At 47.2% G+C, this 57671-nt stretch carries 53 protein-coding genes (1 of these 53 only partly in view); 29 read left to right on the top strand and 24 right to left on the bottom strand.

The annotated features are described in order from the left end of the window. Positions 1-27: the 5' portion of an HIT family protein gene (locus MTBPR1_RS14180; protein WP_069189672.1), read on the bottom strand. The gene continues 396 nt to the left of window position 1, outside the view; only the first 27 of its 423 coding nucleotides appear in the window; it begins with the start codon at positions 25-27; its stop codon lies beyond the left edge, outside the window. A gap of 172 nt (positions 28-199) precedes the next feature. Here MTBPR1_RS14180 and MTBPR1_RS14175 point away from each other — a divergent pair, with 172 nt between their 5' ends. Next, complete coding sequence (locus MTBPR1_RS14175) at positions 200-1984, top strand: acyl-CoA dehydrogenase (protein WP_069189671.1); 1785 nt, start codon at positions 200-202, stop codon at positions 1982-1984. Between the two features lie 248 nt (positions 1985-2232). Here the strand turns inward: MTBPR1_RS14175 and MTBPR1_RS14170 are convergent, their stop codons facing one another. Further along, positions 2233-3726, bottom strand: coding sequence for a hypothetical protein (locus tag MTBPR1_RS14170; RefSeq protein ID WP_069189670.1), 1494 nt, complete (start codon positions 3724-3726; stop codon positions 2233-2235). An 8-nt stretch (positions 3727-3734) separates the two neighbouring features. Next, a complete protein-coding gene (locus MTBPR1_RS18405; protein ID WP_276204549.1) occupies positions 3735-3860 on the bottom strand; it encodes a hypothetical protein in 126 nt (41 codons plus the stop codon). Between the two features lie 297 nt (positions 3861-4157). Here MTBPR1_RS18405 and MTBPR1_RS14165 point away from each other — a divergent pair, with 297 nt between their 5' ends. Continuing rightward, entirely contained in the window at positions 4158-4484 is a 327-nt protein-coding gene (locus MTBPR1_RS14165; RefSeq protein ID WP_069189669.1) for a hypothetical protein, read from the top strand. A gap of 112 nt (positions 4485-4596) precedes the next feature. Here MTBPR1_RS14165 and MTBPR1_RS14160 read toward each other — a convergent pair whose 3' ends face one another. Then, complete coding sequence (locus tag MTBPR1_RS14160; protein ID WP_069189668.1) at positions 4597-5049, bottom strand: deoxycytidylate deaminase; 453 nt, start codon at positions 5047-5049, stop codon at positions 4597-4599. A 76-nt stretch (positions 5050-5125) separates the two neighbouring features. Between MTBPR1_RS14160 and lptF the strand changes: the two genes are divergently transcribed. Genes lptF through rsmA form a run of 5 tightly spaced genes read left to right on the top strand, consistent with a single transcriptional unit; the run spans position 5126 to position 10560 of the window. Further along, positions 5126-6274: an LPS export ABC transporter permease LptF gene (gene lptF, locus MTBPR1_RS14155; RefSeq protein WP_083223106.1), complete on the top strand. Its 1149-nt coding sequence runs from the start codon at positions 5126-5128 to the stop codon at positions 6272-6274. A 15-nt stretch (positions 6275-6289) separates the two neighbouring features. Next, positions 6290-7393 carry an LPS export ABC transporter permease LptG gene (gene lptG / locus MTBPR1_RS14150; protein ID WP_240492918.1) on the top strand — a complete coding sequence of 368 codons (1104 nt, stop codon included), beginning with the start codon at positions 6290-6292 and terminating at the stop codon, positions 7391-7393. Beyond that, a complete protein-coding gene (locus MTBPR1_RS14145) occupies positions 7386-8741 on the top strand; it encodes a peptidylprolyl isomerase (protein ID WP_083223105.1) in 1356 nt (451 codons plus the stop codon). The genes lptG and MTBPR1_RS14145 overlap by 8 nt, the downstream gene beginning before the upstream one ends. Next, complete coding sequence (gene pdxA / locus MTBPR1_RS14140; RefSeq protein WP_069189666.1) at positions 8738-9739, top strand: 4-hydroxythreonine-4-phosphate dehydrogenase PdxA; 1002 nt, start codon at positions 8738-8740, stop codon at positions 9737-9739. The genes MTBPR1_RS14145 and pdxA overlap by 4 nt, the downstream gene beginning before the upstream one ends. After that, positions 9736-10560 carry a 16S rRNA (adenine(1518)-N(6)/adenine(1519)-N(6))-dimethyltransferase RsmA gene (gene rsmA, locus MTBPR1_RS14135; protein WP_069189665.1) on the top strand — a complete coding sequence of 275 codons (825 nt, stop codon included), beginning with the start codon at positions 9736-9738 and terminating at the stop codon, positions 10558-10560. The genes pdxA and rsmA overlap by 4 nt, the downstream gene beginning before the upstream one ends. Before the next feature lie 3 nt (positions 10561-10563). Here rsmA and MTBPR1_RS14130 read toward each other — a convergent pair whose 3' ends face one another. Further along, complete coding sequence (locus MTBPR1_RS14130; protein ID WP_069189664.1) at positions 10564-11247, bottom strand: Crp/Fnr family transcriptional regulator; 684 nt, start codon at positions 11245-11247, stop codon at positions 10564-10566. Beyond that, positions 11244-11939, bottom strand: a complete 696-nt coding sequence (locus MTBPR1_RS14125; protein ID WP_069189663.1) for a Crp/Fnr family transcriptional regulator — start codon at positions 11937-11939, stop codon at positions 11244-11246. The genes MTBPR1_RS14130 and MTBPR1_RS14125 overlap by 4 nt, the downstream gene beginning before the upstream one ends. 159 nt (positions 11940-12098) lie before the next feature. On the opposite strand from MTBPR1_RS14125, the gene MTBPR1_RS14120 reads away from it, so the two are divergent. The 3 genes from MTBPR1_RS14120 to MTBPR1_RS14110 are packed head-to-tail and all read left to right on the top strand — an operon-like array spanning position 12099 to position 14665. Then, positions 12099-13100, top strand: coding sequence for a glycosyl transferase family protein (locus MTBPR1_RS14120; RefSeq protein WP_069189662.1), 1002 nt, complete (start codon positions 12099-12101; stop codon positions 13098-13100). Continuing rightward, positions 13093-13848: a uroporphyrinogen-III C-methyltransferase gene (gene cobA / locus MTBPR1_RS14115; RefSeq protein ID WP_069189661.1), complete on the top strand. Its 756-nt coding sequence runs from the start codon at positions 13093-13095 to the stop codon at positions 13846-13848. The genes MTBPR1_RS14120 and cobA overlap by 8 nt, the downstream gene beginning before the upstream one ends. Beyond that, positions 13841-14665 (top strand): CbiX/SirB N-terminal domain-containing protein, encoded by an 825-nt coding sequence (locus MTBPR1_RS14110; RefSeq protein ID WP_069189660.1) that lies wholly within the window; start codon positions 13841-13843, stop codon positions 14663-14665. The genes cobA and MTBPR1_RS14110 overlap by 8 nt, the downstream gene beginning before the upstream one ends. A 14-nt stretch (positions 14666-14679) precedes the next feature. On the opposite strand, the gene MTBPR1_RS14105 is transcribed toward MTBPR1_RS14110, so the two are convergent. Continuing rightward, entirely contained in the window at positions 14680-18903 is a 4224-nt protein-coding gene (locus MTBPR1_RS14105; RefSeq protein ID WP_069189659.1) for a methyl-accepting chemotaxis protein, read from the bottom strand. 391 nt (positions 18904-19294) lie between these two features. Between MTBPR1_RS14105 and MTBPR1_RS14100 the strand changes: the two genes are divergently transcribed. From MTBPR1_RS14100 to MTBPR1_RS14085, 4 genes are all read left to right on the top strand, one after another. Next, the gene (locus MTBPR1_RS14100) at positions 19295-20686 is read left to right on the top strand and encodes a S8 family peptidase (RefSeq protein WP_165602680.1); all 1392 of its coding nucleotides are present in this window, start codon (positions 19295-19297) and stop codon (positions 20684-20686) included. Positions 20687-20764: 78 nt separating this feature from the next. Beyond that, positions 20765-23263, top strand: coding sequence for a hypothetical protein (locus tag MTBPR1_RS14095; RefSeq protein WP_069189657.1), 2499 nt, complete (start codon positions 20765-20767; stop codon positions 23261-23263). Between the two features lie 62 nt (positions 23264-23325). After that, entirely contained in the window at positions 23326-23610 is a 285-nt protein-coding gene (locus MTBPR1_RS14090) for an ArsR/SmtB family transcription factor (protein ID WP_069189656.1), read from the top strand. A gap of 57 nt (positions 23611-23667) precedes the next feature. Further along, positions 23668-24621: a permease gene (locus MTBPR1_RS14085; protein WP_069189655.1), complete on the top strand. Its 954-nt coding sequence runs from the start codon at positions 23668-23670 to the stop codon at positions 24619-24621. A gap of 48 nt (positions 24622-24669) precedes the next feature. Here MTBPR1_RS14085 and MTBPR1_RS14080 read toward each other — a convergent pair whose 3' ends face one another. The 3 genes from MTBPR1_RS14080 to MTBPR1_RS14070 are packed head-to-tail and all read right to left on the bottom strand — an operon-like array spanning position 24670 to position 27141. Beyond that, complete coding sequence (locus tag MTBPR1_RS14080) at positions 24670-25185, bottom strand: DUF934 domain-containing protein (protein WP_069189654.1); 516 nt, start codon at positions 25183-25185, stop codon at positions 24670-24672. Further along, positions 25172-26830, bottom strand: coding sequence for a nitrite/sulfite reductase (locus MTBPR1_RS14075; protein ID WP_069189653.1), 1659 nt, complete (start codon positions 26828-26830; stop codon positions 25172-25174). Before MTBPR1_RS14075 ends, MTBPR1_RS14080 begins: the two co-directional genes overlap by 14 nt. 17 nt (positions 26831-26847) lie before the next feature. Then, positions 26848-27141 (bottom strand): DUF2849 domain-containing protein, encoded by a 294-nt coding sequence (locus tag MTBPR1_RS14070; protein WP_069189652.1) that lies wholly within the window; start codon positions 27139-27141, stop codon positions 26848-26850. Positions 27142-27373: 232 nt separating this feature from the next. On the opposite strand from MTBPR1_RS14070, the gene MTBPR1_RS14065 reads away from it, so the two are divergent. The 3 genes from MTBPR1_RS14065 to MTBPR1_RS14055 all read left to right on the top strand — a co-directional run bounded on the left by MTBPR1_RS14065 (position 27374) and on the right by MTBPR1_RS14055 (position 30415). Beyond that, positions 27374-27982 (top strand): response regulator transcription factor, encoded by a 609-nt coding sequence (locus MTBPR1_RS14065; RefSeq protein ID WP_069189651.1) that lies wholly within the window; start codon positions 27374-27376, stop codon positions 27980-27982. 237 nt (positions 27983-28219) lie between these two features. Beyond that, positions 28220-30043, top strand: a complete 1824-nt coding sequence (gene aspS, locus MTBPR1_RS14060) for an aspartate--tRNA ligase (protein WP_069189650.1) — start codon at positions 28220-28222, stop codon at positions 30041-30043. A gap of 87 nt (positions 30044-30130) precedes the next feature. Then, positions 30131-30415: a hypothetical protein gene (locus MTBPR1_RS14055; protein WP_069189649.1), complete on the top strand. Its 285-nt coding sequence runs from the start codon at positions 30131-30133 to the stop codon at positions 30413-30415. On the opposite strand, the gene MTBPR1_RS14050 is transcribed toward MTBPR1_RS14055, so the two are convergent. The 4 genes from MTBPR1_RS14050 to MTBPR1_RS14035 all read right to left on the bottom strand — a co-directional run bounded on the left by MTBPR1_RS14050 (position 30372) and on the right by MTBPR1_RS14035 (position 33805). After that, positions 30372-30971 (bottom strand): HdaA/DnaA family protein, encoded by a 600-nt coding sequence (locus MTBPR1_RS14050; protein ID WP_126465273.1) that lies wholly within the window; start codon positions 30969-30971, stop codon positions 30372-30374. The genes MTBPR1_RS14055 and MTBPR1_RS14050 overlap by 44 nt on opposite strands. An 86-nt stretch (positions 30972-31057) precedes the next feature. After that, entirely contained in the window at positions 31058-32128 is a 1071-nt protein-coding gene (locus MTBPR1_RS14045; protein ID WP_069189648.1) for an AI-2E family transporter, read from the bottom strand. 1 nt (position 32129) lies between these two features. Continuing rightward, positions 32130-32693 carry a CDP-alcohol phosphatidyltransferase family protein gene (locus MTBPR1_RS14040; RefSeq protein WP_240492917.1) on the bottom strand — a complete coding sequence of 188 codons (564 nt, stop codon included), beginning with the start codon at positions 32691-32693 and terminating at the stop codon, positions 32130-32132. Further along, positions 32690-33805, bottom strand: coding sequence for a DUF2066 domain-containing protein (locus MTBPR1_RS14035; RefSeq protein ID WP_165602679.1), 1116 nt, complete (start codon positions 33803-33805; stop codon positions 32690-32692). The genes MTBPR1_RS14040 and MTBPR1_RS14035 overlap by 4 nt, the downstream gene beginning before the upstream one ends. A 209-nt stretch (positions 33806-34014) precedes the next feature. Between MTBPR1_RS14035 and MTBPR1_RS14030 the strand changes: the two genes are divergently transcribed. The 3 genes from MTBPR1_RS14030 (at position 34015) to purN (ending at position 36026) form a co-directional block, all read left to right on the top strand. Next, the gene (locus MTBPR1_RS14030; RefSeq protein WP_069189646.1) at positions 34015-34197 is read left to right on the top strand and encodes a hypothetical protein; all 183 of its coding nucleotides are present in this window, start codon (positions 34015-34017) and stop codon (positions 34195-34197) included. Between the two features lie 123 nt (positions 34198-34320). Further along, entirely contained in the window at positions 34321-35388 is a 1068-nt protein-coding gene (gene purM, locus MTBPR1_RS14025; RefSeq protein WP_069189645.1) for a phosphoribosylformylglycinamidine cyclo-ligase, read from the top strand. Then, positions 35376-36026: a phosphoribosylglycinamide formyltransferase gene (gene purN, locus MTBPR1_RS14020; RefSeq protein WP_069189644.1), complete on the top strand. Its 651-nt coding sequence runs from the start codon at positions 35376-35378 to the stop codon at positions 36024-36026. The genes purM and purN overlap by 13 nt, the downstream gene beginning before the upstream one ends. Before the next feature lie 86 nt (positions 36027-36112). On the opposite strand, the gene MTBPR1_RS14015 is transcribed toward purN, so the two are convergent. Both MTBPR1_RS14015 and MTBPR1_RS14010 read right to left on the bottom strand, forming a co-directional pair. Beyond that, positions 36113-37672 carry an inorganic phosphate transporter gene (locus tag MTBPR1_RS14015; RefSeq protein WP_069189643.1) on the bottom strand — a complete coding sequence of 520 codons (1560 nt, stop codon included), beginning with the start codon at positions 37670-37672 and terminating at the stop codon, positions 36113-36115. A gap of 176 nt (positions 37673-37848) precedes the next feature. After that, a complete protein-coding gene (locus MTBPR1_RS14010) occupies positions 37849-39480 on the bottom strand; it encodes an acetate--CoA ligase (protein ID WP_069189642.1) in 1632 nt (543 codons plus the stop codon). Between the two features lie 130 nt (positions 39481-39610). Between MTBPR1_RS14010 and MTBPR1_RS14005 the strand changes: the two genes are divergently transcribed. After that, the gene (locus tag MTBPR1_RS14005; protein ID WP_069189641.1) at positions 39611-39814 is read left to right on the top strand and encodes a hypothetical protein; all 204 of its coding nucleotides are present in this window, start codon (positions 39611-39613) and stop codon (positions 39812-39814) included. Here the strand turns inward: MTBPR1_RS14005 and MTBPR1_RS14000 are convergent. Together MTBPR1_RS14000 and ndk are read right to left on the bottom strand one after the other, a co-directional pair. Continuing rightward, the gene (locus MTBPR1_RS14000; RefSeq protein WP_069189640.1) at positions 39811-40053 is read right to left on the bottom strand and encodes a hypothetical protein; all 243 of its coding nucleotides are present in this window, start codon (positions 40051-40053) and stop codon (positions 39811-39813) included. The genes MTBPR1_RS14005 and MTBPR1_RS14000 overlap by 4 nt on opposite strands. A 178-nt stretch (positions 40054-40231) precedes the next feature. Next, on the bottom strand, positions 40232-40654 hold the full coding sequence (ndk, locus tag MTBPR1_RS13995) for a nucleoside-diphosphate kinase (RefSeq protein ID WP_069189639.1): 423 nt from the start codon (positions 40652-40654) through the stop codon (positions 40232-40234). 166 nt (positions 40655-40820) lie between these two features. Between ndk and MTBPR1_RS13990 the strand changes: the two genes are divergently transcribed. The 3 genes from MTBPR1_RS13990 (at position 40821) to MTBPR1_RS13980 (ending at position 45864) form a co-directional block, all read left to right on the top strand. Next, positions 40821-42695, top strand: a complete 1875-nt coding sequence (locus MTBPR1_RS13990) for an ABC-F family ATP-binding cassette domain-containing protein (RefSeq protein WP_069189638.1) — start codon at positions 40821-40823, stop codon at positions 42693-42695. Between the two features lie 202 nt (positions 42696-42897). Continuing rightward, complete coding sequence (locus tag MTBPR1_RS13985) at positions 42898-43740, top strand: ethylbenzene dehydrogenase-related protein (protein ID WP_069189637.1); 843 nt, start codon at positions 42898-42900, stop codon at positions 43738-43740. A 66-nt stretch (positions 43741-43806) separates the two neighbouring features. Beyond that, positions 43807-45864 (top strand): methyl-accepting chemotaxis protein, encoded by a 2058-nt coding sequence (locus MTBPR1_RS13980; RefSeq protein ID WP_069189636.1) that lies wholly within the window; start codon positions 43807-43809, stop codon positions 45862-45864. 12 nt (positions 45865-45876) lie between these two features. Here MTBPR1_RS13980 and MTBPR1_RS13975 read toward each other — a convergent pair whose 3' ends face one another. Together MTBPR1_RS13975 and MTBPR1_RS13970 are read right to left on the bottom strand one after the other, a co-directional pair. Next, entirely contained in the window at positions 45877-47682 is a 1806-nt protein-coding gene (locus tag MTBPR1_RS13975; RefSeq protein WP_069189635.1) for an O-linked N-acetylglucosamine transferase, SPINDLY family protein, read from the bottom strand. 60 nt (positions 47683-47742) lie between these two features. Further along, entirely contained in the window at positions 47743-48423 is a 681-nt protein-coding gene (locus tag MTBPR1_RS13970; protein WP_069189634.1) for a DUF3047 domain-containing protein, read from the bottom strand. Positions 48424-48597: 174 nt separating this feature from the next. On the opposite strand from MTBPR1_RS13970, the gene MTBPR1_RS13965 reads away from it, so the two are divergent. Both MTBPR1_RS13965 and MTBPR1_RS13960 read left to right on the top strand, forming a co-directional pair. Continuing rightward, positions 48598-48903 carry an STAS domain-containing protein gene (locus tag MTBPR1_RS13965; protein WP_069189633.1) on the top strand — a complete coding sequence of 102 codons (306 nt, stop codon included), beginning with the start codon at positions 48598-48600 and terminating at the stop codon, positions 48901-48903. Positions 48904-48921: 18 nt separating this feature from the next. Next, positions 48922-49716 carry a helical backbone metal receptor gene (locus MTBPR1_RS13960; RefSeq protein WP_069189632.1) on the top strand — a complete coding sequence of 265 codons (795 nt, stop codon included), beginning with the start codon at positions 48922-48924 and terminating at the stop codon, positions 49714-49716. Between the two features lie 12 nt (positions 49717-49728). On the opposite strand, the gene MTBPR1_RS13955 is transcribed toward MTBPR1_RS13960, so the two are convergent. The 4 genes from MTBPR1_RS13955 to MTBPR1_RS13940 form a co-directional block, all read right to left on the bottom strand. Beyond that, the gene (locus MTBPR1_RS13955; RefSeq protein ID WP_069189631.1) at positions 49729-50178 is read right to left on the bottom strand and encodes a DNA polymerase III subunit chi; all 450 of its coding nucleotides are present in this window, start codon (positions 50176-50178) and stop codon (positions 49729-49731) included. A gap of 12 nt (positions 50179-50190) precedes the next feature. Continuing rightward, positions 50191-51696 carry a leucyl aminopeptidase gene (locus MTBPR1_RS13950; protein WP_069189630.1) on the bottom strand — a complete coding sequence of 502 codons (1506 nt, stop codon included), beginning with the start codon at positions 51694-51696 and terminating at the stop codon, positions 50191-50193. Between the two features lie 129 nt (positions 51697-51825). Further along, the gene (amrS, locus tag MTBPR1_RS13945; protein ID WP_069189629.1) at positions 51826-52890 is read right to left on the bottom strand and encodes an AmmeMemoRadiSam system radical SAM enzyme; all 1065 of its coding nucleotides are present in this window, start codon (positions 52888-52890) and stop codon (positions 51826-51828) included. A 41-nt stretch (positions 52891-52931) separates the two neighbouring features. Continuing rightward, positions 52932-54200: a diguanylate cyclase gene (locus MTBPR1_RS13940; RefSeq protein ID WP_069189628.1), complete on the bottom strand. Its 1269-nt coding sequence runs from the start codon at positions 54198-54200 to the stop codon at positions 52932-52934. A gap of 169 nt (positions 54201-54369) precedes the next feature. On the opposite strand from MTBPR1_RS13940, the gene MTBPR1_RS13935 reads away from it, so the two are divergent. Genes MTBPR1_RS13935 through cysQ form a run of 3 tightly spaced genes read left to right on the top strand, consistent with a single transcriptional unit; the run spans position 54370 to position 57443 of the window. Then, a complete protein-coding gene (locus MTBPR1_RS13935) occupies positions 54370-55137 on the top strand; it encodes a substrate-binding periplasmic protein (RefSeq protein WP_069189627.1) in 768 nt (255 codons plus the stop codon). 49 nt (positions 55138-55186) lie between these two features. Then, on the top strand, positions 55187-56635 hold the full coding sequence (amrB, locus tag MTBPR1_RS13930; protein ID WP_069189626.1) for an AmmeMemoRadiSam system protein B: 1449 nt from the start codon (positions 55187-55189) through the stop codon (positions 56633-56635). Positions 56636-56669: 34 nt separating this feature from the next. Further along, entirely contained in the window at positions 56670-57443 is a 774-nt protein-coding gene (gene cysQ / locus MTBPR1_RS13925; protein WP_069189625.1) for a 3'(2'),5'-bisphosphate nucleotidase CysQ, read from the top strand. The last annotated feature ends 228 nt before the right edge of the window (positions 57444-57671 follow it).

Below are 57671 nucleotides of genomic sequence, written 5' to 3'. Positions count from 1 at the left end.
AAAAACACAATCTGCATTGGATACCATGTGACACGCTCCTCTCTTGGGTTTTTCCTATGATGCCAGAAACGACTGTATAATTCTTTACATTTCATCACAAAATATTAATTCGCCAACCGAACATTTTTCTAGAACATTTCCACATTAATCGGTATAGTCTTACCGAATTATTGAAAACAAAGTAAAGAGAGCCACAACCATGACTGTCTACAATGCCCCCCTAAACGAAATGGAATTCCTCATCAAGGATGTTTTTGACCTTGATACCATTACCGCATTGCCCGGCTATGAAGAAGCCACAGAAGATATGGTTGACGCAATCTTGGATGAGGCTGGGAAACTAGGCCGCGACATCATCGCCCCATTAGCGCGCACCTCTGATGAACAAGGTGCCACGTGGAAAGACAATGAAGTCACCACTTCTCCCGGTTTTAAAGAGGCTTATGCCCAGTTTATTGAAGGCGGCTGGAACGGCATTGGTTTTGATCCGGAATATGGCGGCATGGGCCTGCCTTTCATCCTGTCCAACGCGGTCAGTGAAATCTGGAACTCCTCTTCTGTTGCCTTTGGCCTATGCCCCATGTTGACAGGCGGCGCTATTGAAGCGATCCATCACCATGCCTCAGACGAACAAAAAGCCACCTACCTTGAAAAAATGATTTCAGGGGAATGGACAGGCACCATGAACCTGACCGAACCTTCAGCGGGTTCTGACCTTGCAGCCGTAAGTGCCAAGGCCGTACCGCAAGAAGATGGGTCTTACAAAATCTCGGGTCAAAAGATTTTCATCACTTTTGGTGAGCATGACATGACCGACAATATCATTCACCTGGTCTTGGCACGCACACCGGATGCACCTGCGGGTTCGCGCGGTATTTCCCTCTTTATCGTGCCAAAATTCCTTGTCAATGAAGATGGCTCATTGGGGGAACGCAACCCGGCTTATTGTATCTCTATTGAACATAAACTTGGTATTCACGGTTCCCCAACCGCCACCATGTCTTTTGAAGAAGCCACAGGCTACTTGGTGAAAGAAGAAAACAAAGGCTTGGCCTGCATGTTCACCATGATGAACAACGCCCGCCTTAATGTGGGCAACGAAGGTTTTGCCGCAGCTGAGCGTGCCTATCAATGTGCGCGTGAATATGCCATGGAACGTGTTCAAAGCCCGTTGCTTGGTTCCAAAGACAAAACATCTGTCACCATTGACAAACACCCAGATGTGCGTCGCATGCTCTTGACCATGAAGTCCAAAACGGAAGCCGCACGTGCGATTTCTTACTTCACCGCGCGCCAGCAAGACATTCAGGCCAAATCTGATGATGAAGCCGCGCGTACAAATGCCGATGCGCTCATCCAGCTTTTGACACCAATCGTCAAAGCCTACAGCACGGACATTGGGATTGAAGTTGCCGATGATGGCATTCAGGTCCATGGCGGCATGGGCTTTATTGAAGAATCCGGTGCGCCACAATGGCTGCGCGATGTGCGCATCACAGCTATTTACGAAGGTACAAACGGCATTCAGGCCAATGACCTGATCGGTCGTAAAGTCGCTATGAACGGCGGTGCTTACCTTGATGTTTTGATGCCACTGATCAAAGAGGACGTGGCAGCAGCCAAAGCCAAAGGCGGCGTTTTTGCAGAAATGGCAGACGCCTTGGACGTTGCCATCACCAACACAGAAAAAGCCACACAATGGCTGATCGAAAGCTTTAAAGACGATCCCAAACAAGCCGCAACAGGCTCGGTTCACTACCTGCGTTTGATGGGCAACCTGTGTGGGGGCTGGCTGTTGACAAAATCAGCTATCATCGCCCAAGCCAAACTGGATGCGGGGCAAGGCGATCCAAACTTCATGAAAGCCAAAATCAACACCGCCCGCTTCTTTGGCGAACAAATCCTGCCAGTTTCCAGCGCGCTAAAATCCATGTTCATCAAAGGCCATGGCGCCGTGCTTGATTGCGAAGACGAGTGGCTGTAAAGCGATTTAAAAGATGTAAAAAACAATCGTCGTCCTCGCAAACGCGGGGACCTCATAACCAAGCAGGACATGGACCCCGCATTAAGTGCGGGGTGACGCCCATGAGCGCAAGCGGACCCAACCACCCCACCCGTCATGCTGGCGCAGGCCGGCATCCAGACGAGAAGGACATGGATCCCGCATCAAGTGCGGGATGACGGCTTTGGGGCGTGCACGATGACGCCCATGGGTTTAAGAATGACTAAAGCTTAGAAAAACTCTTTTAAATAATTAAGTGTTGCCTTAACCCACCAGAAATCGGGGTAATTCTCAAGTTTCTTAAGGCTGCCCAAAAGCTTTTCATACACAAATTTTGCTGCTGCCAGCTTCACCCCTAATAAGGCCCCATTGCGCGCGGCTTCATATCCCGGTTGCAGCCATGCTGAAATGATATTGGAAATACTTTTATACGTTCCAACCCAACGGGCCTTTTGATACCTGTCTGCAGGATCGGCCCTCAAGTCAGCTAATAATTCAGCCAAACTATCGCGGATATCTTCATCAACGCGGTCTTCGGCCTCAATGATCTGATCACCAAGCTCAACAATGGCTTCTTTCTCTTGTTCCCCAATCGGGTCAACACGATCTTCTAGGGAGGCCTGCCATTCAGGAAACTGGGTGATAAATTGATTATGGGCGGCGACAAATGCTTTTAAATCAATGGCAATATCGTCCATATATTGCTCACCTGCCTGCTCACTATGATCGGCAATCACTTCCCCCGCAATACCAAGCTCAATTACTTGTAACTGCTCAAAACTTTCCCCAAAGTCTTTTTCATAACGCTTTAGTGCATTTTTCAAAATCTGGTGATTTTCCAAGCGATCGAGATTGAGAAAATCTTTTAAATGAGCTTGCAACCCATTCCAGTTTGCGCGCAATCGCTGGCTATGCCCCTCATCACGCCCTTCTGCTGGTGCAGAATCTTCACGGTGCAAGACACCATCATCACCCAATTTCGCCTTAATGGGCGCAGGCCGTTGCGGCTGGACACCACGATAGCGCAGCTCCATCTCTGCAATCAGCCCATTAATATGCGCGGGACCTTTTTCCCAATCCTCATCAGGGATCAAGACACGTTCTTTTTCTAACGGGTAATAGACGGGGCGTCCATTGGGTTTGGGGCCACCGATGAGGCGGTCCTCATACCATTGGGTCCAGACCTGCCAGTTTTCATCCAATGCCAGCACCGCCTGTTTCAATTCTTGCCAATGATCATGTAGTTCTTCAGGCACCTTTCCCCATAAGGGGCGTTCCATCAGTTCTTCAACCGTTGCGCCATCTTCAAGCAACGCAATATCCTGATTGATTTCGTGCCATATATCGACATCTATGGCGGCGGCGGCGATGGTGGCGGAGTCGGCGGCGTAGGCGGCGGCGGCGGCGGCGGCGGCGGCGTCGGCAGCGGCGGCGGAGGCGTAGGAGGCGTAGGCGGCGTTGGCGGCGTGGGCGGCGGCGGTGGCAGCGAAGGCGGCCAATTCTGTGCCTTGGCTCGGTCTTGTGCCCACGAGCCAAGGCACGGCGGTAGCACGAAAACTTGGCAAAAGAAAGGCTGAGCTCTTTTCTTGGGGAAGCTGCTGCACAACAGGCCCCAATGTTGGCAACACGCGCAAGGCAATGCGCGCTGCTAAGCCTACAGAAACCCAACGGTCCTGCCCTTCCAGCCATTCTGGAAATTCTTCAGCGGACTGTACCTGCGTCATGCCGTCTTTTATTCCTTTACTTCCCCATAGGGTTGGGAGGATAGCAGGGTTGGGTTTTCTTGTCGATTGGGGAGTGTGAAGGGCGCAACCATCTCCCCCGTCATGCTGGCGCAGGCCAGCATCCAGCCACCCATAAAAGTACCTCAAAGAAAAAACGTGACTCTTGGCCCAAGAATTCCCCCTTGCCGCTCTGCTTTTTTATCCTTATTGTGCAACGTGACGTTTAGCGACGTCTTAGTAGCGGTTTACTGCCCCCGACTGGGCGGTCTTTGTGTGTCTGTAAAACGACATGCAAGGCTTTTTCTATGGTCGGGAGTGGGCTGAATATAACACCCTCGGGAAATAGGTCCGCATGTCTACTAACATGTCGCTAAACTCCCGGTCACCAGAAACTCTGGTGACTGGCGGAGTTAGTGTTAAGGAAAAGCGACATGGACCAAAACCAAGAAAAAAACCAGCAAAATGAACTTTTTATCAACCGTATGCTTGATGCCTTGCGCGATCATTGCGACCCCGTTCGCCCCACAGCGGATGAGCGTGAAAATGGTGCAAGCCTGTGGCGCACCACCACGCCACGGGATTATTTAAACGTTTTAAGCGAGACTTACGGCGATAATCTGGACTGTACCTTGCGCCAACAAATCCATTTTTGCTTAGAAGATGATGAAATGGATATGGCGCTATTTCTCATCCTCGCCCTTGCCCGCCTGCCGATTTATCGCCTTAAGTCAGAGGAGCGCAGGGCGTGGGAGCTTTAGGCGATGTATCTGCATCTGGCTGTGTGTGGACACTGGCCTTCGCCAGTGTGACGGTGGCGCGGTGTGGCAGTGATGCGGTGGGCGATGACGGTGTGACGGTAGACGGTGGGGGTTATTTTTGGACGATGACTTCAACGCCGCCTTCGCCGAACATTTCTTTGGAGGTTTCCATATCTTCTGCCCAGCGCGAGAGGAAATCTTCACTCATGGACTCTCCATCCACGACCACTTGTTTAATGCCGGCCTGAATGATTTTTCTGGCACATCCTGTACAAGGGAAATGGGTGACATAAAGGGTGGAGCCCATGGCCTGTTGGCCTGTGCGTGCAAGGTTGGCAATGGCGTTTTCTTCGGCGTGGCTGGTCCATTTATATTTTGCCGGGCGTTCATGGCGCTCTGGCACATCATCATCCACACCACGGGCAAAGCCGTTATAGGCAAAGGTCAAGGGTGTGCCATCTTCCATCATCACCACCGCACCCACTTGTGTGCTTTGATCTTTGGACCATTTGGCAACCGTGCGCGCCACTTCAATCCCGCGCATATTCCATTTATTTACAGACATTTGTGAATCCCCTTGCTTTTTCACATTCAGTCATCATATTGCTTTCCTTCGTGACGTAAAGGATTATACTCCCTCTATGATGAAAAGTTTGGACAGATACCTTTTTGCACAGCTTTTTGCCGGCTTTGTTATGGTGGCTTTGGCATTGGTTTGTGTTTTATGGCTGACCCAGTCACTTCGCTTTGTCGAAATGATTGTGAACAGGGGCCTTGGTATTGGCATGTTCATCTATTTCACTGCCCTTTTACTGCCCAATTTCCTCACCATCATCTTGCCTGTCGCCCTGTTTGCAGTGGTCACCTTTGTCTATAGCCGTCTCAATATGGACAGAGAACTCCCCGTTATGCGCGCCAGTGGGATGAGCAACTGGATGATCGCCAAGCCTGCCTTGGTGCTGACCACGGTTGTGATGATGGCGTCTTATAGTCTTAATCTATACCTTGTGCCCAAATCTTATGAACTGTTTCGCGAGTTGCAATGGGAATTGCGCCATTCCATGTCTCACCTGTTATTGCGCGAAGGTGCCTTTAACGAACTGAGCAGCAAGGTCACGGTATATGTGCGCGAACGCACCCAAGAAGGCCAACTTCTTGGTATCCTCGTTCATGATGAAAGTGTGGAGGGTCGCCCGGTTACCTTAATGGCAGAACGTGGCGTTTTGGTTGAGGTTGAAGGGTCTGCACGGGTCATTATGTTTGAAGGCAATCGCCAATTGGTGGACCGCCATAGCGGTAAATTCTCCATGCTCTATTTTGATCGCTACACCCATGATGTGCCGATCAAACGCCAAGAAGTCAGTGAGCGCACGCCAGAAGCACGCGAATTGATGGTGCCTGAGCTGTTAGAGCCGGAGAAAAACAGGCTGATTGCGCCCCATGATTATGGAAAATTCATTGTTGAGGGCCATCAACGTATGATCAGCCCATTCTTGTGCCTCTCAAACGCACTGGCTGCCATTATGTTCCTCACTGCAGGACATTTCAGCAGGCGTGGGCAAGGCAAGCGCATTATGCTGGCGGTAAGCGGGGTGATTTTACTGCAAGTGGCCTCATTGGGTATGGCAAATGTTGCCGCCAAAAACCTTAATCTGTTGCCTTTGCTTTATATTGCCACACTCATTCCTATTCCGGTCTGTAGCTTCTTTATGAGCTGGAATAAAAAACGCAACCCCAAGACCATTGCGCGCGAAATCGAATTTGCGCAGCAAGCGCGTGCTGAAAGTTAAGGGAGGCCAAATCATATGATACGTTTAGCCCCCACCCTTTCGATTTATATCGGGCGTCATTTCCTCACCCATTTTGCGATTTTGATGTTGGTCTTTTTAGGGCTGATTTTCCTGATCGATTCTATCGAGTTATTGCGTCGTTCTTCCAACAAAGAAGGCATCACCGCCTTTCTTGCCTTGCAAATGGCGCTTTTAAAGCTGCCCCATCTGGGCCAAGAAACGTTTCCCTTTGCCGTGCTTTTTGCCGGTATGTCGGCCTTTAGCCGCCTGACCAAATCCCATGAATTGGTGGTCACGCGCGCTGCTGGCGTTTCAGCATGGCGTTTTATGACGCCTGCTATTTTGGTTGCCTTTGGTCTAGGGCTCTTCCAGATCATGGTGGTGAACCCGCTTGGTTCAGCCTCCTTGAGTGCCTATGAGCAGATGGAAAGCAAATATTTTGATGGTAAAACCAACCTTTTGAGCCTGTCTGCCAATGGGTTATGGTTGCGCCAAAGCAATCTGGATGGGCAGTCCGTTTTACATTCGCGCTATGTGTTGCAGCAACAAGACAGTGTGGACTTAAATGACGTCACCATCTTTGTTTATAAAGACCGTGATAATTTCTCTCACCGCATCGAAGCCGATCGAGCCTCGCTTGAAGACGGGTTCTGGCATCTTTATGATGTGCAGGTTCATATTGTTGAACAGCCAACAGAGTTTAACGAAGAGCTTTGGTTTGAAACCGACCTGACACTGAATAAAATTCAAGACAGTTTTGCCCCGCCAGAAACCATGTCTTTTTGGTCCCTGCCCGGTTTTATTGACAATATGGAACGCGCAGGCTTTAGCGGCAAACGCCATAAACTGCACTGGCACAGCCTGTTATCTGCGCCCTTCTTGCTCGCTGCGATGATTTTAATCGCCGCAACCTTCACCTTGCGCCATACGCGTAAAAGCGGCACGACCTTTGTGGTTGCGGGTGGTATGCTGACAGGGTTTATCCTTTATTTCTTCTCTGATATCTCCATGGCACTGGCCTTATCGGGTAGCATTCCCGTGCTTTTAGCCGCATGGGCACCAGCGTGTATTTGTCTGTTGCTGGGATGTGCGATGATATTGCACCTTGAAGATGGTTAAAGACTATACTTCTTTGAAAAACTGTATAAATTATACGGCTATAGTAAAAACTCGAAAAAAACGATCCGCCATGATGAACCGCACCTGTTTTAATTTAATGATTTCCCTGTTGTTTACAGGTTTTTTCCTCTTGCCTTTAACTGCAAGCGCGCAAGGGGTTATGCGCATTGCTGCAGTGGTCAATGATGATGTGATCTCCGCCCTTGATCTGGCCCAACGTGTGCGCTTAACAATCGTTACCTCACGCATGCAAGATAGCCCACAAGTGCGCAAACGCTTGGCGTCCAACATCTTGAAATTAATGATTGATGAGCGCCTTAAAGCACAAGAAGCTAAAAAACTTGGCTTTGGAGCAAGCGACGATGAAATCAAAAATGGTCTGGTCGGTTATGCTCAATCACAAAAGATCAAACCGGAAATGCTGGTGCCATTCCTTAATAAAATCGGTGTGGATATTGAGGTTTTAGAAGACCAAGCCATTGCAGAAATCACATGGACAAAAATGCTAACACGACGCGGTGGTGAGCGCACACGTGTGAGCGAAAAAGAGGTTGATGACGCATTTGCCCAGATTCAAGCCAATAAAGGCAAGCCGGAATATCTCTATTCTGAAATTTTCATTCCTGTAGAAGCGCCCTCACAAGACGGGGCTGCGCGCCAGATGAGTGAACGCCTGATCGGTCATATCCAAAACGGCTCTCCCTTTGCAGCCCTTGCACGGGATTTTTCCCAAAGCCCCTCTGCTGCAAATGGTGGTAAGTTAGGTTGGGTCCAATCTGGCAGTATTTCAGCCAATATCGAAGCAGCTCTGCAAGCTATAGAAGAAGGTGGTTATTCCCCCGTTCTTCGCACCCAATCAGGTTATTATATCCTACAGCTTCATAAGATGCGTATTTCAGGGCAAGAAGAGGATGACGAAATCCTTGATGTGGCCCAAGCGGTCTTGCCTTTTGCCCCCAATATGGCAGAGGACCTGCGCAACGCAAAACGTGCCGCAGCGCGTAACCTTGCTTACGAGGCACAAAGCTGTGACAATCTGGTTGAGCTGGCAAAAAAGATTGAAGGTGGACTTGGCTCTCGTTTTGCCAATGTGAAACTTTCTTCCATGCCAGGTGATATCCGCACAGTCTTAAAACCACTTCGCGCCAACCAAATCACAACGCATGAGCAGAAAAACAAGGCCGTACTGGTTTTGATGGTGTGTGAGCGCAAACCCGTCCCAAAAACGCCGGATATTGCCAAGAAAAAACGCCTCAAGCAGCATTTGCGTATGGAAAAAATCGGTCGCGAAAACCGCCGTATCTTGCAAAGATTGCGCCGCAATGCGTTTGTGGATATCCGTCTATGATCCCACCGCTAGCGCTGACAATGGGGGAACCCGCCGGGATTAGCGGGGAAATCACATTAAAAGCATGGCGTGATCACCGGGATAACCTCCCAGCCTTTTTCCTAATTGATTGCCCCCATCGCATCAGTCACATCGCCAATCAATTGGGCTGGACCATTCCAATTTGCCCCATTGAGGACCCTGCCCAAGCAAAAGATGTATTTGTTGATGCGCTGCCCATTCTTGAACATCCCGTTACAGCGGGTGAGCCGGGCATTTTAAGTAAACATAGCGCAAAGCCTGTTATCAACTCTATTGAGCGCGCAGTTGAATTAACCCAAAAGGGTGCAGCAGCAGGGATTGTGACCAACCCTATTCATAAACATAATCTCCATAACGCAGGTTTTAACTTTCCCGGTCATACGGAATTTTTAGCTGATCTGGCAGGCATAAGCACGCCGCCCATTATGATGCTGGCTTGTGATGAGTTGCGCGTTGTGCCCATCACCGTTCATGTCTCTCTCTCTGAGGCAATTAAAGAGCTCACCACTGAGCTGATCATTGAAAAATGCAAGATCACAGCCCATGGCCTTGAGATGCGCGCGGGCATTAAACACCCTCGCCTTGCCCTTGCTGGGCTTAACCCCCATGCAGGCGAAGATGGTGATATGGGGCGCGAAGAAATTGATATTATTGCCCCTGCTGTTAAACAGCTTAAAGCCGAGGGCTTTAATGTAACGGGCCCCTTGCCACCTGATACCATGTTTCACAAAGAAGCGCGCGAACAATATGATGTGGCCATGTGCATGTATCATGACCAAGGGCTTATCCCCGTCAAGACACTTGCCTTTGATCTGGGGGTGAACGTAACATTGGGCCTGCCCTTTATTCGTACCTCACCTGATCATGGTACGGCACTCAATATTGCAGGCACAGGCAAGGCCAGTGAGAATAGCCTATGTGCAGCCATAAAAATGGCAGGTGACATGGCACAAAGACAGAAAGAACAAAACCAATGAGCACAGATACCCTTCCCCCTTTGCGCGATGTCATCGCCAAATATGATCTGGCGGCAAAAAAATCATTGGGTCAGCATTTCCTGCTTGATTTAAACCTGACAGGCCGCGTTGCCCGCGCTGCAGGTGATTTAACTAAATGCACCGTCATTGAGATCGGCCCCGGTCCCGGTGGGTTGACCCGTGCCTTGCTTGCAGAAGGGGCAAAAAAAGTCATTGCGATTGAGCGCGACCAACGCCCCATTGCAGCCTTAAACGAAATTGCCGCCGCCTATCCCGGTCGCCTTGAAATCATTGAAGGCGATGCGCTTGAGATTAATCCTGCCAGCTTGTGTAATGGCCCGAGAAAGATCGTTGCCAACCTGCCTTATAATATCTCCACACAACTGGTTTTAAACTGGCTTGAAAACATCACCGATTATGAGCGCCTGACACTCATGTTCCAAAAAGAAGTGGCGGACCGTCTGGCAGCACAACCACGCAGCAAAGAATATGGTCGTCTTTCAGTTTTGACCCAATGGCTGTGTGATGTGCGCACAAACTTCAATATCAAACCAAGCGCCTTTACCCCACCGCCCAAGGTCATGTCCACCGTGGCAAGCCTTGTGCCCCATGAAAAACCACTTGTTGAAGTGGAACAGGCAAAGCTTGAACGCGTCACCCAAGCCGCCTTTGGGCAACGCCGCAAAATGTTGCGCGCCAGCTTAAAGACTTTAGGGGTCAATGGGGAAGAACTGGCAAAAAAAGCCGGGATCGAGCCCACAAAACGCGCAGAAGAACTTAGTGTTCAAGATTTCTGCGCTTTAGTGCAGGCCTTAGACTAAAGATCACGCTTGGCAAAAAGCTCTTAGTTTTTCAACATCTGCCACATGAAGGGTCGATTTTTGACAATCCACCCCAAGGTCGCGCAGACGCGTGAGCGCACGTGATAAGCTTTCCGGCTTCATCCCAACGCGCGCAGCGATTAAATGCTTATCATAAGGCAACTCCACCGCTCCGCCTTCACTATCTTCAATGAGGGAGAGAAACAAAGTGCCCAGACGTTGAGCGGGAGATTGCGTTTTAAGCTGGATGATCTCACCTTGTAAATCACGATAACGCGTTGCAAGTTTCATCAAAATGGACTTGCTGATATTGGGGTTTGCTTTCAAGTTTTTCAAGAAAGGGGCTCCTTCAATGCGCACAAGGCGTGAGGGTAAGACTGTCTCACAATTAACAGGAAAACGTGCGGAGGCAAACATGGCGGCTTCAGCAAAACTGTTTGGCGCATTATAGACTTCGACGATACTTTCTTCGCCCTCTTCATTGGCGGTAAAAAGCTTCACCCGCCCACTCAGGATGATATAAAAACGATCGGCCTTATCGCCTTGGGAGAACAACAGGCTCCCTTTGGCTTCTTCAATCAAAACGGCAGATTGCAGTAACTCTTCAAGGTCATGGCGTGGTAATCCATGAAAGAAAAGGACTTCTGAAACTTCATCAAGAACGTCAGGGGTTAAAGACTTGCTCATGCCATTTCCCCTTCAATGACCATATCATCAAGACCGCAATATTCCCCAAGGGCTTCAACATCTGCGATCATTATCTGGTTCTTCTTACTTTCAACGCCAATGGCTTTTAATTTTGCCAAAGCGCGAGACAGACTTTCCGGCTTCATCGCCAAACGCGCGGCCAGTAATTTTTTCCCAAAGGGAAGATCAATGGTCACCTGCCCTTCTTCTTTGGTGGTCAGGCCCAAAATATAAGCCCCAAGGCGGCGTGAGGTGTTTTTAAGGTTCAGATCATTGATCTCTTTAACCGCGCCGCGCATTTCAGCAGAAACCCGCGCAAAAACCGCCATCTGAAATTCAAAGCTTTCTGAAAGTAAATCCTGAAAGGCTTTGGCGGGAAGGCGAAAGACTTTGGCCTTTTCAATGGCTTGGGCAGTATTGCAATAAGCCCCGCCATCACAGACTTCAGCCAGACCAAGCATGCGCCCTTTGGTGAGAATATCCACAACGGCTTCTTCACCTTCATTTAAAGACACCGATGTTTTAATGCGTCCGCTAATAATCCATATCACGCCTTGGGCCTCTTGGGCTTCTTTACAAAGCACATCACCTTCTCTCAAGTCTTGAAACTCGCCAAGTTGAGCAATCTTTTCAACGGCGCTTGCGTCAAGGCGCATCAAGATTGGTAAGCGTGAAAGGATGTCCATATTCATATATTTTACACCAAAAAGTCTGTTTTACAGTTAAACACAGCACTATTGTGCAGGCAACAAAGGTAAATTTATGGCACATATATACATATTGTACTTTCCCTTAATCATGGAAAGTCATATGTAATAGGCATTATCAATAAATGATACAAAAGATTTCCCATGGCTAACGAACACCCTTTTGCACAATATATCCGTATCATCGGTAAAGGCCCGCGCCTTTCACGCCCGCTTACCCGTGAAGAAGCCCATGATGCCACCACAATGATTTTAAAGGGTGAGGTTGACCCGGTTCAACTGGGCGCTTTTCTATGCATTTTGCGTGTGCGCTCAGAAGACCCGCAGGAAGGCGCAGGTTTTATCGATGCCGTGCGTGATGATTTAAAGCTTCCCTCATCCCTTCCAAGTATTGATTTGGATTGGCCAAGCTATGCAGGTAAAGCGCGCCAACTGCCTTATTATCTTTTAGCCGCCCTTGCCATGGCCAAAAGCGGGATTAAAATTTTCATGCATGGGGCCGCAGGCCACACCGAAGGCCGCCTTTATACGGAGCAGTCGCTTGAGGCCTTGGGTATTGATCAGGCAAAATCCTTAGAAGATAGCGCACAAAAGCTTAAAGATGGCAATTTCGCCTATCTGCCCCTTAAACAGATCAGCCCTGTCTTACAAGAGATCATCGACCTTAAGGCCACATTGGGCGTGCGCACACCAGTTAATACATTTGCGCGTATGATCAATGCCTTTGATGCACCAAATGTGATGCAATGTATCACCCATGCGGCCTATCGTGAAATTCACCGCGATTGTGCGGACCTTTTGGGCCAAAAACGCATGTGTGTCTTTAAAGGTGAAGGCGGCGAGATTGAACGTCGCGCTGCCAAGCCTGTAAATGTACAATATCTCATTAATGGCGAGCGTTTTGATGAAGAATGGCCCGCCGTCCTTGAGGCTGAGCACGCCGCCCACGATACAGAAATGGATATCAGCCGCCTAAAAGACATATGGGCAGGCAAAGATACGCACCCTTACGCCATCTCAGCCATTACAGGTACCATTGCCATTGCCTTGCGCTTAATGGATAAAGCCAGCAACCCGGCACAAGCCCAAGAAGAAGCGGAAAAACTATGGGGTGCGCGTAACATGGATAAAATTCCTTATGCCTGATCCCCAAACACAAAAAGGCCATGTCGTGCTTGTGGGTGCGGGCCCCGGTGACCCGGACCTTTTAACCCTGCGCGCGCTAAATTATATCCAAAAAGGCGATGTGATTGTGCATGACCGTCTGGTCAGTGATGACATCCTTAGCCTCGTGCCTGAAGGGGTGGAAAAAGTATTTGTCGGTAAAGCGCCCGGGCGACATATCCTTAAACAAGATGAGATCAACGACCTTTTGGTGGAACTTGCTAATAAACACAAGCTGATCATCCGCTTAAAAGGCGGGGACCCTTTTGTTTTTGGTCGCGGTTCTGAAGAAGCGGAATATCTTTTAAAACATGGGATTTCCTATGATGTTGTGCCCGGTATTACAGCCGCGGCTGGTTGTGGTGCGGCTGCACGCATACCACTAACCCACCGTGGCATGGCGCGCAGTGTGCGTTTTATTACGGGCCATCATAAAGAAGGTCATGGGCTGGATATTGACTGGGCTTCGCTTGCTGATCCTGAAATGACAGTCGTGATTTATATGGGGCTTAAAAACCTCAATAACATCGTTGCCAATATGGTTCAGGCCGGACGTGCACCAGACACCCCGGCTGCCATTGTTGAAAATGGCGCAACAGATAAACAGCGCATTGCCTATACCACGTTGGGGAACTTACCCACCACGCGCCTTGAAGGGAATTTTAAGCCCCCCTCTTTATTAATCGTCGGCCAAGTAGTTGAGGTTGCCAAAATATTGAACAATGATTGAGCGTTTAAAACAAACCACATTGATCATTGCCGGACATGGCTCCAGCAAAAGCCCCAATCAGGCCCGGCCTGCGCGCAAACATGCCGCCCATATTGCCAAGAAGGGCCTTTTTGCTGATGTTAAAACCGCCTTTTGGAAAGAAGACACCCGTTTAAAAGACGTGCTTGAAGGCGTCTTAACCCCCGAAGTGGTGATCGTGCCCAACCTTGCCTGTTCAGGCCATATCAACAAGGTGGTCATTCCGCGAGAAATGGGCCTTAAAGGCGAGCTTACACAAACAAATACTCAACGCATCCATCTGTGCAAACCCGTTGGTGAACATGAGGGCTTACCCGCCCTTATTGCCAAGCGCTTAAAAGAAGTGATGCAAGAGCGCGACCTTGCCCCAAAAGACACCACCGTCTTTCTTGTCGCCCATGGCAATCCCAATCCTGATCGCCCGGCTTCGCATGACACGACTGTCATGATGGCAACGCGCATTTATCAGCATTATCCCCTCCATGCGATCCTGCCCGCTTTTTTAGAGGAAAAACCTTTCTTAAAAGGCTGGAGCAAGCGCACGACCACAAAAAACATTATCGTGCTGCCTTTTATGATTGCGGCAGGCACCCACGGTGCGCGCGATGTCCCCCGTTTTATCGGCGTTGAGCCCACTGAAAAACAAAGTATGGAGATGCGCGAGAACGCCATCCCCGCTGGCCCGTTTGAAGTTGAGGGTCATCACCTTTGGATCATGCGCGCCATGGGCTCACATCCCACCATCGCTGATTTTATTGTTGATATCGCTGAAGAACGTCTCTCAGAAGTTCCTTACTAGGTCCTGACCCTAGATTACTTTGGTTCTTGGCCCAAACCTGCGCAAAGTGCGAGATAAACTTTACCCACGTCTGATCCATAGAATGTATTGGCAAGGATACCATGTTGGTCCTTATCCTTGGCTTGAGCAATCAATTGCTCAAACTCTTTAAAGTAACGGTTTACGTAGGTTCTAAAGTCTTCATGGTCACGGTAGGTATCTTTTAGGGCATTCAGCTTGTTGCGGTCTTTAAGCCCGGCAAGTTTACGCACAAAGATGGAACGATCCCCACGGGTAAAGCGACGCCATTCATCCTCAGTAATCCCGATCTCAAGCTCACGGGTGATATCCACACCAAGAGATTGAAGCGATTCAACAACAAAGGCATGACGACGCATAAATTCTTCGGTACCTGCCTTGCTGTCCACTGCTTTCAAATCCATGGAAAGCTGCTTGGCATGTTTGTTTGCATCGCTCATAGACTTGGTCTGTTTTTCAAGCTCCTTGGCAGCGCCATGGGCCTCATGGGCAGCATCAGACCATGTTTTGCGCAAGAGTTCTGAGCGTTTTTCCAGGTTCTCATCCCATGCACCGAGTTTTTCCATGGCAAGGTCAGAGACTTGTTGAACATCACTGGCGCGCTCTTCAAGCCCGTCCGTTGCCTTGCTGATCTCAGACACAGTCTGGTTCATGGTGCCGGCAAGCTCATCCATCTGCTGGCGAACAGCGGCGCCTGCAATATCAAAGCCTTTCCTGATTTCTTTCGCCCCATCTTGTGCTGCACGTGTTTTGCGCTCAATCGATTTACTGACTTGATCAAGCTGTTGCGAAGAACGCTCCCCTGCAGACAGCACTTCCTTGGCACGCTCTTCCAAGTGATCAGCAGCTTGAGATATATCCAGATGGATTTGTTCTGCGGCATTTGACACCAGTTCAGAACGATCACGAATAATCTCACCAGCCTTATCCACACGTTGAGCTGCTTTTTCAGAACGCCCTTCAATTTGCGTCACAAACTCCTGCATGGCCGAGATTGCATCTTTCATCTGAGTGATGCTTTGATGGGTGACTTCTTCCACATGATCGCCGCTGCGTTCCATATTATGGGTAACAGCCTGCATTTCAGCATTTGCCGTTTCACTGGCGGCTGTTGCATCACGGCTGATGATTTGCATTTTCTGCGCCATTTGTGACATGAGCGTTGCCGCACGGGTCATGGAGGTTGAGATATTATCTGTGCGATAATCAAGCTCGTCACCAAGTTGGTTAACCCGTGAAAGGGCATTATCAGTTACATCATTAACCTTGTTTTTCTGGCGATCCAACTCTTCAGAAACCATCACCACCTGATTGCGCGCATCGGTCACAGCCGTGGTCATATCAGCACCACGTTTTGATAAGATCTCACCCATTTCAAAGAGGGTGCCTTGCGCGCCTTCAGCTAGCGCATCAAGCGAGACCAGATGATCTTTCAAATCTGTCCCCATCTTGGTGAGCCGCTCAGAAGTTTGCTCAGTTGCTGCCAAGGCTTGTTGGGTTTCTTTTTGCGTAACCTCACTCACGTTCGTGATTTGATGTGACACATGATCGGCAGATTGCGACATGCGCAGGGCTTGTTCTTCCAAATCAGCCGTGGCTTTTTCAACGCTCTCCACAACACTTTCAGCCTGCGTGCCCACACGTTGCACGCGTTTGGTCAGGCTCACACCCGCATCTTCAACACGGTGTTCCATATCCATAACCGTATCAGCCAAAGTTGCCCCAGCCTGATCTGCCACTTCATTGACACGCAAGGCATGGTTTTCCAAGCCTTCACCAATTTCAAAGATGCGCTTACCTGCATCTTCAGTGGCATTCATCATCGCATCGCGTTGGCGTTGGAAGCCAGAACCGACCAGCCCCATAAGCTTCGCTGCCCGATCAGACGCGCCTGCCATTTCATGACCACTTTGGCGAATAGAAGATTGCGCTTGTTCAAGCTGCTTGGCAGTTTGTTCGGCTGTTGTCTGCAAGACAGCGGTTTGATCATCCAGACGCTCAGAATAACCTTCCATTTGATTGGCAGCAGCATCGGCTGTATTTTTCAGGGAACGTGTACTGGTCTGCAGGGTCTTATCCATATCATGCAGACGTTCCACTGTTCTGGCACTTACTTGGTCAAGCTCAACTGTGCGGCCCTGCAAGGTCTCACTCACCGTGCCCATACGTTCCGCGGCTTCACTGGAGGCTTTATCCAGACTACCTGCATGATGAGATAGGCGACGCCCGGCTTCCGCCAGTGCATCGCGCGAGGCCAATGAGGTTTTTTGCAAACGCTCATGTTGCTCAGAAATTTCACCGCCCAAGGATTTCAGATTAATATCTACATCATGGGCGCTATCGCGAATTTCATCCATACGGTTGATGAGGTGATCCGTCTGGATTTGGGCTTTTTCACCAAGAAGGGTGACTTCTTGCGCGCTACGACGCAAGCCTTCTGTCGCCATATCAATACTATCCACACCCTTATCGCTCAATATCGTTAAGTTTTGTGAGCCATCATGAAGGGCAGCACTTACATTTTGGATACGGCTGGCTGCATTGGTGGCAGAATCGATCAAATCAAGAGAACGTTTTTGCAGCTGAATACCCGCATTTTGCAGACGCTGTTCAGACATGTCAGAAAGCTCGTCCAGCTCATCCATACGTGTGCGTAAAACTTCACCAGTGCCTTGAAGCTGTTGGCGGGTTTCCTCACCAATCATTTCCATATCACGACCAGCTTCTTTGATTTGTTCATCAACCTGCTTGATATGTTCAATCGCTATATTGGAAGCACTTGTGGTTTTCTGCGTTGTTTCATGAACCGCATCATTGAGCTTGCCTGTGCGATCCAAGGCGCGTTCAGTCGCTGCGTCCAGCTCGCGCGCTTGTTGGCGAAAACCATCTGATGTTGCGCGCATGCCCATCAATGAATTATCCGTTGAGTTCATCAATTGCTGGGCGCTATCTGTTAATGTGTCGCGCATATCGCGCACACGATCACTCACATGGTCAGCGGTTTTATTAAGCTCGCCTGTTTGTGCAGATAGATTATCCTGAATTTGCCCCGTCTGGGTTTGGACCAGTTCAGCCGTTGCATTAAGCTCTTTAAGCTGGCGCTCAAACGCCTCGCCCATGGCCTCGCCCTGTTCACGCGCATCATCCGTATTCTTGCGAAGCTTAAGGGTATGATCGGCCAATGACTTGGCACTGTTTGTGATACGGTCTGCGGCTTCATCAGCGGCCCTGCTCACATCTCCCATGGTGGTAGACAGAAGTTCACTTATTTCTTCACTGCGACCCTTGGCATTTTCATAAATAGTTTCTAAGGCCTTACCTTCGCGTTGGAAGATCGAGGCTGTTTCTTTGGTTTTATTAACCACCCCGTCAGATACACGGTCAAGGTCTTGAGAACGGCGCTTTAAAGTTTCGGCAATATCTTCGGTTCGGCTAGAGGCACGCTCAGATACATTGACCAAATCATGAGCTTGATGGTGCAGCACATTGCCGACTTCGCGCGCACGATCAATCGCGCGATCAGAAACATTTAGCAGATCTTCAGCTTGGCGGCGAAGTGTATCTTCAGCCTCCTTCGCCTTGATATCCGCCTCGTTTGAGACTTCAGAAAGTTCCACACTGCGTGAGCGCAAAAGGTCATGGATTGCACGAGAGCGCACCAGCGCATCTTCTGAAGCACGGGTTAATTCTTGGGTTTGTCCACGAAGGGAGTCTGTAATGGAACGCACGCGCTCTTCTGCATGTTCAGATGGATAGACCATGCGACGCAGATACCAGCGCAAAGCCTGACTTTCATTTTGAAGCAGGCGGGAACGTTCCAGATAAGCTGCGATTAGCCATAACAAGGCAAGCGGGGTTACAAGACCAGCTGCCAGCCCGCCAATCTCATGGGGCATTAATTCAGTTAGGGTCGACCAGCCAAAATAGGTTTCAATATAATCATACGATCCATAAACCCAGCCGGCGGTTAAAAGCGCAGCCATAATGGAAAGCAGGCGATAGCGCACATAAAATGGCGCGGTCCAATCTTCCGCCGCCAGTTCTTCCACATCGACCATACGGTCGCCATCTTCCAACAAATACTCTTTTTGCAAAGGTGAAAGCTCAGGCATTTCTGCCTTTCCTTCATCCGTTACCTCAGAAGAATTTGCCGTTTGATTATCTGCATCAAAAGCAACCTCAATTGAGCTGCCTTCACGTTTAGAACCGTCGTTACCCATTATGCCACTCTAGCCAAAATTTTATCGGCGTCGAAAAAATGCCTCACACCCGTTCATATTTTCTTTGCACGTGATCAAAACGTCATTTACGATACATAGTCACGAAAAAGACAACTTTTAAGACCTATTCTTTCTGTCACCCCTAAAGGCAAAGTCAAAGAAAATGCGAACATTAAGAAAATATACATGTTTTTCAGCAAAAATACATAGTTTTGCATTCATTTTTTCAATTTTATTTTCATATGCGACTCCGCAGTTTTCTCAGGCTTTTGCCGAAGATAAGAAAGATCAAATAGAAATCTTTAAAGCCCCCTTGACCCCTGAAGCCATTGAAGGCGAGTTCCTCGTCCATTTCAAAAATGATAAATCATTGAAATCAATGGCAAAAGGAATGAAACCCACCTGGGCCAGCAAGCTTGGAAAAGGTGTTGAGATTGACACCAGCCTTTCCACATTCAACATCGCCCATGTAAAAGTTGCCAATCCGGCCTCTTCAGGCCAATGGGACAATTTGGCAGGCATTATGTCTTCTGATCCCAATGTGGAAGCGGTTGAGCCAAACTACCTTTATCACGCCACTGCCAGCCCGACCAATGATGAATATATTGATGATCTTTGGCATCTCAATTCAGTCTCTGCCTTTAAAGCGTGGGACCGCTTGCCGAAACAAGAAAACGGCAAAGACATTATTGTTGCCGTTGTTGATACGGGCATTCAGCTTAACCATGAAGATTTAAAGGGTCATATCTGGAAAAATACAAAAGAGATTCCGGGCAACCTTGAAGATGATGATGGCAATGGATATGTGGATGATCTCACGGGCTGGAATTTCCACGATAACAACCAGATGCCTTATTCCCATCTTAACCCTATTCCGGTTGCCAGTATCGACCCAGACACAGGGCGCTTTAAATGTAGCGGTCATCCAACCAAAAAAGATTATGAAATTCACGGCACCCATGTGGCGGGCATTATTGCCGCAGCACAAAACAACAATATAGGTGTAGCTGGTGTCTATAACCGTATTAAAATCATGCCCTTAAAGGCCCTTGGCGGTCCTTGCGGGTATGGCGATAGTAAAGCAATTTTAAGGGCCGTTCTGTATGCCTATGTCCATGGGGCCAAAATCATTAATATGAGCCTTGGCGGCTATGCCCATTCAGAAATGGCCCAAAGGGTCTATGAGTTTTTAAGTAAAGAAGGTGTCCTTGTTGTTGCCGCAGCAGGCAACGCACAAAACAACAATGATGGACGTTATAAAAGCTATCCGGCGAGCTATCCAGCAAATGGTATTTTAAGCGTTGCCGCAACAGATAGCCAAGACCACCTTGCGGAATTTTCAAACTATGGCAAGCGCGGCGTTGACCTTGCCGCCCCCGGCGTGAAAATCCTCAGCACCGCCCCGCGCGACATTAAAAAAGACTGGCCGCAAAGCAATTATATTGCCCTTTCTGGCACCTCCATGGCTGCCCCGGTTGTGAGTGGGGCTGCGGCTATTTTGCTCGCACAAAACCCGAAACTAAATAACATCCAGCTGAAAAACATGCTCATGTCTGGCACCGACAAACTCACCAATCTAAAAGGTAAAGTCCTTACTGGTGGGCGCCTAAACATCGCCAAAGCCTTGAGCCAAAGAACAGTTGTGACAAAGCAAAAAAAGAACGAGCGCACACAAAGACAAGAGCCCACCCCTGAAATGCAATCCAGCTCCGGCCCCGCCTCGGTTGGTGGCATTCGCATTTTTGATAGCCGCACAGGCAGTGAAGAGCGTATGAAATGGTAGGTTTTTCCTTGCATCCGAGCGCGTGAAATCGCAATATCCGCAATTGAGTTAATTTTTTTGCGAATAAAGTACGAGTTGATGGGCAAACAAGGGCAAATCCATAGTCTCAAGCATTCTTTAAAGCTTGGGGTTTCCTTAGGTATCTGTATGTGCCTAAGCCAAGGTGTGTGGGCGCAAAACACATTTGACCCGTTTGCCCCCAACACCGTTGCGCCAAGTGAGCCCATGGCCGCCCCAACTGCGCCAACACCAGTGGCCCCAAAGCTGCCACCACGCCCCGTAAAGCCCAGCGCCCCCGAGCCAGCACCTATTGTTGAAACCATCACGGTTGAGCCGACACCTGTTACCCAAGCTCCATTGAGTGTTGAGGCTGCACCTACCCCTACTGTAAAACTCGCTGAACCTGTTGTTGAGACACCAAGTTCAGAACCGTCTTTACTGGATAAATTGAGCAAGATTTTTGATCGGGTCGAGGAAGCTGAACCAGAAGCTGTTGTTGAAGAAGCACCTGAACCTGTAATCCTTGAAAAAGCACCAACACCAACGCCTGCGCCAACACCCACTCCCACACCTGAGCCCGTTGCTGTAAAACAAGTTGAAGCGCCCCTGCCCTATAGCGTGCCAGCAGACCCCAGTGTAACCGACCCATTTGCCCCAAATGCTTTGGCCCCACAATTGCCAGCAGACGTACCACTTGCCCCACAACCAACTCCGGTTTATGTGGAAAAGCCAAAACCAGAAGTAATTGTTGAAGCGCCAAGAGTAAGCGAACCTGTTGCTGAGCCCGTTATTGTCGAGGTCGAAAAAGAAGAAGAGCCTGAACATAAAAAAGAAGTCGCACAGGCAGAAGAAGCGACCAAAAACGAGCCTTCTTTCTTTGATCGTTTAAGCAATCTGTTTAGCTCTTCTGAAGAAGAAAAGCCTGAAGAAACCGTTGAGGATATCAAGTTTGTTGAAAAGGCACCTGAAGCCGTGCCTGAAGTCACGCCTGAACCCGAACCGACCCCTGAACCTGCTGTTGAGCTCACCAAGAATGAACCAGCTTTAGAGCCCTCGCTCTTTGATCGCCTTGGTAAGATGTTCAAACCAGCCGAGCAGGAACAGCCCGTAGCCACAAGTGTTGCAGATGAAGAGATTAAATCGGAAAAAGCTGATCTGGATGAAATCTTTGAAGAAGTCACCTCTCACCCCATAAAAGAAACCGAGCAGGTTAAAGCTCAGCCGCAGGTTATTGAAGAAACACCCGCCACAGATGAGCCTTTTTCAAGCCAAACTGTTGCCCCGTCTCTGCCTAGTGAGCCCCCTGTTGTGGAGCCACCTGTAACAACAGTCCTTAACGAAGAACCAAAACCCGGTCTCTTTGATAAGATTGGCAATCTCTTTACAACAGAAAAACCTGAGACTGAAAGCGTTGCTCAAGAAATTGTAGAACCTGTTGAACAAACTGAGCCCGCTCAAGTCATCGTTAAAGAAGAAGCGCCTGTTAAAGCCATTGAAGAAGTTAAGGTCGAGCAAACAGATCAAAAAGGCTTCTTTGATCGTGTTGGTGACTTCTTTAGCCCAAAAGACAAAGAGCCCGCCCCAAGCGTTGAAGAAACGCCACAAGCTATTGAGCAGGTTAAATTGCGCGAACAACCTGCTACGCCTGAATATAAGCCTGTTGAGATAGAAAAACCGGACAATCCTTTTGCCGCACAAAGCGTGGCACCAGACATTCCTTCTGCACCGCCTGTTGTTGAAAAACAAGCTCCAACAACACAAGAAGAACCTGAGTCCAAAGGGCTGTTCGACAAAATCGGCAATATGTTTGGCGAGGAAGAAAAAGAGCCTGAACCTCAAGAAGTTGCGAAAGCCGTGCCTGAAGGTGAAGGCTTCTTCGGGCGCATGAAAAACCTCTTTAAAGATACCTTTAATGAAGCAGAGCCTGAAGAGCGCCATATCCTCATTAAAGAAAAAGAACCTGTACAAAAAGAAGAGGTTAAAAAACCTGTCGAGCCTGTTGTTATCAAGGTAGAAAAACCAAAACCTATCGACCAGCGCTTACTTAAGGCAAACTTGGGGCTTGGGCGCGATATTACATTGGGCCAAGGTGATGATGAGCTCAGCAAAAAGGCAAAATGCTTCACCAAAAACCGTGGCACCATTGCTTTTTGCATCACCCCTACCCGTTGGCCAAACAAGATCAGTCATTATTTTGATGTTTCAAGCCACCTTTATCGTGGGCGACAAGGTATTGTCCAGTTTGATGGCAGCATCGCCACGCGTGTCTTTAGCATGTTTAAGACCGATGGTTTTGATGAGATCATCAAATATTACGAAGATAAATACGGCCCTGCGACCAAGGCCTTTGTGCGCAAAACCCGCACCCTTAGAAAAGGTATTATCCAAAACCCCACTTACGTCTGGCGCAAAGACAACCCGGATGAAGGATTGGTCGAAGTCTTTGAAATCCGCAAAATTGCAGATATTCGCGGCTCCATCCCCGATATGGAACGCGGGGCAATCCGGGCTTATTTTGAAGGTGCGCGAGAGATCTTCTCTCTCACCTCTGATCTTGATTATATGAAGCTGAAATAACAGAAACTTAAATATTTCATTAAATATTGAAATATAGAATAAAGCAGAGTATAATCCTTCTTATGGATCAAGAAATCGCAGTTAAAAGATTAGGTGAGCTCGGCCACAACACGCGAATGTCTGTGTTTCGCCTGCTGGTCAAAGCAGGTGACAAAGGCCTTCCCGTTGGAGAGGTTCAAAAAAGGCTGGAAATCTCAGCCCCCAATCTGTCTCATCACCTACATCGCTTAATTGCTGTTGGACTGGTCAAACAAGTCAGAGAAGGCCGCACATTGCACTGTTTTGCCCAACTAGACGCCCTTCATGACGTCATGGGCTTTTTAGATGCGGAATGCTGCACTCTTTAATCTGTATTTTTTTACCCAGTTATTTCAATAATTGTGGAAATATTTAAAGGTGTGATTATGGATATCACCGGGATCATCGAGTTCCTTCAAAGCCCTGAAGGGCTTGAAATGCTCAATCAAAGCGCTTCTATGTTTGTAGAGCTCTTCTTGGAACTGACCGTTTTATTTTTGGTCATCAGCTATAGTGTGGCTTTGTTAAACCAGAAACTCCCTGCTGAAAAAATCCAGCGTATCTTGGGCGCACAAAGTGGTCACGGCTATTTCAGGGCTGCGGCCTTAGGCGCGATCACGCCCTTTTGCAGCTGTTCAACCATTCCCATGCTGGTGGGGCTCCTAAAGGCACGCGCAGGCTTTGGCCCGACCATGACCTTTTTATTCACCTCCCCGCTGCTTAACCCCATCATCATTGCCCTTTTCATCCCGGTGCTAGGACTTAAAGTGACCATTGCCTATGGGGTACTGGCCTTGAGCATTTCCCTTATTGCGGGGGTCTTACTACAGCATTTTGGTTTTGAAAAATATATCAACCCAGAACTTCTGGAAGATAAACCCACCTCGTGCTGTAATAGCGGATGCGGCAGTAAACCCGTAAAAGAACCAACCCTCTGGCAAAAGGCATGGGTGGAATGCTGGTCCTTATTTAAACAGATGTTTCCCTATATGGTCATTGCTATGCTCATCGGCGCACTTGTCCATGGCTTTGTCCCAGCCGAGTTCTTTAGCCAAGCTGCTGGCCCTGATAACCCGGCGGCCATCCCCACAGCGGCGGTTATCGGCATTCCGCTTTATGTACGTGTAACAACGCTTTTACCCTTGGCAGGTTCCTTCGTTGCCAAAGGGGTGAGTATGGGAGCTATTATCGCCCTTGTTATTGGCAGTGGCGGAGCCAGCCTGCCCGAAGTCATCTTGTTGAAAAAGCTGTTTTACTGGCCGCTTTTACTAGCTTTTTTACTGGTGATTTTTTCAATGGCAGTGATTGGCGGTTTCGTCTTTAACCTGTTCATCATTTAAAATGAAAAACGCCATTTCCTCAATTTAAGGAAATGGCGTTTTTAAAATTTAAGACGCTGCTTTTGCCAGACGCCTTCTTTCCCTTAGGGAAGAGACCGTCCTGCGACCATCCCCTGTGGGCTGATAGAAGGTTGTCATCTCCGCCTGTGCATCCAGCCAAGTTTGCAAGGCTTTTTGGTCATCTGCTTCAATTTCATATGCATCAAAACCACAACGGTTCATCAAGAACAATTGGTCATGGGACACATCACCAATCGCACGAATTTCACCTTCAAACTTATGACGCTCCCGCAGTAGGCGTGCATAGCTATAAGCACGCCCATCACCAAACACAGGGAAATTAAGCGCGATGACCTGAAAGAAAGTCAGGTCCGCAAAAATTGCTGAGGGGTTTTCATCACTTTGCAGGATTAAACCAAGGTTGTCCCCACGTGCGAGCAACTCTTCGCGTTGATCTTGCCAACGCGCAAGCGTAACGATGATATCACCTTCAGGTAAATCCGCATCATCTGCCACAAAGGTCCAGCTGTCTTTAACGACAAGGTTGTTTTTAACGAGCGCCATAAAGAGCCTCCTTAAAGGGTTGTTCACCGACACGGTCAAAGGCATCAAGGAAGGTTTCTTCCTTGCTTTCACGCAAAGAAATATACGTATTTACAACAGTTTCAACCGCATCAACGATCTCATCTGTTGAGAACCCGGCCCCAACAATTTTACCGATATTGGCATTTTCATCAGCGCGCCCGCCAAGGGTAACCTGATAAAATTCCTGGCCTTTCTTATCCACACCCAAAATGCCGATATGACCAACATGGTGGTGGGTACAAGCGTTGATACAGCCCGAAATCTTGACCTGAATTTTACCAATATCATGCTGGCGATCCAACTCACCAAAACGCTCACTAATGCGCTGTGCAAGCGGGATAGAACGAGAATTGGCCAGCGCACAATAATCAAGCCCCGGACAAGCAATCAAATCCGTAATCAAACCAGAGTTTGGTGTTGCAAGGCCTTGTTCTTTCAGCTTTTGCCACAGAACATACAGATCATCACGTTTTACATGGGCAAGAACAAGGTTCTGCTCGTGGGTTGCGCGAATTTCACCAAAGCTATATTGGTCTGCAAATTCCGCCAATGCATCCATTTGGACATGGCTGATATCACCGGGAATGCCGCCAATGGGTTTCAGTGAAATATTAGCAATGGCATAGCCTTGTTGCTTATGTTCTTTCACATTATTTTGTACCCAATAGGCAAATTCCTGATCTTCCTGAACTTTTTCAGAAAATGTCGGGTTCAAGCTTGGCAATACTTCAAAGGCAGGTGGTGTGAAATGCGCGCGCATTTCTTCCAGCTCATCTTGTGGCAATTGCAAAGCACTGTCACGAATGGCTTCCCATTCTTCTTCCACAAGTTCGCCAAACTTATCAGCGCCAATTTCATGGACCAGAATTTTGATACGGGCTTTATATTTGTTATCGCGACGGCCGAACTGGTTATAAACCCGCAAGATCGCTTCAAGATAAGATAGCAGGTCTTCTTTAGGCAAAAACTCACAGATGGTTTTACCAATCATGGGCGTGCGACCAAGGCCACCGCCGACCATCACTTCAAAACCAAGTTCACCTTGATCATCACGGCGAATACGCAGGCCGATATCATGGATTGCAACAGCGGCGCGATCGGTTGGTGAGCCCGTAACTGCCATTTTAAATTTACGCGGCAGATAGGTAAACTCAGGATGCATGGTTGACCATTGGCGGATTAGCTCACACCAAGGGCGCGGATCTTCCAGCTCATCAAAAGCTGCCCCGGCATATTGGTCAGACGTGGTATTGCGAATACAGTTACCACTGGTCTGCATGGCATGCATCTGCACTTTAGAAAGGTCTGTCAGGATATCTGGCAAATCAACCAGCTTGGGCCAGTTAAACTGGATATTCTGGCGCGTGGTAAAGTGACCATAGCCTTTATCATAAGTGCGCGCGATATAAGCAAACTGGCGCAATTGCGTACTGTTCATCGTGCCATAAGGAATGGCGACACGCAGCATATAGGCATGGAGCTGCAGATAAACACCGTTCATGAGACGTAGTGGGCGGAATTCTTCTTCACTCAACTCACCACTTAAGCGACGGTTCACCTGACCACGGAACTGTTCGACGCGTTCGTCAACCAGCTTTTGGTCATATTCGTCATACTTATACATTAATCTCGATTCCTTATTTATTTAGCTTGATAGCCAAGATCGGGGCGCACAGAAGGACCTTTTGTGCGAATCATTTCACGGTAACGAACAGGAACAGGCTGAGTGCCTTCCTGTTCAACATCAATGAGATAAGGCCCAACAACAATCAACTGATTCGCATCATCAGATGCGCGCTCAAGTAGTTTTTCGCTTTCATCGCCATTTTCGACGATTTCAGCCTTAGAAATATCATTGTACCATTGACCATCACTTGCGTAAAAAACAGCAAGGCCATCGTCCAGACGATTAGCGGTTACGACTTGGTTAGCCATTAATAAAAGCCTCAGTTTATCTTCATTTCCATAGCGCAGAACGCTAAACTGAAGCCTATATGAGCCCTTTTACCTAATTAGTCAATATTTTTTGTTATTTATTTTTATATAACAAATTATTTCGGTACTTCAAAAGACTTGCCTCTTATTTCAATATCCCTCTTGATTCCAAAGCCCTTTTATTAGTACCCTATTTCCTACCCTTAAGGAATAATACTAGGATAATAATTAAGTGGCCGCGATAAACGTATATCTTGTAGATGACGACCAAGACCTCTTGGACTATTTGGAAACTGCAATGACGACAGATCAACGCAAGGTCCATACCTATGCGTCTGCCAGCCAGTTTCTTTCCCAAGTCGATAACATCCCTCAAACCGGATGTGTCGTCCTTGACGTCAATATGCCGGAAATGGACGGGCTTGAGCTTCAAAAGAAACTCAATGAAATGAAGTTTCCCCTGCCTATTGTATTCCTGACTGCACATGCCGAAGTGCCTATGGCGGTTCAAGCCATGCAAGCTGGCGCGGTTGATTTTATCCAAAAGCCGGTACAGCCAGATGAGTTAATTGCCTGTGTGGATCGCGTCAGCGGCACACCGCAAAAAAACCTCCCTTCTGCAGAAGAAGCCGAGATCGTTAAAAAAACGGTTGATGAACTTACACCGCGTGAGCGCGAAGTGATGGATTTGATTGTTAAAGGTGCCTCTAACAAAGAAGCGGCTCAATCCTTAGACATCAGCCCACGCACCGTGGAAATTTATCGCGCAACCGTCATGCGTAAAATGGATGCACCGAACCTACCAGACTTGGTACGCAAAGCCATTGCCATTGGCATGTAACTTCAGCCTTTTGCCTTCTGGTAAAAGCGCGTAATTTTCTTGCAATACCACTATCCCCCTTGCGCAAGCGAGGGGCTATTGCTGCCAAGTCCGTCTAATTCCCAAAAAAGTGCGAAGAATAGGGCCAATGGTCCTTATATCTCTTGACATTTGCCCCTCTTAAATGCGATTTCACGCTGTCCAGATTATCATAATCTGATGACCCCTTGAAATTCATGCAAAAGAGACGAGCGAAAGATGCATCCCTATCGCACACATAAATGTAACGAACTGCGCCCTGAACAAGAAGGTGACATTGTTCGCCTTTCCGGTTGGATTCACTCTAAACGTGACCACGGTAACCTCCTGTTCATCGATTTGCGCGATCACTATGGCATGACACAATGTGTCATCGATGTGTCCTCCGATCTTTTCCCAATCGCTGAAGGCGCACGCGTTGAAAGCGTGCTGACCATCACAGGTAAAGTGGTTAAGCGTACAGCTGAAACCGTTAACCCTGATATGCCAACAGGCGCGATTGAAATCTACATCAGCGAGCTGGTCCTTGAATCAGCTTGTGACGTGCTGCCCATGCAGGTTGCCGGTAACGAAGAAGCTGGTGAAGAAATTCGCCTGCGCCACCGTTTCTTGGACTTGCGCCGCGAACAACTGCACAACAACATCAAGTTACGTTCTAAAGTAATCTCTGAAATCCGCCGCTTGATGACGGATCAGGACTTCATGGAAATCCAGACACCTATCCTGACCGCCTCTTCACCAGAAGGTGCGCGTGACTATCTGGTGCCTGCACGTAACCATCCGGGTAAATTCTATGCCCTGCCACAGGCTCCACAACAGTTTAAGCAATTGTTGATGGTGTCAGGCTTTGACAAATATTTCCAGATTGCCCCCTGTTTCCGCGATGAAGATGCACGTGCGGACCGTTCACCGGGCGAATTCTACCAACTCGATTTTGAAATGGCTTATGCAACACAGGATGATGTGTTTAATGCGATTGAGCCAATCATGCATGAAATCTTCACCAACTTTGGTGGCGGTCGTGAAGTTACACCACTTCCTTTCCCGCGTATTCCTTACAAAGAATCCATGCTCAAATACGGTAACGACAAGCCGGACCTGCGCAACCCATTGATCATCACTGATACAACTGAGCCGTTTCGTGGCTCTAACTTCGGTCTCTTTGCCAAATTGGTAGATCAGGGCAATGTGGTTCGTGCCATCCCCGCACCCGGTGCAGCAACTCGCCCACGTAGCTTCTTTGACAAGCTAAACAACTGGGCACGCGATGAAGGCAAAGGTGGCTTGGGCTACATTGCCATTGCTGAAGACGGCACACAAAAAGGCCCAATTGCCAAAAACCTTGGTGAAGAACGCGTTCAGGCAATCTTGGATGCTTGTGGTCTAGGTAACGGCGATGCAGTCTTCTTTGTCTGTGGTAAAGAAAATGATGCGGCTGATTTTGCAGGCGTTGTGCGTACCCGCGTTTGTGACGAGCTGGAACTGCTGGACGACAGCAAATTCGATTTCTGCTGGGTTGTTGACTTCCCAATGTACGAATTAAACGAAGAAACGGGTAAAATCGATTTCTCTCACAACCCGTTCTCTATGCCACAAGGCGGTATGGAAGCGCTTGAGAGTAAAGACCCGCTGGATATCCTTGCATGGCAGTATGACATCGTTTGTAACGGTATTGAGCTGTCTTCTGGTGCTGTGCGTAACCACAAACCGGAAATCATGTATAAAGCCTTTGGTTTGGCAGGTTATGAGCCTGAAGTGGTTGAAAAAGAATTTGGTGGCATGTTGCGTGCCTTTAAATTTGGCGCCCCACCACATGGCGGTTGTGCACCGGGCATCGACCGTATGGTTATGTTGCTGGCTGATGAGCCAAACATTCGTGAAGTCATCGCCTTCCCAATGAACCAACGTGCAGAAGACCTCTTGATGGAAGCACCATGTGAAGTTTCTATCGAACAGCTGCGTGAACTCCACATCAAACTTAACCTTCCAAAAGAGAAGGTAAAAGTTGAAAAAGCTGCCGAAAAGGCAGACAATGCAGAATAAGCAAAAAACTGCGTTAAGACAAAGTTAAGAAATCGCGGTCATCCTTAGTGTGACCGCGTTTTTTTTAACTTCAATAAGAAGAATAATATGCCGAATAAAAATAAACTACGCGCCTACCTCTTGCTGGGGTCATCCCTGCTTTTTCTCTCTGCTTGTGCAGGTCCTCCTGCCTTGAAAATCATCTCTTTCGCTCTTGATGGCATCTCTTATTTAGCAACAGAAAAAACTGTTGCGGACCATGGTCTTTCTGTTGTGACGGAAAAAGACTGCAAAATGATCCGCACGCTAAAAAAAGAAGACATCTGTAAAGATGAGATTGTAGAAGAAGCTATGATAGATTCTGAAGAACTGATCGTGCCAGCGGCACAGTGATCTTGCGTTTTTCAGAAAGGGCACGGCGATCAATTTCCTGAACAAGCCTGATGGCCTGTTCAAATGAACGCTCCATGCGCAACAGCATGAAGGCGATGACGTCGCGCTCGACCTTAAGCTGGCGATCTGAAAACAGTTTCACCAGCACAGCTTCCATCAACATATCATCCGGTTGACCAATCTCAACAACCGGAACAGCGCCCATGCGCGTCTTTAAATCCGGCAAGGTGATCTGCCATTGTGCTGGCGCAGTGCGCGCGCTTAACAACAACGTCAGGCCTTTTTCCTTGGCATGGTTATAGAGATGAAACAAATCTTTCTGGTGATCGGCAATTAAACGATCCACATCTTCAAGAACGCCCACGCTTGCCTCCCCCATGGTTTCATAAGGGTCTTGGCAAAGCTTTAGAGCCTGTGCGCCCGTTGCTTGGCGAAAAACTTCAGCCAGATGCGTCTTGCCACAGCCCGGCTGCCCATAGATCACCACAAAAGGCGCACCGGACCAATCTGGCCATTTATCCAGCCATGCCACGGCCTCAGCATTACTACTGCACACGAGAAAATCATCGCCTCTCATTGAAGGGCGATAATCAAAATCCAGTGGAAGTTGTGAATGGGTCGTCACAGTCTCAGTTTCTTTATTCAAGCTTTGTTTGAAGGCGTGCCTGTATAAAGCGCACTTTTCATATATTGGGCAAGCCCGAATCTCACCAACACACCAATAATTGCAGCCACAGGGACAGCCAACATCACCCCTGTAAAGCCCGCTAAGGCCCCACCAGCCATTAAGGCAAAGATGACCCAAACCGGATGCAGGCCAACTTTTTCACCCACCAGTTTGGGCGTGAGCACATTGCCTTCAAGAATTTGCCCAATGGCAAAAACACCGGCGACCAAGCCCACTTGGGTGAGGTCATCAAACTGCACAAGCGCAATGGAGATGGAAACCCCAAAGCCAAGGATAGAGCCAAAATACGGGATAAAGGAAATCAAGCCTGCTCCAAGCCCAACCAACAGGCCAAACTCCAGCCCTAAAACAGAAAGGCCGATGGCGTAAAAACTCCCCAGCATCAAACAGACACTAGCCTGCCCGCGCACGAAACCAGCCAAGGTTTCATCAATCAGGCTAAATTGTTCGCGAATAACAGGGGCATGTTTTCTGGGCAGCCAATGATCAATGCGCGCAACCAACAAGTCCCAATCGCGCAACAGATAAAAAGTCACCAAAGGGGTCAACACAAGGATGGAAACCACATCAAACAGCGCCGCCCCACCACTGATTAAGCGTTGCAGTAAATTACCCACCACACTAAAGGCCTGTTTGGCAAAACTTGCCGCTGTTGCACCAAGTTCTTTTAAATCAGCTTCACTGGCACCAGAAAAGACTTGCTGTACCACAGGTTTTAACAAACCATGCAAATGATCAAAATAGGTTGGTACACGCCCTGCAAAACCAATGACTTGTGAAGTCAGCACCGGAAGTAAGAGCGATAATGCCCCGATCATAATGATAAAAAACCCAACGGTGATGACACTGGTTGCCGTTGTACGCGACAGGCCCCATTTCTCCAGCTTATCGGCAATGGGGTCTATAAAATAGGCCACGGCCATACCCGCAACAAACGGGGTGAGCACATCATGCAACACATACAGAAGCAGGATAAAAACCAGCAAACTGATGGACCAGATTTTTAATTGCTTCGATGCTTCCATATCACTCCCCATTTTCCTTTGAGATATTGATCCCCCACTGATAAAGATAAATCAGCCCGGAAACCAAGGTGGTCAGCGCGGTTATATAAACCAACACATCAATGGCCCATATCATATCAGTCACTTCCAAACCATGCACGCCCAAGACAAAAGAAAGCAGGACAATCTGCACGGTGGTATTAACCTTGCTGCTGAAATTTGGGGACATTTTTAAATCCCGTGTCAGCAATTCTATTAAGGCCGCCCCAATGACAATGGCCATATCGCGAAAGACCACCATGATCACCAACCATAAGGGAATAAGCTCTTGCACCCCAAGGACAACAAACACGCTCACCAGCAAGAGTTTATCCGCAATCGGGTCTAAAAAGGCACCTATTTGGGTACGCGCTTTTAAAATTTTTGCCAGATAGCCATCAACACCATCGCTGATACCTGCGGCAATAAACAGCCAGAAGGCGGCCTGTAACTCATGGGAAATAATCAACCACACCATAAATGGCACCGCCATTACGCGCGCGATGGTGATCATATTGGGAATATTCAGCCAAAACTGCTGACTCACGAACGGCTACCCTCACCCAGATTAACCAGTGACCAGCTTTCACCCGTGACGGTTAAATCCAGATCGACTTGACGAAGTGAGCCGATGAGCTGGTCCAACTTGCCAATAAAATGTAAGTTAAGCTGTACGGCATCGCGTGATAATAACGCCAGTTCAATGCGGCGTACCACAGCGACCTTGCCCAAACGCTCTTTCACGCTCAGCCATTCTTTCAAATTACCAATGGTCAAATTAACCGGCAGCACATCCACCACGCCAAACTGCAACAGGTTATCGCGCTTCCAACTTTCTTGTAAGTAATCCGAAACGTCCATCGCCACGCGTTTGAGGAAATCTTCAGATGTTTCCCCTTCTTTTGCGCCAAGGCCCAGCAAAGTTGTGCGCCCTGCATATTTAGAACCCACGCGGTTAATCACCAGATCCACATTATTGGGCTGATTTTCAAGATCACGCCCGGTCACGACCAGTTGGGTAACCGTTGCGCTGTTGACCCCGTAACGATTTGCCATATTGGACAAGGCGCTCTCATCCACACTGGCTGCCTGTTGTACAGAAAGTCCCGAGATATCAGCCAAGTCCCCCAAGGGCAAAGCAATGGGCACAAGACCGTTTTGTGTACCGACCTTACTCCAAGCCGCACGCCATGGGTTTGGTTCATCCCATAAGGTGATCTGTGATCCATTTTCAAACAAAGGCAGGACCAGCACAGGCTTGCTTATGGTTTCCGCAAAAGCAATACCGCGCGATTTAAGCAAACGGCGGATCGCATCAGGTTTGAAATGATAGCTATAAGTCGCAAGATAACGCACAGAGGATGATTTCTCACCACTGATAGAAAAATCACGGATATATTGCGCCCTGTCTTTTGGCTCCACCCATGGCAAAAGATCGCGATCATCGCGCATGGTTAATCGTTTAAGCAAAATATCAAAGGCACGGCCTTGGCCTTCGCGCATGGCTTTTTTGCGCGCTTGGGTCACAGATTTTGCCGTCACATCCACATAAACCCCTTTTACCTCAAATACATCTACTGCATTCACCGCATTAGGTGAAAGAAAAAGAGCCGCAAAAAGTAAGGTCATAAAACCGAACATGCGCAAGTGAAGAATCATGGAAAGCCTCATGCATTAAAATGTCTTGAGACAGTTTTGCCCTGTTTTTCAACCAGATGCAAGAAAATGGCAATTCTTTAGGATTCTGTAACAATTTTTTTACAAAGTCGCCCTTGACTACCGCACTGCACAATGGCAATATCGCAGTGCAATAAAAACAAAAACATACCGCTAGAAGCATACTGCCACATTTAAAAGGAGTCATTTCCATGAAAATGAGCGTAAGCCCAAAAGAAATCGCAGAACATCTTATTGATGAATACGGCCATTCAAAGGCTGTAGAAAAATATCAATATCACCTAAACCGTTGCCACGATCAGGAAACAACGTCCGTTTGGCAAAATATCGGGACTGCAATTGAAAGCATGAAGCCGCTGGAGCAATGTGCCTAAAAGAAAAACGTCTAAAAACGTTTTCTTCATTGCAAACTGGGCTCAATTCAGTATGTTCATCGGCGTTCAACATCGTGTATGTTGGACGCCGTTTTCATATCAGATATAGATGAAGGTTGGGTCATGGCAGATCAAAAAGGTCTCACCTACAAAGATGCAGGCGTCGATATTGATGCCGGGAACGATTTGGTCGATGAGATCAAACCACTCGCAAAGTCCACAAAACGCCCCGGCGTGATGGATGGCCTTGGTGGTTTTGGTGCTTTCTTTGACCTGCGCGCAGCAGGATATCAAGACCCAATCCTTGTGTCAGGCACAGATGGTGTCGGCACCAAACTTAAAGTCGCCATTTTGGCAGACAAGCACGACACGGTGGGAATCGACCTTGTCGCCATGTGCGTAAACGACCTTGTTGTCCAAGGTGCTGAACCACTTCTTTTCCTTGATTACTACGCCACAGGCAAACTTGATGTTTCTGCTGGTCGCGATATCATCAAAGGTATCGCTGAAGGTTGCACGCAAGCGGGCAGCGCATTGATCGGTGGGGAAACCGCTGAAATGCCGGGCATGTATAGCGAAGGTGATTATGATTTGGCTGGTTTCTGTGTTGGCGCGGTTGAGCGCGGACAAGAACTGACAGGTGCCAATGTTAAAGAAGGCGATGTTGTTTTGGGCTTGGCCTCAAACGGCCTTCATTCCAACGGTTTTTCTTTGGTACGCCGCGTTGTTGAGGCCGCTGGCCTTGATTATAGCGCACCTGCCCCGTTTGATAGCTCGCGCAGCTTGGCAGAAGCCCTGCTTGATCCCACAAAAATTTATGTCAAAAGCACATTGGCTGCCATTAAAGCAGGCGGCGTGAACGCTCTTGCGCACATTACAGGCGGTGGTCTTGTGGAAAATATTCCACGCGTCTTGCCAGACGGCCTTGGTGTTGACCTTGATGGTTCTGCCTGGAAACTTCCAGCAGTCTTTTCTTGGTTGGCAGAAGCTGGCGGCATTGCCAATAGCGAACTTGCACGTACCTTTAACTGCGGTATCGGCATGTGCGTGATTGTTGATGCAGACAAAGTTGATGCGTTGACAAAAATCCTTGAAGATGGTGGCGAAACCGTAACCAACCTTGGCTCTGTTGTAAAACGCAGCGAAGGTGAACTGGTTGAAATTTCAGGTATTGAGACATGGCAAAGCTAAGAGTCGCTGTTCTCATCTCTGGTGGTGGCAGTAACCTTCAGGCCCTGATTGACATGTGCACAGCTGAAGATTCCCCAGCAGAGATCATTCGCGTGATTTCTAATGTGGATAATGCCTACGGGCTTGAGCGTGCCAAACAGGCCGGGATCAAGACAACGGTTGTGGACCATAAAAAATATAATGGTCGTGAACCGTTTGAAGACGCCCTGCATCAGGTTCTTGATAGCGATAAAATCCAGATGGTCTGTCTGGCAGGCTTTATGCGTCTGCTAACTGATAGTTTTGTGCATAAGTGGCGTGATCGCTTAATCAACATCCACCCTGCCCTGTTGCCGTCCTTTAAAGGGCTACACACGCACGAGCGCGCTATTGAAGCGGGCGTTAAGTTCCATGGCGCAACAGTGCATTATGTGCGCCCTGCCATGGATGAAGGCCCGATTATCGTACAAGCGGCTGTGCCTGTGCTGTCTTCAGACAGTCCAGATGACCTTGGTGCACGCGTGTTGGAACAAGAACATAAAATCTACCCACTGGCCCTAAAACTCATTGCTGAGCGTAAGGTGCGTGTATCTGGGGAGAAGGTTCTTTATAACGGTGTTGCAACCCTGCCTGAAAGCTTTATGAACCCGATTGGGTAACTCATTCAGTTTTTAAAAAACAGTTACAAAAAAAGCCATCTTGATTAATTTCAAGATGGCTTTTTTAATATGTTATCTCACAAGTCTCACGGCAAAAGCATGCCACGGATTGTGAAGTAAATGATCGCAGCCAACAGGCCTGAAAGCGGTACAGTAATCACCCATGCCGCCACAATTTTTAAGACAGCTGAGCGTTTCACCAATTCCTTCTTATATTCTTTGGCAAGGCTCTTGCGTTCTTTCTTGGTAACGGTTGGGGCTTCTCTGTTCTTTTTCAAGTCTTTCAACATGAAGCCTTTTTCTTCAAAGCTTGCTGTTTCAAACTTATCAAGGAAAGCGGCAACTTCGGCTTCATCTTTACCTTCATGGTGGGATTTAATTTCCACAACCATATTGCCGTAATTAGATTTAATGGCTTCGCGCAAGAAACCAATCCCGAAGATCGCCCCAATGGCAATGTGAGTTGAACTGACAGGCAAGCCCAATTGGCTGGCGATAATCACCGTAATGGCAGCTGCCATGGCAATACAAAAGGCACGCGCCTGATCCAGCTCGGTAATTTCAGAGCCTACTGTGCGGATCAGTTTCGGACCAAAGAGGGCAAGACCTACGGAAATACCCAAGGCACCAATGACCATCACCCACAATGGGATAGAGGCTTTTGCCGCCATGGCCCCATGTGAAATCACATCATAGATCGCTGCCAGTGGCCCAACCGCATTTGCCACATCGTTTGCACCATGGGCAAAGCTTAAGAGGGCTGCTGAACAAATCAGCGGAATGACAAACAGTTTATTGACTGAGGCTTTGTTGGACTCAAGACCTTCTGCAGCCTTAGCAATCAGCGGGCGCACAATCAGGTAAATCAAGAAAGCAATAACAAAACCACCACCAAGGGCCGTGATGAAATCCAGCTTAAAGAGCTTTTTTAAGCCTTTCATGATCAAATATGTCGTGAAAGCCCATGCCATCGCACCAATTAAAAGCGGGACGATTTTCTTCGCCGATTCAATCATATCGGTCTTATAGGTAATGGTTCGCTTAATCGTATATAAGAAACAGGCGGCAATCACCCCGCCTAACACTGGTGAGATCACCCAGCTTGCGGCGATTTGACCAACCTTTGTCCAGTTTGCAATGTCCCAGCCTGCTGCAGCAACGCCTGCGCCCAATACGCCCCCAACAATGGAGTGTGTGGTCGAGACAGGCATGCCCAAGGCTGTTGCCAGATTGAGCCAGACAGCACCTGCCAGCAAAGCCGCCATCATCAACCAGACAAAGACGTTAGGGTCGGTAATGGCAGAAGGATCGATAATCCCTTTGCGAATGGTCCCCACCACATCGCCCCCGGCAATGATCGCACCTGATGATTCAAAAACAGCCGCAATGATAATCGCGCCCGTTAAGGTCATGGTTTTTGACCCAACAGCCGGGCCAACATTATTGGCAACATCATTGGCACCAATATTCAAGGCCATATAGCCACCGATGACGGCTGCTGAGATCAGCAAAAAGCTACCCGGCATTTTTGTGCCGACATAAATGATAATCGCAACGAGAAACAAAGCTGCACTGCCCAGACGTACTAATTCACGACGGTTGACATATTGCGCTTGTTCGATTTTCTGAAAATTACTGAGATCCATGCCTGTTCCCTCTAGGAATTCAGTGTGACGGCCTCTAAAGCCGTTAACAAATTTTGCAGAAATGTTATATTTTGATTAAGGTTTTATTACAACACAAACCGCATAAAAATCAGGCAGAAAAAAAGGTACCGTTTTATGGGCACCTTTTTTTATTTTTTGTCTTTATTATCAGATACCTAGCCTTCTGCCTTGGCTTCGTCACGTAACTCAACGCGGCGAATTTTGCCAGAAATTGTCTTTGGCAAGGCTTCTCTGAACTCAATCTCGCGTGGATATTTGTAAGGTGCGGTTAGATTCTTTACAAAATCCTGAATCTCTTTTTCAAGGGTTTTTGAGCCTTCATAGCCCGCACTTAAGGTCACATATGCCTTTACGATCTCACCACGTACTGGATCAGGTTTGCCCACAACTGCCGATTCTGCAATGGCAGGATGCTCAATCAAAGCGCTTTCCACCTCAAACGGGCTGATGCGATATCCGGCTGAGCCAATAATATCGTCAGACCGGCCCACAAACCAGATGTAGCCATCTTTATCACGCGTTGCCGTATCACCCGTGTAATACCAACCGTTTTTAAAACATTTGGCATTGGCGGCTTCATCCTTGAAATAGCCCGTAAACAGGCCAAGGGGGTGTTGCTGTGTCATTTTAACAGCGATATGACCAACAGTGTCGATCTCAACAATCTCACCGTCTTCATCAACCACATCAACCGTTAGGCCGGGGACGGGTTTACCCATTGAGCCTGGGCGCACTTCCATACCCTTATAGTTGGCAACGATATTAACGGTTTCTGTCTGACCATAGCCATCATAAACATCACAGCCTGTGGCCTCTTTCCATGTGCGCATCACTTCAGGGTTCAACGGTTCACCCGCACCAATACAATGGTTTAAGCTCTCCAGCTTATATGGCGAAAGGTCCATTTGGGCAAAGACACGATAAACCGTTGGCGGTGCGCAGAAACAATTCACGCCAAAACGCTCAATCAGCTTAAGGTGAATATCCGCATCAAATTTCGGGTCCCCATCATAAAGCAAAATAGTTGCGCCCATAAGCATGGGTGGGAACAACATACCCCAAGCCGCTTTTGCCCAGCCCGTATCGGTCAGCGTCCAGTGGATATCGCCATCTTTAAGCCCCATCCAGTATTGACCGGTAATTTTATGGGCCAGACCATAGGAATAATCACGCGGGACCATTTTTGGCAATGACGTTGTGCCGGATGTGAAATAGATCAACATCAGGTCATCCGCCCCTGTTGGCTCACATTCAGCGCGCTCTAGCTCATCTGAGTTTTCAGCGCAAAGCGTTTCAAAATTCACCCAACCCTCGCGCTCTCCTCCAATGATAATGAGGTGTTCCAGCGTTGGGCATTTCTCTTTAATTTCTTCAATTTTAGAGGCATGTTCGGCTGTAACAATGGCAAGCTTGGCACCCGCGCGATTAATGCGATATTCCAGATCATGGGCAGTGAGCAGGTTGGTGCCGGGCATGGAAACCACACCAACTTTCATAGAGCCGACCAACACTTCATACCAAGCAGGCAGACGTGCAATCACCACACAGGCAAAATCACCCTTTTTACAGCCAAGCTTTTTCAAGCCATTGGCAAAACGGTTGGCCTTGGCATTAAGATGGGCATAAGTATGTTCTTCAACAGTCTCACAATCACGGCTGACCGCAATGTAAGCCACCTTTTCAGGCGTTTCCTTGGCACGTTTTTCCACCAAATCGAATGCAAAGTTATAATCTGCTGGAATTTCCAGATCAAAACCATCACGCATTGCCTGATACACATCACTCATGACAAACTCACTCCCTATTGTCGTCTATTTTTGTTATAGCGAGTGTAACGCGTGATTAGTGTTTGGTGTTGTTAAAAATTGTAAATTTATTTTTCACCGAAATGGCGTAAATTTATAAGAAGGAGACGAGATGAAAGGCCCCAATAAAACCTATATTGTCCAGCTTCCAAAAGACGCAGACTTTAAAGAAATCAGAACTCAAACCTATTTTAAAGGCGGCGTCCTGCAAATTGCCCATCAAAAGAACAGTCAAGCCGGATACCGTGCCTATAAGCTCACCGCGCCTGAGGATGTCCTTTTATGGTTTAAAGATAAATATGAAAAAGGCTCTTAACTACAAGAGCCACAGCAAGAGGAACCACCAGAGGCAAGATCAACAAAACTATGCCTGAAACTCCCCTCTTTAAGAGGGCCTTTTACTAACAAAAATGCTGCATCTTCAATCTGCGCTTGGGCAGGACAATTAAAAATCTCATGAACAACACTTCCATCAGCCTGCTGGCCTAACTCGATATCGGCTTCAACAGCAGCAATTTGGTTATCACCAGCAAGGGAAAAATAAAAACTCGTCATGAGAGAAACTCCAAATAAATAAGATTGCCCTTCCTTAACAACCTCAAACGATCCAACATATGACGTTGGTCAAATCTGTGAGCCTCCCACAAAAAAAGACCCGTCAGGTCATCCCAACGGGTCTTTTTAAATTCTGTATGCACGCAATCTTTGCGCTAACAAATCCTAAGAGGATTGATTAGCCAACGATCTCACATGCAGAGAAGAAGTAAGCGATTTCTTCAGCAGCCGTTTCAGGAGCGTCAGAACCGTGTACTGAGTTCTCTTGAACGTCGACAGCGAAATCTTTACGGATTGTGCCTTCGTCAGCATTTGCAGGGTTTGTTGCGCCCATGATCTCACGGTTAGCAAGGATAGCGTTTTCGCCTTCCAAAACCTGAACAACAACCGGCTCAGACATCATGTATTCAACCAGCTCACCAAAGAAAGAACGCTCTTTATGTACAGCGTAGAAGCCTTCAGCTTGTGCTTGGGACAGTTTGATGCGTTTAGAAGCAACAACGCGCAGGCCTTTTTCTTCAAAGCGTGCGATGATTTGACCTGTCAAGTTACGACGAGTTGCGTCCGGCTTGATGATGGACAGTGTACGTTCGATAGCCATACTAGGGAAACCCCTTTATCTATATAAATCTCTGTTAAGCCGCAACGCTCATGCCTTGCGACAAAGTGGGCGCCTTATACAGTGTCGAAAAAGATTTTGCAACTGCACAAATCAGGAAATTGAACTTTCCTGATGATTTGCACAAAAATTATGCTATTTAGGCGTCATGTTACATATAAATGATCTGACATACCGCATTGGCGGGCGCCTCTTGTTTGACCAAGCAACCGTAGTTGTTCCGGCGGGTCACAAGGTGGGATTAGTGGGCAAAAACGGCACAGGCAAGTCCACATTGTTTAAACTCATCATGGATGAGATTTCTCCTAATGATGGCGGCCTTTCTGTGCAAAAGCGCGCCCGTGTGGGCCGAGTCGCCCAAGAAGCCCCCACAGGAACGGACAGTTTATTAGAAACAGTCCTTAAAGCAGATACCGAGCGTGAAAGCCTGCTGGCAGAAGTCGAAACCTGCCAAGACCCCAACCGTATTGGTGAAATTCACGCCCGTCTAAGCGATATTGATGCCCATAGTGCGCCAGCACGCGCCGCCACCATCTTACAAGGCCTTGGCTTTGACCATGACGCCCAAATGCGCCCGTGCAGTGATTTTTCAGGGGGCTGGCAAATGCGCGTGGCTTTGGCGGCTGCCCTTTTTGCCAAGCCTGACCTATTATTGCTGGATGAGCCAACCAACCACCTCGACCTTGAAGCCGTCATGTGGCTGGAAGATTATCTAAAACGCTATCAAGGCACCATCTTGGTCATCAGCCACGAACGTACCCTTCTTAATAATGTGGTGGATGAGATCGTCCATCTGGAACATTGCAAGCTCAACCGTTATGGCGGTAATTACGATGTGTTTGAAAAAACACGGCGTGAAAAGCTTGCCCTCCAAGCCAAAGCCCAATCCAAACAATTGGCCCAACGCAAACATTTGCAAAGTTTTGTCGATCGTTTCCGTGCCAAGGCAACCAAAGCCAAACAGGCCCAAAGCCGCCTTAAGATGCTGGAACGTATGGAGCCCATCGCCTCGGTCATGGAAGAAAAGACCTATTCTTTTGATTTCCCCGACCCTGAACCGCTATCTTCCCCGCTTTTGGCCATGGAAGACACCACCGTTGGCTATGAAACCGATAAGCCGATCTTAAAAAGCCTATCCTTGCGCATTGATATGGATGACCGCATTGCCCTGCTTGGGGCCAATGGGAACGGTAAATCCACCCTTGTGAAGCTGCTGGCGTCTCGCCTTAAGCCACTTGATGGCATGGTGCGCAAATCATCCAAGTTGAAAGTCGGCTATTTTGCCCAGCATCAAACCGATGAGCTCAATGTACAAAAAACACCTTTTGACCATATGGCCCAGCTTATGCCCGGTGCTATTGAGTCAAAAGTACGTGCGCAGCTTGGTCGTTTTGGTTTTGAAGGTGAGCGCGCTGACAGTAAAATTGAAAAGCTCTCCGGTGGGGAAAAAGCCCGTCTGCTCTTTGCATTGATGAGCTATGAAGCCCCCCACATCATGTTTTTAGATGAGCCGACCAACCACCTAGATGTGGATAGCCGCGAAGCTTTGGTCCAAGCCATTAACAATTATGATGGTGCTGTGGTGATTGTGTCACACGACCCTCACCTACTGGAACTGACCTGTGATCGCCTATGGATCGTTGAAAAAGGCGACTGCAAAGCCTTTGACGGTGATTTAAATGAATATAAACGCCAATTGATTGAAAGCCGCAAAGGCGAAAAGAAATCAACAAGCAACCAAGACAGCACCATAAACCAGAAAAAAGCCAACCGCCAAGACCGTGCTGCCCAACGCGCCGCCCAAGCCCCTTTGCGCAAAAAAGCCAAGGCCGCTGAAAAGCGCGTGGAACAATTAACAGTGGAAAAAGAGAAAATAGAAACCAAACTGGCAGACCCGAAAATTTATGAGGGCCCCAGTGAAAAACTACAAGAAATCCAAATCAAACTGGGTGATGTTTCCAATCAACTTGAAGAAGCCGAAATGGAATGGCTAGAGCTTGCTGAAGCCTTGGAATCAACTTAAAATTATTCTAAGATAAAAGAAATTTAATATAATAAAGTCATTACTAACAGCAGCTTACTATCTTCTTCTTAAAAGATACGTAAAAATACTTATTTCAATTTAAATAAAAATTTATATAAAATCCCACATCTTTTGAGGATGATTAGTTCCCTCAGGAGTTCAATCATTCATTTCTATGATATAAATTCAGGGATAAGTATAAATGAAAATGAAATCAAAATTGCTTACCACTCTTGCGGGCACATGCGTTTTATTGGGTAGCGCGCATCTGGCTCATGCTGGTGAAACAATCACCGCAGCCAAGGCAACAGCGATCACTCTTGATGGCAATGCTGCGGACTGGGCGTCTGTGACAGGCACTGAGGTTATGCTTGATGGCAAAGATGGTACCAAGTCAGTCAACCTAAAAGCCGCAATCAATGGTGATATGATTTATTTTCTAGCTGTCTGGAAAGATGGAAATGAAAACCGTCTTCACAAACCTTATAAATGGGATGAAGAAACGGTTAGTTACAAACGGACTAAAGAACAAGAAGACCGCCTTGCCTTGAGCTTTGCGATGGGCGGCGATTTCGATGCCAATAAACTGTCTGGCAAATCCTTTACAGCCGATGTTTGGCACTGGAAAGCCTCACGTTCAGACCCCAATGGTATTGCCCATGACAAATGGTGGAAAATTGATGCCCAGCCTTTTGAAAAAGCGAAAAAATTCAAAGGGGACAATGGCGTTGTCTATGTCCGCCGCATGAGTGATGAAGGCCCAAAGCTTTATAAATCAGCCAAATATGATGTGAAAGAACAAGATATCATGCCGCGCTATAAGCTGGCGGATTCTCCCTCAGGCAGCATTGCAGACATCAAAGCCAAAAGCACATGGGCAAATGGCACATGGACGCTGGAGCTGGCAAGAAAGGTTGATACAGGTAATCCAGATGATGCGATCATTCCCACAAATGGCACCATCTTGATGTCTTTAGCAACATTTAACAGTGTTGGCGGTGCAAAGCACAGCAGCTCTAAGACACTCACTCTTTCAACAAAATAAATCAAAATACGGGCAGGCTGAGCATTCTATTTGCTTGGCCTACCCTTGTTTAGCTATGGGCAAGCTATGAAACAGATTTCACTGGCAAGAAGCACTTTCTTTGGGTTTATCGCTTTAATCGTGATGATTTCAGGTCTGGGTATTTCAGGGATCACCACCTTGAATCAGATCTCTAATGAAGCAAAAGCAACAGGTGAGTTGATTGATATCACCTCTAAAGACCATAAAGCCGTTTTCATTACTGATGAGATCGTTTTAGCAACCTTGCAACTTATTCATAGCCAAACAATTGAAGAACGCTCTCAAACCTATGCGGCTTTAAGCAAACAAACAACAGAACTCAAAAAACTGCTGGATACAGAAAACAGCTCATCTGTTGATAAAGTGTGGCAAGAGATTTCGACAGCCAAGTCCCTTGGCGATCAAAATGATACGCTTTCTAAAGGGATCGCCAAGGCTGTAAAAACAGCAAAAGACACCCTATCAGACCTTAAAAGCACCCTTGGCTCAGCCTCAGAAGATTCTTTTTTTCAGGTGGAAGAAAAACTCGAAGAAATTTCCTCAAGCGGGGAACCTGAGGTCCTTGCTGAAGAAATTAACGAACTTTTCGTTCTCAACAATAACAGCTCAAACCTGATCAATTCTGTTGGCGACATTGCAACGCTGCTCCTTTCTTTGCAAAGCCAAAGCGATCTCAAGATTATAGAGAAAGAACAAAAGAAATTTGCCACACTTGTTAAACGTTCAAATGCCTATCTCAAGCGCATGCCCAATACGGGTGACTTTGAACTGCTGGGCGAACAGGTTGAGATACTAGAAACACTCAATAAAGTGTTTTCACTGCGCGCACAGGAAGTGCTGAATGAAGAAGAAACAACACAAGCCAACCTACGGGTAAAATCCCAACTAGATAACCTGCGTAACATTTTAAACAATCAGGCCCATGAGGCCTCTGAAAAAATGAAGGCCAATGCGGACCTGACCACAGATCAAGCCAACTCCAGCTTGCTCACGATGGTCTTTTCAATTTTCCTTCTTATTCTCTTATTCCTCGCCATCCAGATGCTGGCAAAAAGGTTTATCATCACGCCTTTGGCTCAAATCCGCCATGCGCTGAATAATATTGATGACAGTAGTGCGACAAAACGCATCCCGGAAAGTAAACTTTTAGAAATTGAAGCGATCCGTTTAGCAATCCTTGACTTTGTCACAGCTAAAAACCAAGCCGAAGCCCTGCAACAACAACAAAACCTTGAACAGCAACAAAAACAAGAACGTGCTGTTTTTGTTGAAAATGAAACGGGCCAGTTCCGCACTGTTGCCGGACAGACGATTTCAACGGTTTCAACAAGTGCGCAAACCGTTGAAACTTCCGCTGAACACGCCACAAAAACACAGAACAAATCCGCGAGTATTTCCATTGAAGTAGCCGAGGCCATGGAACGCACAATCGTGAGCATTGAAAGTATGCGCACCACTGCAAACGGCCTGACGGGCTCAATTCACGATATTGGGGATCTGGTGAAACAATCATCTGAAATTTCCACCAATGCGGTTGAACAAACCGATCGCGCCAATGAACAAATTCAAGGCCTATCCGGTGCGGCAGATAAAATTGGTGAAGTGGTTGATTTAATCACCAGCATTGCCGATCAAACAAACCTGCTGGCCCTAAACGCCACTATTGAGGCTGCCCGTGCAGGTGAAGCGGGTAAAGGCTTTGCCGTTGTTGCAAGCGAAGTTAAAAATCTTGCCAATCAAACGGCCCAAGCGACCCAAGGCATCACCGAACAGATCATGCAAATCCAAAATGCAACAGGTGAGACCGCCCATACTATCGCCATCGTCAATTCCACAATCGATCAGATGAGCACAATCTCATCCACCATTTCAAATGCGGTTAGCGAACAAGAAAATTCAACCCGCCATATTGCTGATAGTGTGAATAGTCTTGATGATGAAGCCAAAGATGTTTCTGAAAAAGTCCGTGATATGATCCAAGCGATCGCGCGTTCCTCAGGCACGTCAATCCAGATGCTTTGGGAAGCTGAAAGCATGAACGCTGACATTCGCTCCCTTGATCAAACTGTCTCAAGCTTCATTCACTCCATTAGTGAAGAATAAGGCGGTTGAGGCTCACATATTCCTAGGCTCAGGACCAACCTCAAAGGTGACAGCCTCGCAGCCATCGTAATACTTTTGATACGCGGTTCTATAAGCGGCCTCTATATGCTGTGTATAAAGCTTTGTATCGAACAAAGGTTTATTAGACCTATTTGACTTCAGCTTTTCTCTAATCGTCTGTAGGTGCATTTTATTCGTTGCGAGCTCATAAGCCAGCTCTTCATACTCTTGCTCGGTTTGAGTGATCAACTCAGGTAAATCAATTGCATTTAACAAGCTGGCTGCAACACGGGCTGCAAACTGAGAACCGACTTTTGTCAAAATAGGCAATCCAACCCACAAAGCATCACTCGCGGTTGTATGGGCATTATAATTAAATGTATCTAAGAACAGATCACCTAAGCGCTGGCGCGCCAGGTGTTCTGCAGGATCGACCTTATCGGCAAAAATGATCCTGCTTGGGTCAACACCGCGTCGCTCAGCTTCTTTACAGAGGTTGCTTTGTGTCCATTGGTTTGTTTGCAACAACCAAAGCACACTCCCCTCAACGCGCTTTAATAAACGCATCCAGATATCAAATTCTCGCGGTGTGAATTTATAATTATTGTTAAAGCAACAAAAGACAAAGCCGTCTTCAGGCAAATTATAATCCGCGCGCGATTGTGCCTTATCAGAAATCACTCTTGTATCGTCATTAGGCTGATAAGAATGAGGCATATAGATAATTTCTTCAGAATAAAATTGTCTATTCTCATCAGGGATCAGCGTTTTATTCGCAACAATATAATCCATAAATGGTGCACCCATTGTGCTTGGGTAACCTAGGTAATTTATTTGTACAGGCGCTAAACGATAAGCGAACAATCCTGTCTTACTAATCCCCGTATAACCGTTCATATCAACAGCAATATCGAGTTTCTTTTCTTTTATTAGCGCCAATGCATCCTTATCAGAAAGCGTCCTAATGTTAATAAACTCATCTACACTATTTTGCGCCTGTTCTTTCAAAGGGTCCGATTTTTCAGAGCCGTAGTAAAAGGCAATAATCTCAAACTTTTCTTTATCATGCTGCTCTAAAACCCCAGCAAATAAATACATAATCGGATGATTATTTAAATCAGAGGAGAAATAACCAATGCGGATTTTCTCAGGAAACGTGGCTGGCTTTTCGAAATGTTTATTCTCGCTTCTTTTATGCTTTATCGCTGCACAATTTTGTGCACAACGTTTTTGAAGAAGCGGATCATCTGCTTTACTAATCAGGCTAAAGGGTTCAACCGCAGCGCCGTCTTTTCCTAAATCGTCCTTAATCGCATCAAATTCATCATAAAAACTCCAATCACAAATATGGGCCTGCTCATGATGTTTAAAAAATAAAGCTTCCGGTATTTCGGGGTCATACTTTAATGCTTTTCCATAACTCTCCACTGCCTCATGATGCTTTTTATGAGTCCGATATAAATGACCAAGGTTATTATGTACCTCTGCCAAATCCGGTTTTAATTCCAGTTTTTTTTGATATGCATTGACCGCCTCATTGATTTTATCTTGCTTATGGAGTGCAAGACCATAATTGCAAAAGCCCTCAGCAAAATCAGGTTTCAATTCGACAGTTCTTTTAAAAGAAAGCTCAGCACCCTGAAAATTGCCAAGCCCTAAATGAACAGCGCCCGATACATTCCATAAGAAAATAGACTGGTCATATTCCTTCAAAAAGAATTCAACCTTTTCCAAAGCCTTCAAAAGCTCACCTTTTGAATATAATTCCATTAAGGCTTTGAGTTGTTCTTTAGGCGGGTTTTCGTGTTCAATATACATTTTTAACAACAAATCATGAGGTTAGAGGGAGCATAAAAACATGAGCGCGCACATTATCATTTATTCAAAGCGAATGTCTTTTACAAAAGCGCGGCTGGTGACTTTTGTATCGTCCGTATCGGCTGAAATGGCGATTTGATAGGGCTGGTTGGCTGGCTGGTCGAAAATGCGTTCATAGTCCTTCGCGATATTAATTTGATCGCGATACCAAATGCCCGTGGGCTCGGTTGCTTTTCGCAAGATCGTCATGCCACCTGCGCTTTTTAGGTAAGGGCTTTCAATAACAGTGCCCGCCTCATACGCCCCACCCCAGACGTAAGTGAGCACACGGCCCGGCGTATCTTCACCTTTAAAGGCAACCACAATGGCGCGGATGAAACGCTCCCAAAAGCCTGCGCGTTCATAATCAAAAGGAAAGCTGATATAAAGGGCAACGGCGCGGTCATCTTTGCCCTTCACGCTTAAATCGGTTACAGGCACCGTTTGGTCCACTTTCCACTGCCATGAAAGAACGGGCGTCTTGGCTAAGTCTACATCGAGACTTTTATATAGAACCGAAACGCTATCGTTTGTTGAGATTTCAATAGAACCATCTTCATGGGCGCGAAAGACATTGGGTTTTTTATAATCAAAGCTCAGCACATGCCAGCCACGCTCTGCCAATATTGGGTCTTCTGGCTTTTCTTGGCCCCAAGCGGGGGAAATAATCAGCAAAAATAGAATGCATGTTAACAGGCGCATAAACATATCCCTTTAAAGTAGGTATTTGCACAGAGTATATACTTGATTAGCATTTTGATATAAGTGTAAATAGCGTAAAGGATCAATAGACATACAACTATAGACACTTGTATTCGTTGTGAAATCTGTCTAGTTTACGAACAACATTAAGAATCAAACTCAAAAAGGTCACACATGGAATATTCTCTTTTAGACGAAGGTAACGTAAAACGTGTGGCTTTCTACGGGAATATTAAATCATCTTCTCGTCCTAAAATGCTTGAGATTGCTGATGCAATGCCACAGTCCGAAAAAAAGGAATGGATTTTAGACGTTGATGAATTTGAATATATCGACTCTTCTGGCCTTGGCATGATGTTAGAGCTTCAAGAAGCTGCACAACAATGTGGGATCAGGCTTTCCATTCGTGGTGCCAACAACCTTGTGAAACGCATGTTTAAACTGTCACGTTTTGACACATTGTTTAACATCATTGATTAAGCCTTCTGGCCTTTATCCATGTTTATTGATGCCATAGGCACTCAACATAATCCAGCAACTGATGCACGTATTATCTCTTTAGTACCCAGCATTACCGAGCTTCTATTTGATATGGGGCTTGGGGGAAACCTTGTGGGACGCACCGCTTTTTGCGTTCACCCCAAAGAGCAAGTCAAACAGGTTAAAAGCATTGGCGGCACCAAGCAGGTTAACCTTGAAAAAGTTAAAAAGCTCAAAGCAACCCATCTGATCGTCAATATCGATGAAAACCCCAAAGAGCTGGTGGAAGAACTCTCAAAGCTCATTCCCCATATTGTGGTCACCCACCCCAATAAACCAGCCGATAACATCGACCTTTTTAGCCTCATTGGAAATATCTTTGATCGCAAAGGTGAAGCTGCGCGTTTAATCAGTGAGTTACAAGCCGCCCAAACCCAAGCGCAACTGAGCGCCATGGAGCTTGATGAGAAAAAAGTGCTCTATTTCATCTGGAAAGAGCCGTGGATGACCATTGCGCCAGAGACCTATATCTCCCAATCTTTAAAGATTGCCAATATGATCACCTATCCTCAAGAAAGTGATATACGCTATCCCGAGATTGATTTGGAAACTGGCATTTTAGATCAGGTTGATGCGGTATTATTTTCAAGTGAGCCGTTTTTATTTAAAAGCGAGCATCTTAAAGAATTTGCGCAAACCTATAAGGTACCCGCTGATAAACTGCATATTATTGATGGGGAAATGACCTCATGGTATGGCAGCCGCGCCATACAGGGTTTGCGTTACTTAAGCGACTTTGCCAAAGGGCTATAAAGCTCAGACTCTTTAAGCTTTTTTCTCCCAGCCGCCCGTATCGGTCTGTTGCCAATAAGCCAGCTCATGCCCGCCATCCTTATAAGTTTTCCATTGCTCGCGGGCTTTTTGAACAGCCATATCACTGCGCCCATCAAACACCACAAAACAGCGCTCATATGAAGGCAGCTCGCTACTCTGTGTCCCCTCACTTAAAAACAGGAATTGCGCCCCGTTGGGGTTTTCAGTCTCTGGCGTAATCCAAATGGGTTGTTTTTCGGCATGACCATCTTTTTGCGTGCCATGGGGCAACCAACTCTCAGCACTATAGGTCCACAGGTCATTCGCCAAGGCTTCAGCGCGCTCTTTGCTGCTGACTTGAACAACGGCGCGTTTTCCCACCTGCAGGGTTTTTTCCAACAGTTTGGGCAATGCCTGTTCCAACGAGAATTTCGTCAGGTGATAAAACGCGATATCCGTCACTCTATAAAAACCTTAAGCTTCGTAATATTTGGCAACCAAACGGTCCAGCAAACGCACGCCATAACCTGTGCCACCTTGCGGCACGGTTGGGCGTTCCTTATTTGACCATGCCATACCGGCAATATCAATATGGGCCCATTTGGTGTCTTTGACAAAACGCTGAAGGAATTTTGCTGCTGAAATACTGCCGGCAAAACGCCCGCCGGTATTTTTCATATCGGCAATTTTAGATTTGAGCAAATCATCATAGGCACTATCCATAGGAAAAGGCCAGACTTTCTCCCCCGTATCATCGCCCGCCTTTTTAAGCTGTTCGGCAAGTTCTTCATCATTGGCAAAAACGCCTGCGCGCTCATTCCCAAGCGAGACCAACATCGCACCTGTCAGGGTAGCCAGATTGATCATTGTTTTAGGCTCAAACTCTTCTTGGGTATAGGTCAAGGCATCCGCCAGCACCAAACGCCCTTCTGCATCGGTGTTAATCACCTCAATGGTTTGCCCCGACATGGAAGTTACCACATCACCCGGGCGCTGTGCGTTGCCATCGGGCATATTTTCAACAAGTCCGATCACGCCGACCACATTGACCTCAGCCTTGCGCCCCGCCAGTGCTTTCATCAGGCCCGTTACCGTACCAGCACCGCCCATATCCCATTTCATATCTTCCATACCGCCAGAAGGCTTAATGCTGATCCCGCCCGTATCAAAGGTCACCCCTTTACCGACAAAGGCGATTTGTGTGGCCTGTGCCTTGCGTCCACGGCCCTGCACACCATTCCAACGCATGGTCACGAGCTTAGATTCGCGCACACTACCTTGGCCCACACCTAACAAAGCGCCCATATTGAGCTTATGCATTTCAGCCTCGCCCAGAACATTTACTTCCACGCCCAGCTCTGAAAGTTCACGGCACGTATCAGCAAAGCTTTCAGGGTAAAGGATATTGGCAGGTTCAGAAACCAGATTACGGGTTAAAAAGACACCATCAACCACTTTGGAAAGTACATCAAAGGCTTTTCGCGCACGACCACCGCTTGGGGTCATGATTTTAAGTGCACGAATGGATGGTTTCTTATCTGCCTCTTCTTTAGTGCGGTATTTATCAAAGCGGAAGCTACGCAACAAAGCGCCAAAAGCCACATGGGCGGCTTCTTCCCAAACCCGACCGTTGCTTTCTTCAACCGCATCATAGGCAATGGTAACCGTGCGGGGCTGTTTACCGGCAAGGGCCATATAAATAGTACCGCCGAGTTTTTCAGCTGTGAGGAGATCAAGCTTTTTCTCTTTGCCTGCACCCACCAGCAAAACACGCTCAAGCTTTGTTCCCGCAGGAGCCAGCAGTGAGACCATCTCGCCTGTTTTGCCTTTAAATTTCGCAACCTTTGCTGCGCGCGACAAAGTACCATCAACCACCTTATCAATTGCTTTTGCGCTATCGGAAAATTCACCGCCGTCAAAGCCTGTCACAACAAGTACGCCAGTTTCCGGCAAACCCGGTTTGGTAAACGAAATTTTCATGAAATCCTCATTTTTATTCTATCGTCATTTTTCACAGGTTAGCGGGAAGTTTCCCTGAAAGGAACCATAAAAAAGTTAGGTTTATTCAATTTCATGGAAAATAAATAAAAAATCATACGTTTTTCTAATTTAGCGAAACCGCAAAGGCATCCTCTTGCGGCCCCAATCGCCTGCTTCCCCTTCAAACCGCCCGGCACAAGCCTCCCCACATTTAAGGCACTTGCCATCGGATGTGAGATTATATTGTGAGAGCTCATACCAATCACGTTTGATCAAAACCTCACCGCAGCCATGGCAATAAGTCGTATCGCCCTCTTCATGATGAACATTGCCCGTATAGGCATAACGCACGCCATTTTTAAGGGCAATTTCACGTGCACGAATTAAAGACTGCGCAGGCGTGCGCGGTTTATCCAGCATTTTCCAATCGGGGTGAAAGGCACTGAAATGCATGGGTACATCAACGCCCAATTCTTTCACCACCCATTTGGTCATGGCATCAATTTCTTCAGCGCTGTCATTTTCACCGGGGATAAGCAGGTCGGTAATTTCAAACCAGACATTGGTTTCATGTTTTAAATAAACCAATGTTTCAAGGATGTTATCTAGATGGGCACTGCAAAGCTTGTGATAAAACTCTTCCTGAAAAGCTTTTAAATCAATATTGGCGGCATCCATATGGCTGAAAAATTCTTTGCGTGCCTCATCATGGATATAACCTGCACTCACCGCCACGGTTTTAATACCACGCGCACGGCACGCCTTAGCCACATCCACCGCATATTCTAAAAAAATCACCGGATCATTATATGTAAAAGCCACCGACTTGCATTTTATTTTCACACACGCCTGTGCAATCATCTCTGGGCTGGCTTTACTTTGCAACTTATCAAAAGCACGTGATTTGGAAATATCGTGGTTCTGACAGAATTTACAGGTGAGATTGCAGCCCGCTGTGCCAAAAGACAGGATCGGTGTGCCGGGATAAAAATGGTTTAAGGGCTTTTTTTCAACCGGATCAATGCAAAAGCCGCTGGAGCGTCCATAAGTCGTCAGGGCCATTTTGCCATCTATATTGGCGCGCACAAAACATAAACCACGCTGGCCCGGTTTGATTTTACAATCACGCGGGCACAGGTCGCATTGGATGCGCCCATCTTCAAGTGCGTGCCAATATCGTGCCGGGAAATCCATCTTTCACCTGCGTCTATTTCTTAGATTTTTACTCTAACAGATTAACGCGAAACTGTGACTTTATTTCGCCCCATCACTTTCGACTTATATAGACATTCATCAGCAATGGAGATCGAGTTTTCAAGACTATCGGTGAGTGCAGCGGTCAGGCCAATACTGGTGGTAATCGATATAGGGCCTGCAAAATGTTTAATGATATGACCTTCAATTTCGGCCCTTAAATCTTCAAACTGATCCTTGGCCCATTCCACATCCTCACACAACATCACGATACAGAATTCATCCCCGCCAAAGCGCGCAACAACACCATGTTCGCCAAAGCGTTTCTTTAAAATGGTCGCTGTTTCTTTAAGGACTATATCACCTGCACCGTGACCTTTGCTATCGTTAACCTGCTTAAATTTATCAATATCCAACATGGCGCAAACACAGGAATAACCTGATGATTTTGCCTCATTATGGATGATGGCGCCGCGTTCAAACAAATAGCGGCGGTTTTTCAAGCCTGTCAAATGATCAGTAATGAGCGCGTCTTCCAACATCTCGATATGGTCGAGCATTTCAAGGTTTTGCGTCACACGACAATAAATCTCTTCCTTCAAGAAGGGTTTATTCAAGAAATCATTGGCACCCAGCTTGATATATTCTGTTGAAAGCAGGCTACTGCCTTGGCCTGAAATACCAATAATTGCCATATTTTGGCGAGAATAATTCAAACGAATTTCTTCAACCAAATCACAGCCGTTCATATTGGGCATGTTGTAGTCAATAATGGAAAGCTTCACATCTGGATGTTCCTGCAAAACCCGCAAAGCATCCGTACCATCGGCAGCCTCCAAAATCTGGAAGCGATAACCGGAAAGTAAATATCTTAATTGTGCGCGTGCGGTTTGAGAATCATCCACGATGAGGATTTTCACAAACTGGTTTCTATAGATTCGTCTGACTGCCGTGACCGCATCATCAATACTGACTGGGCCTTTTTTAATGACATAATCAATAATGTTCTTATGAGCGAGTTCTTCACGGATACTCTCGTTAAAATGCCCAGAGACAACAACACAGGGGATTTTCTGATCAATGGCAAAATCAACAATTTCCCCATTAGCAGCATCTGGTAAATGCAGGTCAAGCAGGGCGAGATAAATCTCGTGCCCATGTTCCAAAATCAGGCCACAGGCCTCTGCATAAGTCTTTGCCGTAATTACGGAAAAACCGAGTTTGTCCTCAATTTGTTTTTTTAAAGTTTCGCGGAAAAACTGTGTATCTTCAACAATGAGAACTTTTATGTCTTGTTTATTATCTGTCATAGCACGGCAATTATTATTTTTTATCACTGCCCTAAAGTATGGCGCACCCTCAGGAATATTCAAGCCTTAAAAGAGACTTAGCACATAATAGTATGCATTCTTTAAAACAGTTCCCTTCATTCCATTTTTTATATAAAGTAAAAGAAATATTAAATTCAGGGTTTGGCTATTGAAGTTTCTATACGGTCTAGTTGTTTCATTTTTACTGTCGCTAACGGTTATCTCAACCGTTCAAGCCCAGACACTTCGTGCGGCGACTTTGCACTTTCCGCCCTATTCTTATGAAAATGAAAATCAAAAAGCCGATGGCATCTCCGTTCAAACCGTGCGTAAACTTGCCGCACGCCTTGGTATGGAAGTCGAGGTTGAGGTCTATCCATGGGCACGCGCGCTCGAACTGGTGAGAAAAGGCAGTGTGGATATGCTGTTCACCGCCTATAAAACACCTGCGCGTGAGAAGTTCCTTTATTATTCCGCTGTGCCGCTGATTGTTCAAAAAGTCTCCCTTTTTGTAAATAGCTCAAGCCACCTCAACAGCCTTGAAGATATTACATTGGGCAAAGCCTCAACCACGGCAACGCGTCGTAAAGTCAGTTACGGCCCTGTCATTGATAATTTAATCAAACAAAACCAGTTGGTGAATAGCTTTACAGGTAATGATGATATCCACCTCTTGGAATTGCTAAAAGGCAAACGTGTTGATACCGTTCCGCTTAGCCAATTTGTTGCCTATCACAATATTCGCAAAGCTGGCTTAGAAAACGACATCAGGGAAATTCAGCCTCCCGTTCAATCCGTGCCGAGCTACCTGACATTTTCCAAAGCGCTTGATCATAAAAAACTTGCTACGCAATTTAGTGTTGAGCTCATTAAGATGCGCAAAGACGGCAGCATCCAAAAGATTTTGGACCAATGGCTTGCCCAAAACCGCCTCTAGGGCGTAAACTTAAACAAGAGAAAATTTAAATTTTACTGAGGGTTGTTTGATGGCACGTGTTCGCGCAGCCGCCGTTGCCGGGGCATTTTATCCTGATAAGCCAGATGTTTTACGCCATGATCTTGAAAGCTTTTTCAAATCAGCTCAAACAACTCATGCTCCCAAAGAAGGCGAGCCCCTTCCCAAGGCCCTGATTGTCCCCCATGCGGGTTATGTCTATAGCGGGTCTGTTGCAGCAAGCGCCTATATCAAACTACTGCCTTTAAAAGACACCATCAAACGCGTGGTCTTGCTTGGTCCGTGTCATCGCGTTCCTGTTGGTGGGCTGGCCCTTTGCAGTGCGGATTATTATGAAACCCCACTTGGGCGCGTGCCGCTTGATAAAACATTGACCAATAAGGTGGCAAAGCTACCGCAAGTCTTTAGCTTTGATCCCACCCATGTGGAAGAACATAGTCTGGAAGTCCACCTGCCTTTTTTACAATCTATCATTACTGAATTTACCCTGCTGCCCCTTGTTGTTGGGCAAGCCTCCCCCAAGGAAGTTGCCGATGTTCTAGAGGCTGTTTGGGGGGGCCAAGAAACCCTTATTGTGATCAGTACAGACCTGTCGCACTTTCTTGACTATGACGCCTGCCAAGACTTAGACCTGCGCACCCTAAAGGCAATTGAGAATTTTGATGGTAACCAAATCGGTAATGATCAAGCCTGTGGGCGCATTCCCCTAAAAGGCCTGCTTGAAACCGCCAAAGCCCGGGGCATGGACATCACCACATTAGATGTGCGCAACTCCGGTGATACCGCAGGAACAAAAGACCGTGTGGTTGGTTATGGCTCGTGGATGTTAAGCGGTGGGCATCAGCCAAGCCCTCATGAAACCTTTGCCCTAAAAACCAAAGCGATTTTAGAAAGGCATGGCCACACGCTTTTACAAATTGCTGCAGCCTCTATTAAACGCGGTGTCAGCCATGGCGAAGCTATTAAGATCGATCTCTCAAGCTTTCCTGCCAGCTTAAAAGAAGCAGGCGCTTCCTTTGTGACAATTGAAAAGGACAGTGGCAATTTACGCGGTTGTATCGGCTCACTCCAAGCCCATGCACCTTTGGCAAGCGACATTGCTGACAATGCCTTCAAGGCCGGTTTTCAAGACCCGCGTTTCCCCCAAATCTCACAAGATGAGCTCAAGGACCTGAGCCTGCATATCTCAGTTCTCTCACCATCGTTTCCGCTGCATTTCAAGGATGAAGACGACCTTTTGGCACAATTGCGCCCCAATATTGATGGGTTGATCATTCAAGACGGTATGAAACGTGCGCTCTTCCTGCCATCTGTTTGGGAAAAACTGCCCGATAAAAAACAATTCATCACCCACCTTAAGCTCAAAGCCGGACTTGGCGCTGATCATTGGTCGGGGGATTTTAAGGCCTGGCGTTTTATTACGGAAGGTGTTCATTCAGAACATCTGGACGAGCCGGAAAAATTATGGCAAGACAGCTAGAAATCAAATTCCACATACAAACTGGAGAATTTAAGTGAGTTTCACACTAAACGAAGCGGTAATTAAAAAGCTGCTTGACGTCACCCGCCAAGCTGGCGACCTGACGATGGAAATCTATCAAACAGATTTTGAAATCTATTCCAAAAAAGATGAATCTCCAGTTACTGAAGCAGACCGTAAGGCCGAAGCGATCATTACCCCTGTGCTAAAAGCACTGGCCCCTGATGTACCTGTTGTGGCTGAAGAAGCCTTTAGTGCAGGCGATTGCCCCGATGTAGAAGGCAAGATGTTCTGGCTGGTGGACCCGGTTGATGGCACAAAACAATTTATCTCTAAAAAAGATGAGTTTACCGTCAATATCGCGTTGATTGATGAAAACCGCCGCCCCATCTTTGGCGTTGTCCATGCCCCTGCCCTTGATCGTATGTTCTGGGGTTCACTTGAATATGGCGCTTTTGTTAAAGAAGCTGATGGTGAAGTCAAACCCATTTCTGTGCGCACTGCCCCAAGCGAAGGCATCGTTGCCGTTGTCAGTCGCTCTCATAAAACGCCAGAAGTTGATGACTACCTCAAAGACTTCAAGGTGGCAGATGAAGTTTCTTCTGGCTCCTCCATTAAGTTTTGTCAGGTTGCAGAAGGGATTGCAGATGTCTATCCCCGTTTTGGCCCGACAATGGAATGGGACACAGGTGCAGGACAAGCCGTTGTCTTGGGCGCAGGTGGCACGGTAAAAACGCCCCAAGGTGATGAATTCCTTTATGGAAAAGACGGTTTTAAAAACGGATTTTTCATCGCCAAAGGCAAGTGAAATAAAAGCCTATAGGTATTATTTTCTCAAGTTCAAGACTTGCCAGAAAAGTTAAAAAACGGCAGTATTCAATGCATACAGAGAGAACTCTTTGTAGTGACCCTCAAGTGAAGGGGCCATGATATAGCCGCCGTATTTCCTGTACGGTGACTGCCGCGAAGATCGCTACCGCGGGCGGTCGTTCGCAAGAAGGCAGAATGAGAATTAAGGGCTGAGGACCTATCACCT

This window comes from Candidatus Terasakiella magnetica, assembly GCF_900093605.1.
Classification (GTDB): Bacteria; Pseudomonadota; Alphaproteobacteria; order Rhodospirillales; family Terasakiellaceae; genus Terasakiella; species Terasakiella magnetica.
The sequence above is the reverse complement of the archived record's forward strand: the minus strand, read 5'-3'. Positions and strand labels throughout refer to the sequence as shown.

Bases quoted from the DNA above. Each gene is read 5' to 3' on its own strand.
- MTBPR1_RS14175 (WP_069189671.1), top strand. From the start codon at position 200: ATGACTGTCTACAATGCCCCCCTAAACGAAATGGAATTCCTCATCAAG.
- MTBPR1_RS14170 (WP_069189670.1), bottom strand. From the start codon at position 3,726: ATGACGCAGGTACAGTCCGCTGAAGAATTTCCAGAATGGCTGGAAGGG.
- MTBPR1_RS18405 (WP_276204549.1), bottom strand. From the start codon at position 3,860: ATGGGTGGCTGGATGCTGGCCTGCGCCAGCATGACGGGGGAGATGGTT.
- MTBPR1_RS14165 (WP_069189669.1), top strand. From the start codon at position 4,158: ATGGACCAAAACCAAGAAAAAAACCAGCAAAATGAACTTTTTATCAAC.
- MTBPR1_RS14160 (WP_069189668.1), bottom strand. From the start codon at position 5,049: ATGTCTGTAAATAAATGGAATATGCGCGGGATTGAAGTGGCGCGCACG.
- lptF (WP_083223106.1), top strand. From the start codon at position 5,126: ATGATGAAAAGTTTGGACAGATACCTTTTTGCACAGCTTTTTGCCGGC.
- lptG (WP_240492918.1), top strand. From the start codon at position 6,290: ATGATACGTTTAGCCCCCACCCTTTCGATTTATATCGGGCGTCATTTC.
- MTBPR1_RS14145 (WP_083223105.1), top strand. From the start codon at position 7,386: ATGGTTAAAGACTATACTTCTTTGAAAAACTGTATAAATTATACGGCT.
- pdxA (WP_069189666.1), top strand. From the start codon at position 8,738: ATGATCCCACCGCTAGCGCTGACAATGGGGGAACCCGCCGGGATTAGC.
- rsmA (WP_069189665.1), top strand. From the start codon at position 9,736: ATGAGCACAGATACCCTTCCCCCTTTGCGCGATGTCATCGCCAAATAT.
- MTBPR1_RS14130 (WP_069189664.1), bottom strand. From the start codon at position 11,247: ATGAGCAAGTCTTTAACCCCTGACGTTCTTGATGAAGTTTCAGAAGTC.
- MTBPR1_RS14125 (WP_069189663.1), bottom strand. From the start codon at position 11,939: ATGAATATGGACATCCTTTCACGCTTACCAATCTTGATGCGCCTTGAC.
- MTBPR1_RS14120 (WP_069189662.1), top strand. From the start codon at position 12,099: ATGGCTAACGAACACCCTTTTGCACAATATATCCGTATCATCGGTAAA.
- cobA (WP_069189661.1), top strand. From the start codon at position 13,093: ATGCCTGATCCCCAAACACAAAAAGGCCATGTCGTGCTTGTGGGTGCG.
- MTBPR1_RS14110 (WP_069189660.1), top strand. From the start codon at position 13,841: ATGATTGAGCGTTTAAAACAAACCACATTGATCATTGCCGGACATGGC.
- MTBPR1_RS14105 (WP_069189659.1), bottom strand. From the start codon at position 18,903: ATGGGTAACGACGGTTCTAAACGTGAAGGCAGCTCAATTGAGGTTGCT.
- MTBPR1_RS14100 (WP_165602680.1), top strand. From the start codon at position 19,295: ATGAAACCCACCTGGGCCAGCAAGCTTGGAAAAGGTGTTGAGATTGAC.
- MTBPR1_RS14095 (WP_069189657.1), top strand. From the start codon at position 20,765: ATGGGCAAACAAGGGCAAATCCATAGTCTCAAGCATTCTTTAAAGCTT.
- MTBPR1_RS14090 (WP_069189656.1), top strand. From the start codon at position 23,326: ATGGATCAAGAAATCGCAGTTAAAAGATTAGGTGAGCTCGGCCACAAC.
- MTBPR1_RS14085 (WP_069189655.1), top strand. From the start codon at position 23,668: ATGGATATCACCGGGATCATCGAGTTCCTTCAAAGCCCTGAAGGGCTT.
- MTBPR1_RS14080 (WP_069189654.1), bottom strand. From the start codon at position 25,185: ATGGCGCTCGTTAAAAACAACCTTGTCGTTAAAGACAGCTGGACCTTT.
- MTBPR1_RS14075 (WP_069189653.1), bottom strand. From the start codon at position 26,830: ATGTATAAGTATGACGAATATGACCAAAAGCTGGTTGACGAACGCGTC.
- MTBPR1_RS14070 (WP_069189652.1), bottom strand. From the start codon at position 27,141: ATGGCTAACCAAGTCGTAACCGCTAATCGTCTGGACGATGGCCTTGCT.
- aspS (WP_069189650.1), top strand. From the start codon at position 28,220: ATGCATCCCTATCGCACACATAAATGTAACGAACTGCGCCCTGAACAA.
- MTBPR1_RS14055 (WP_069189649.1), top strand. From the start codon at position 30,131: ATGCCGAATAAAAATAAACTACGCGCCTACCTCTTGCTGGGGTCATCC.
- MTBPR1_RS14045 (WP_069189648.1), bottom strand. From the start codon at position 32,128: ATGGAAGCATCGAAGCAATTAAAAATCTGGTCCATCAGTTTGCTGGTT.
- MTBPR1_RS14035 (WP_165602679.1), bottom strand. From the start codon at position 33,805: ATGATTCTTCACTTGCGCATGTTCGGTTTTATGACCTTACTTTTTGCG.
- MTBPR1_RS14030 (WP_069189646.1), top strand. From the start codon at position 34,015: ATGAAAATGAGCGTAAGCCCAAAAGAAATCGCAGAACATCTTATTGAT.
- purM (WP_069189645.1), top strand. From the start codon at position 34,321: ATGGCAGATCAAAAAGGTCTCACCTACAAAGATGCAGGCGTCGATATT.
- purN (WP_069189644.1), top strand. From the start codon at position 35,376: ATGGCAAAGCTAAGAGTCGCTGTTCTCATCTCTGGTGGTGGCAGTAAC.
- MTBPR1_RS14015 (WP_069189643.1), bottom strand. From the start codon at position 37,672: ATGGATCTCAGTAATTTTCAGAAAATCGAACAAGCGCAATATGTCAAC.
- MTBPR1_RS14010 (WP_069189642.1), bottom strand. From the start codon at position 39,480: ATGAGTGATGTGTATCAGGCAATGCGTGATGGTTTTGATCTGGAAATT.
- MTBPR1_RS14005 (WP_069189641.1), top strand. From the start codon at position 39,611: ATGAAAGGCCCCAATAAAACCTATATTGTCCAGCTTCCAAAAGACGCA.
- MTBPR1_RS14000 (WP_069189640.1), bottom strand. From the start codon at position 40,053: ATGACGAGTTTTTATTTTTCCCTTGCTGGTGATAACCAAATTGCTGCT.
- ndk (WP_069189639.1), bottom strand. From the start codon at position 40,654: ATGGCTATCGAACGTACACTGTCCATCATCAAGCCGGACGCAACTCGT.
- MTBPR1_RS13990 (WP_069189638.1), top strand. From the start codon at position 40,821: ATGTTACATATAAATGATCTGACATACCGCATTGGCGGGCGCCTCTTG.
- MTBPR1_RS13985 (WP_069189637.1), top strand. From the start codon at position 42,898: ATGAAAATGAAATCAAAATTGCTTACCACTCTTGCGGGCACATGCGTT.
- MTBPR1_RS13980 (WP_069189636.1), top strand. From the start codon at position 43,807: ATGAAACAGATTTCACTGGCAAGAAGCACTTTCTTTGGGTTTATCGCT.
- MTBPR1_RS13975 (WP_069189635.1), bottom strand. From the start codon at position 47,682: ATGTATATTGAACACGAAAACCCGCCTAAAGAACAACTCAAAGCCTTA.
- MTBPR1_RS13970 (WP_069189634.1), bottom strand. From the start codon at position 48,423: ATGCGCCTGTTAACATGCATTCTATTTTTGCTGATTATTTCCCCCGCT.
- MTBPR1_RS13965 (WP_069189633.1), top strand. From the start codon at position 48,598: ATGGAATATTCTCTTTTAGACGAAGGTAACGTAAAACGTGTGGCTTTC.
- MTBPR1_RS13960 (WP_069189632.1), top strand. From the start codon at position 48,922: ATGTTTATTGATGCCATAGGCACTCAACATAATCCAGCAACTGATGCA.
- MTBPR1_RS13950 (WP_069189630.1), bottom strand. From the start codon at position 51,696: ATGAAAATTTCGTTTACCAAACCGGGTTTGCCGGAAACTGGCGTACTT.
- amrS (WP_069189629.1), bottom strand. From the start codon at position 52,890: ATGGATTTCCCGGCACGATATTGGCACGCACTTGAAGATGGGCGCATC.
- MTBPR1_RS13940 (WP_069189628.1), bottom strand. From the start codon at position 54,200: ATGACAGATAATAAACAAGACATAAAAGTTCTCATTGTTGAAGATACA.
- amrB (WP_069189626.1), top strand. From the start codon at position 55,187: ATGGCACGTGTTCGCGCAGCCGCCGTTGCCGGGGCATTTTATCCTGAT.